This window comes from Actinoplanes sp. NBRC 103695 (assembly GCF_030269485.1).
In the GTDB taxonomy this organism is placed as follows: domain Bacteria; phylum Actinomycetota; class Actinomycetes; order Mycobacteriales; family Micromonosporaceae; genus Actinoplanes.
The window spans coordinates 12,317-69,987 of sequence record NZ_BSTL01000002.1 but is presented as its reverse complement, the minus strand read 5'-3'; the positions used below and the strand labels follow the sequence as shown (position 1 = coordinate 69,987).

Sequence of the window (57,671 nt, the reverse complement as noted above, 5' to 3'; positions counted from 1 at the left end):
ACGGTGCCGATCGGGATCGCCGCCGCCCTGGTCACGCAGAACGCGTACCGGGGGCGGGCGCTGGTCCGGGCGGTCTTCCTCATCCCGTACGTGCTGCCGTCGTTCGTGGTGGCCTCGGTCTGGCGGACCATGCTCCAGCCGGACGGCATCGTCAACGAGACCCTCGGGCTGGGGAGCACGCTGTGGCTGAGCGGCTCGAACTCGTACTGGACGCTGGTGCTGGTGGAGATCTGGGCGGCGTGGCCGTTCATCTACCTGATGGCGCTGGCCGGCCTGCAGTCGGTGGACAACGAGGTGCACGAGGCCTCGGCGGTGGACGGGACCACCTGGTGGCCGAAGCTGACCCGGGTGATCCTGCCGTACCTGCGCGGCCCGGTGCTGCTCGCCTGCCTGCTGGCCACGCTGAACCACATCAACAACTTCACGCTGCCGTTCGTGCTGTTCGGCGCGCCCGCCCCGGACGACGTCAACGTGATGCCGATGCTGGTCTACGTGACCAGTTTCCAGGGTCTGCGGTTCGGCCTGAGCGCGGCGATGGCCGTCCTCTCGCTGGTCTTGATCGCGATCCCGCTGTACGCCTACCTGCGGGCCGTCCGATTGGATGTGGACAAATGAGCGCCCAGGCAGAGGCGCAGCGCCTCCTCCCCCGCCCGCTGCTGGCCGTCTTCACCGTGCTGCTCTGCGCGATGGTGCTGGTGCCGCTGGCGTACATCGTCCTGGCGTCGCTGAACTCCGACGTCGGGGTGGCGAGCGGCGAGTTCTGGCCGAGCTCGTTCACCGCGGAGAGCTACACCAAGATCTGGACGACCGCGGACCTGTCCACCGGCATCGTCAACAGCTTGATCGTCTGCGCGGTGACCGCCGTCGCTTCCGCTCTGCTGGGTACGACCACCGCGTACGTCCTGGTCCGCTACACGTTCTTCGGCCGCCTCACGATCCTGCGCGGCCTGGTCGGGCTGCAGAGCATCCCGGGCACGCTGATGCTGCTGCCGGTGTTCGTGCTGTTCAGCTCGGCCGGCAACTACCTCGGCCTGACGGTGATCGGCACGCGCTGGGGCCTGTTCGTCGCGTACCTCACCTTCGCCCTGCCGTTCTCCACCTGGGTGATGGTCACCTACCTGCGTGGCCTGCCGCGCGAGCTGGAGGAGGCGGCACGCACCGAGGGCGCTTCCACGATCACGATCCTGTGGCGGATCATCATCCCGCTGAGCCTGCCGGCGATCGTGGTCTCCGGCATCTTCGCCTTCCTGCTCGGCTGGAACGACGTGCTCTTCGCCTCGGTGCTCACCCGCCCCGAGACGCACACGGCCGCGGTCGCGCTGTCGTTCTTCGGGTCGGCGCAGGAGGGCGGCGCACTGCCGGTGTACTCGCAGATGATGGCGGCGGCGCTGATCTGCGCGGCGCCGGTGGTCATCCTCTACCTGGTGTTCCAGCGTTACCTGGTGGGCGGCTTGACCGCGGGCGGGGTCAAGTAGATGACGCGGACGGTGGTGATCGGCCTGGGCGAGATCTCCCGGGTGCATCTGGCCGCGATCGCCGGGTTGCCCGGAGTCGAGCTGGTGGGCACGGCAACCCACAACTACAAAGAGCTTCTGGCTGACGTACGCCCGGACGTCGCGCACGTCTGCACTCCGCACGACACGCACGCCGACATCACCGTCGACTGCCTCGAGCGCGGGGTGGCCGTGCTCCTGGAGAAGCCGGTGGCGCACACGGTCGAGGCCGCCGAACGGGTGATCGCCGCGGCCGAGGGCCGCAGGGTCGGCGTCTGCCTGCAAAATCGTTACAACGCCTCCGTCGAGGCGGCGAAGAAGTTGATCACGCCCGGGAGCAGCGCAAGCGCGACCGTGATGTGGCACCGGGACGCCACTTACTACGCCGCGGCGCCCTGGCGAGGAAAGAACGTTCGTTCTGGTGGCGGCGTGCTGATCAACCAGGCGATCCACACCCTGGACCTGCTGGAGTGGCTGCTCGGCGACGTCACGTCAATCCGCGGTCATGTCGGACATTACGGCGACGTGACGGGCATCGACGTCGAGGACACGGCCCACGCGCGGCTGACCCACGCGGGCGGCGGCACGTCGGTGCTCTACGCGACCACCACCAACGCCGTCGACTCCCCCGTCACCATCGAGATCGTCACCGCCGAGGCGACCCTGCTCATCCGGGACGGCCTGACCATCACCCACCGCGACGGCCGGGTCGAGCACGTCGAGGAGCGCCGCGTCACCGGCGGCAAGAGCTACTGGGGCGCCTCGCACGAGCTGCTGATCGCCGACTTCTACCGCACCCTGCACGATCCGGAGCCGTTCTGGATCGGGCCGGCCGAGGGCGCCCGCAGCCTCCGGCTCATCGACCAGCTCTACCGCCAATAGGAGGTAAGTCCCATGTGGACTCTGTCCGGCTTCGCCGACGAGATCTCCACCGACCTCGAGGAGCAGTGCGAGGTGGCGAAGGAGCTGGGCCTGAGATACATCGAGGTACGCAGCGCCTGGGGCGTCAACATCCTCGACCTGGACGACGAGCAGCTCCGCACGATGAAGGAGACGCTCGACCGGCACGGGATCGGGACGTCCAGCATCGGCTCGCCGATCGGCAAGATCTTCATCGACGAGGACTTCGCGCCGCACCTGGAGCGCATGCGCCACGCCGCCGAGGTCGCGCACTTCCTCGGGGCCCCGTACATCAGGATCTTCTCCTTCTTCCAGCGGCCCGGCACCGATCCCGACGACAAACGGGCCGAGGTGATCGACCGGATGCGGGCGCTGGCCCGGGTCGCCGAGGAGGCCGACCTGATCCTGCTGCACGAGAACGAGAAGGAGATCTACGGCGACATCCCGCGGCGCTGCCTGGACATCGTCCGCTCGGTCGGCTCGCCGCACCTGCGCCTGGCCTGGGATCCGGCGAACTTCGTACAGGTCGGCGTGAAGCCCTACACCGACGGGTACGCGGTCCTGCGACCGCACCTGGAGTACGTGCAGATCAAGGACGCGCTGCTCGCCGACGGCACCGTCGTCCCGGCCGGCGAGGGCGACGGCGAGGTGGCACGCACCCTGCGGGCGTTGCGCCACGACGGGTTCGACGGGTTCTTCTCGCTCGAGCCGCACCTGGCCGAGGGGCACGCCGCCGGCGGCTTCTCCGGGCCGGACAACTTCCGTCGGGCGTGCCGGGCGTTCACCGGCCTGCTCACCGCTGAGGGGATCGAGTATGCGTAAGTTCGCAGTGGCCGGCGCCGGGGTGATCGGCAAGCACCACGGCAAGGTGATCTCGCAGCTGGCCGATCAGATCGAGCTGGTGGCGGTCGCCGACGTCGACCTGTCTAAGGCGCAGGAGCTGACGGCGAAACACGGCGGGAAACCGTACGCCGGCCTGACCGACGCCCTGCGTACGCAGGAGATCGATGTCGTGGTGGTCTGCACGCCGACCGGGAAGCACGGTGAGCTGGCGATCGAGGCGCTCGAAGCCGGCAAGGACGTGATCGTCGAGAAGCCGGCTGAGATCACGGTCGAGAAGACGGACGAGATCATCGCCGCGCAGCAGAAGGCCGGGAAGCTGGTCACGGTCATCTCGCAGCACCGCTTCGACCCGTCCACCGAGCAGGTCCTCGGGGCCATCGCGCGCGGCGAGCTCGGCCGGCTGACCTCGGGCATCGCGTCGATCGACTGGTGGCGCGGGCAGAGCTACTACGACTCCGGCGACTGGCGCGGCACGTGGGCGCTGGACGGCGGCGGCGCGCTGATGAACCAGGGCGTGCACACGGTGGATCTGCTGGTCGCGGCGCTGGGCCGGCCGGTCGAGGTGTTCGCGTACACCGGCACGCTGGCGCACGAGCGGATCGAGGTGGAGGACGTCGCCGCCGCGGTCGTGCGCTTCGAGAGCGGCGCGATCGGCATGCTCCACGCGACCACCGCGGCCTACCCTGGGCTGAGCGCGCGGCTGCAGGTCCACGGCGACCGCGGCTCAGCCGTCATCGACAACGATCAGCTGGTGTTCTTCCAGGTCACGGCCGAGGGGCAAACCCCTGAGGAGCGTTTGATGGGTACGAACACAGCACGCGAGGTCCCCACCGCGGGCAGCGATCCCGGCATGCTGTCGGACGCCCACAAGTCGCAATACCTGAACTTCCTCGCCGCCCTGGACGGCGCCGAGGAGGTCCGGGTGGACCTGGCCACCAACCGCCGCTCGATCGGCGTGGTCACCGGCGTCTACGAGTCGGCCCGCACCGGGAGGCCGGTGACCCTCTCGTGAGCCGCATCGCCGCCAACCCGATCCCGTACTGGTCCAAGGCGGGCAAGACCCGCGAGGTCTTCGAGGAGGCTTTCCGGGACTTCCAGGCCATCGGCTTCACTGCGACCAAGGCCGACGTCCCGGACGGCATGACGGTCGACGAGTACCGGGAGTGGATCGCCGGCTTCGGCCTCGCCCCCGCGCTGAGCCTGTTCAACTCCCCCTTCGACGAGACCGTGGACATGGCGGCGGAGGTCGAGCGGGCGCGGCACTTCGCGGGGCAGCAGGTCGCCCTCGGACTGGACCGCACGATGGTGTCGTCGATGGCGTTGCCGGCCCGGATCGCCCGGCCCGCCGTCGGCGCGGACTTCGACGCCGGGCGGCTCGACCGGGCCATCGACAACGTCGGCACGGTCTGCCGGGTTCTCCGGGCGGAAGGCCTCTGGCCGCTGCATCATTCCCACGTGGGTGGCGTCTTCGAGACCGGCGACGAGATCACCAGACTGCTCGACGACCTGGGCCCGGACGTCATCGGCGCCGGCCCGGACACCGGCCACCTGGCCTGGGCGGGAGTCGATCCGGCGGCGTTCATCCGGCGCTACGCCGACCGGCTGGGCGGGATCCACATCAAGGACGTGTTCCCCTTGCAGGGGCTGCCCGAGCTGAGCTATCCGGAGCTGGCGGCCACCAAGCGGCTGTGGGCCGAACCGGGCCTCGGCGTCGTCGACTTCCAGGCCGTCCTGGACGCGATCCCCGCTTCCTACGACGGCGACTTCATGATCGAGGTGGACGAGCCGAGCGTCGCCTCGAAGGCGGAATCGCATCGCATCTCGTACAAGTGGGCCGTCTCTTTCCTGGCGGGACGGATCTCGTGACCCGCGCGGGTGGACCCGACCGCGTCCTCACCGACGACGAAGTGATCGCCTTCGTCGGGGAGAGCCTGGCCGACCCGGCATTCGACGGCCGTAGCGTCTGCGTGCTGGTGCCGGACGCGACCCGGGTCTGCCCGCTGCCGCTGCTCGTCGGGGCTGTGCACCGGGCGCTGCACGGGCGCGTGTCCCGGCTGACCGTGCTCATCGCCCTCGGCACCCACGGCGCGATGACCTCACTCGACGACCACGTGGGCGGGCCCTATCCCGGCACCGTGGTCCTCAACCACGAGTGGTGGAACCCGTCGGCCTTCGCGGATCTCGGCACCATCCCGTCGTCCCGGATCGAGGAACTGTCCGGCGGGATGATGCGCGGCGACGTGCGGGTGCGGCTCAACCGGGCGGTCGTCGAGCACGACATCGCGCTGGTCGTCGGGCCGGTGCTGCCGCACGAGGTGGTCGGCATGTCCGGCGGGAACAAGTACTTCTTCCCCGGCGTGGCCGGCCAGGAGATCATCGACGTCTCGCACTGGCTGGGCGCGCTGATCACGTCGGCCGAGATCATCGGGACCACCGGGACCACGCCGGTACGGGCGCTGATCGACGACGGCGCGGCGCTGATCCCTTCGCTCAAGTTCGCGTTGAGCGTCGTCACCGCCCACTCCTCTGCCGGCGCGCTGCACTCGGTGTCCTTCGGTGACTGCGTCTCGTCGTGGGCGGACGCCGCCGCTGTCAGCGCGGCCACCCACGTGACCTATCTGGACGAGCCGGTCGACCGGGTGTTGTCGCTGGTCCCGCCGATGTACTCGGAGATCTGGACCGGCGCCAAGGGCTTCTACAAGGTGGAGCCGGTGGTCGCGGACGGCGGCGAGGTCATCCTGTACGCCCCGCACATCCGTTCACTGGCCGACAGCCACCCGCAGATCCACGAGGTCGGCTACCACTGCCGGGACTACTTCGTGAAGCAGTGGGACCGGTTCTCGCACGTGCACTGGGGGGTCCTCGCGCACTCCACACACCTGCGCGGGGCCGGCACATACGACGCCTCCACGGGTGTAGAGACGCTCCGGGTGAACGTCACGCTCGCCACGTCGATCCCCGAATCCGTGTGCCGGTCGGTGAACCTGGGCTACCGCGATCCCGACACGATCGACGTGGCAGGCTTCGACGGCCTCGTGGTGCCGCGGGCCGGCGAGATGCTGTTCCGGCTGCGCTGACTCGTCGACTGCCGGACGACCAGGCGCATCGGCAGCACCAGCGGCGGGCCCTTCGGCACGGCGCCACGGGCGACCGCGATGCAGTTCTGCACGCCGGTGAAGCCCATCCGGTACAGCGGCGACGCGACCGTGGTGAGCTGCGGTTCGATCAGCTCGGCGTACGTGATGTCGTCGAAACCGACCACGCTCACCTCCTCCGGCACCCGTACGTCGAGCTTGCGCAGGCCCTTCACGATGCCGATCGCCAGCTGATCGTTGTACGCCATCACCGCCGTCGCCTCCAGGTGCGCGACCCGGCGCGCGGCGCTCAGGCCCGCCAGCACGTTCGGCTCGTTCGGCCCGACCCGCCGCGCCTCCAGCCCCAGATCGGCGGCCGCCTCCCGCAGCGCACGCCAGCGCACGCCGTCCGACCAGCTCGCCTGCGGCCCGCCCAGATAGAGGATCCGGTCGTGGCCCAGCGCGGCCAGATGCTCGGCGGCCAGCCGGATCCCCCGGTCGTTGTCGTTGAGCACGCAGCTGGCCTCGGGGATCATCCGGTTGAGCAGCACCACGGCCTTCTGCTTGGCGACCATCCGCAGCGACGAGTCGGACATCCGGGAACTCGCGATCACGATCCCGTCCACCTGCGCCAGCTCGTGCTCGATGGTCTCCCGCTCGACCTCCGGCGACTCGTTCGTGTGGGTCAGGATCAGCTGGTAGCCGGCCTCGCGCGCGGCCTCGTACGCGCCCTTGATGATGTCGCCGTAGAACGGGTTGGTCACGTCCGCGACGACCAGCCCGATGGCTTTCTGCCGCTCGGCCGGCGGCCGGGCGTGCGCGGGGGCGGCCCGATAGCCGAGCCGTTCCGCCGCGGCGAAGATCCGCTGCGCGGTGTCCGCGTGCACCCGCCCCGGCTTGGAGTAGGCACGGGAAACCGTGGAAGCGGCCACCCCCGCTTCCAGCGCCACGTCATAGATGGTCGGGCGCCCCGGCATGGCGCTCATCATGAACGCCTCGCAACGCCCGGGCAACACCCCGGAAACCCGCCCGGCGGCCCCTTTGCTCTGCTTACCTATAGGCACCACTGGTCGTGTGACTAGATCATTTCCTGGTGAAGTCCGGTCCGGCGTTGCTGCCGGCGTTCCGCTGGGCAGGGGTCCGGGCCGGGTTGCCGTGCCGCCCGGAGCGCTCGATCCGGACGGCGCACGGCCCGCGATCCGGACGGCACGCGAGCCGGGACCCGGACGGCACGCGAGCCGGGACCCGGACGGCACGCGAGCCGGGACCCGGACGGCACGCGAGCCGGGACCCGGACGGCACGCGAGCCGGGGCCGGGGTCGGAACCGCGGGCGCGGGGCGTGGCAGGGCAGAATCGGGTCGTGGACATCGCGGTGCTCGGGCCGCCCGAGGTGCGTGCCGACACCGGCGAGACGGTGCCGGTTGCGGGCGCTCGGCTGCGTACCCTCCTCATCGTCCTCACCCTGGACGCCAACCGCGTGCTCTCCGCGGACCGCCTGATCGACGCCGTCTGGGGTGACGAGCCGCCGGTCGCGGCGGCCAACGCCCTGCAGGCCCTGGTGTCCCGGCTGCGCCGCACCGGCTTGACCATCGACTCCGCGCCGACCGGATATCGCCTGGTCATCGAGCCCGAACGGGTCGACACGACGCGGTTCGTCACGCTCGCCAGGACGCGGCCGGCGGAGGCCCTCGGTCTGTGGCGGGGCGAGCTGGAGTTCCCCGAGGCGTGCCGTCCCGAGGCCACGAACCTGGTCGAGCTGCGCCGCACCGCGCAGCGGGCCGTTCTCGCCGAGCAGGTGCGCCAAGGGCTTGATGTGACCGCCGAGCTGGAGGCTCTGGTCGCCGCGCATCCGCTGGACGAGGGCTTCGCGGGGCTGCTCATGCGCGCGCTCGCCGACCGGGGGCAGCCGGGCCGGGCGTTGCAGGTGTTCGCCGGGATCCGGGAACGGCTGGCGGACACGCTCGGTGCGGACCCGGACGCCGAGCTGAGCGCCCTGCACGTGGAGCTGCTCCGGGCGGGGGCCAGACCGCGTGGCAACCTGCCCGCCCCGATCGGCAGCTTCGTCGGGCGCGAGGACGACGTCCGGGAGATTCGCGCGCTGGTCGCGAGGCACCGGCTGGTCACGCTGACGGGGCCGGGCGGCAGCGGAAAGACCCGGCTCTCCATCGAGGTGGCCGCCGGGATCGCGCGGAGAACGACGCAGGCGGCCGACGGAAACCGGGGCACGGACGCGGCGGGGCCGGTGGGCGAGGTGTGGCAGGTCGAGCTGGCGCCCCTGACCGACCCGGCCGAGGTGTCGTCGGCGATTCTCACCACGTTGCGCCTGCGCGGCGCCGTGCTCATCGGTAAGCCGGGCGGCGGGGCGATGATGGCCGAGACGGTCGATCCGCTGGCGCGGCTGACCGACGCGCTGGCCGGCCGGGACATGCTGATCCTGCTGGACAACTGCGAACATCTGATCGCCGAGGTGGCCCGGGTCGCCGACGCGATGCTGCGGGCCGCGCCGGGACTTCGGTTGCTGGCCACCAGCCGGGAACCGCTGGGACTGTCCGGTGAATGGTTGCGCCCGGTGGAACCGTTGCGGCTTCCGCCGGCGGGTGCGGGTCCGCAGGTGGCGGCCGGCTTTCCCGCCGTACGCCTGCTGCTCGATCGTGCCGGACCGGCTCTCGACCTGAACCCGGCGACGGCCGGCCCGATCACCTCGATCTGCCGTGCCCTGGACGGCATGCCGCTGGCGCTGGAACTCGCCGCCGCCCGGCTGCGCACGCTTCCGCCGGCCGTGGTGGCCGAGCGGCTGACCGATCGTTTCCGGCTGCTCACCGGCGGCAGCCGCGCGGCGCTCCCCCGGCATCAGACGTTGCGCGCGATGGTGGACTGGAGCTGGGAGCTGCTGACCGAGGCGGAACGGTCGCTGGTGCGGCGGTTCTCGGTCTTCCACGGCGGCGCCGGCGTGACCGCGGCCGAGCGGGTGTGCGGCGCCGACATCGACCTGCTGGGCGCGCTGGTCGACAAGTCGCTGCTGGTGCTGCGGGGCGGGCGCTACCGGATGTTGGAGACGATCCGGGAGTACGGGCGGGAGCGGCTGGCCGAGGCCGGTGAGGTGGAGGCGATGCGCCGCGCGCACGCCGCGTACCTGATCGAGCTGGCCGAGACCGCCGAGCCGCACCTGCGCAGAGCCGAGCAGCTCGAGTGGATGGCCGTCCTGAACGCCGAGCTGGACAACCTGCACGCGGCGATACGCGACGCGGTGGCCCTGGGCGACGCGCCGACCGCGTACGCGCTGGCCGCCCGGCTGGGCTGGTTCTGGTGGCTGAGCGGGCACCGGGCCGAGGGCTCGTCGCTGTCCCGTGAGGTGATCCGCCTGGACGGCGCCGCGGCCGACCGGGAGGACCGGGCGATCACCTGCGCCTTCGCCGGGATGAACGGGCTGGAGGGCGCGGCCGGACTGGACGAGGTGATGGCCTGGTTCGCCGAGGCCAACCGGCTGGTCGACGAGGGACCGGTGTCGGATCCGGCTCTGCTGATGGTCGGGCCGATCAGCTCGATGTTCAGCAACGCCGGCGCGCCGGAGGCGTTCGCCTGGATCTCGGCGCTGCACGACGCCGAGGATCCGTGGCTGCGCGGGGTGTCCCGGCTGATGGGCGCGCAGCTGCTGCTCAACTTCGGGAACAGTTCCGAACGTGCCGTCAAGGAGTTGCGGATCGCGCTGGAGACCTTCCAGGAGGTCGGCGAACGCTGGGGCATCGGCTTCTCGCTCAGCCTGCTCGGCGACCTGGCCGCGGCGCAGGGCGACTTCGGCCAGGCGGTGCGCTGGCAGCGGGAGGCGATCGCGCTGGTCCGGGAGGTGGGCATCCGGGAGGACATCCCGCAGATCGAGGTGAAACTCGCCCATCAGTTGTGGCTGACCGGTGATCGTGCGGAGTCCCGCCGGATGCTCGACCAGGCTCGCGCCTCGGCCGAGGAGATCGGGCTGTCGGAGGTGATGGGTTCGGTGGAGTACGGCGCCGCGACCCTCGCCCGGATGGACGGTGACCTGGCGACGGCCCGGGAGCATGTCCGCCTCGCGCTGGCCACCTCGGATCGCAACCGGTTCGCGCCGCAGTTCCACGCGATCATCGAGTCCACGCTGGCGCTGGTCGAGGCCGAGGACGGTGACCTGGCGCTGGCCCGGCGGCATCACACCGAGGCGGTCCTGCTCGCGATGTCGTCCAGCGACCAGCCGGTGATCGCGATGGTGCTGGTCGGGGTGGCCGATCTGGCGATGCGCGAGGGCGACCCGGAACGGGCGGCCCGGCTGATCGGCGCGGCCGACGGGATCCGCGGCGACGTCGACCGCTCGGTCCCGGACGTCCAGCGGGTGACCGCGGAAACCCGCGCCGCTCTGGGCGACGCGGGTTTCGAGGCGGCGTACGCGGAGGGCCTGACCGTGACCCCGGCGACCGTGCCGGAGGCGACCGGGCTGGACCTGCCGTCGATCAGCCCGGTCATGGGCGGGCTGTCCAGTCCGGCCGACGGCCGGGACCTACACCTTCCGGCGGAAGGCCCAGATCGAGAGCGGGGCGAAGACGGCCAGCAGGAGAGCCGCCCAGAGCAGTGACTGCGTCACCGGGCCGGCCACCGCACCGCCGTTGAGCAGGCCGCGGACCGCGTCGGCCAGCACCGTCACCGGGTTGACCTTGACCCAGGCCTGCAGCCAGCCGGGCATCGTCGCGGTCGGCGCGAACGCGTTGCTGGCGAAGGTGAGCGGGAAGAGCAGCGCGAACCCGAAGATCTGCACCTTCTCCGGCGTGCTCACCAGCATGGCCACCAGCACCGACATCCACGACGCGCAGAAGCCGAAGAGGATCAGCAGGCCGAACGCGGCGAGCACGTCCAGCGGCCCGCTGCCGAACCGGTAGCCGAGGAGCACCCCGACGACCAGCAGGAGCGCCACCGCCCACGCCTGCTTGACGACGTCGGCGACGATCCGGCCGGCCAGCGGCGAGAACCGGGCGATCGGCAGCGACCGGAGCCGGTCGAAGACGCCCTTGGTCAGGTCGGTGTTCAGGCCGACGCCGGTGTTCATGGTCGCGAAGAGCAGGTTCTGCACGATGATCCCGGCCAGGCCGAACTTCAGGTAGTCGCCGGGCGAGCCGGAGATGGCACCGCCGAAGACGTAGGTGAACAGCAGCAGGAACATCACCGGCTGCACGCTGAAGTCGATCAGCTCGAACGGGTTGTGCTTGATCTGGACCAGGGTGCGCCAGGCGAGGGTGCCGGTGTGCCGGATGCCCTGGATCGGGGTGACGCGGGGTTCCGCCGCGAGCGTCGTCATCTCACACCTTCGGTGACGGAGGTCAGGCTCATGAATACCTCGTCGAGGCTGGGGCTGCGCAGGGACAACTCGGCGACCAGGAGTCCCTGGTCGTCCAGCCGCCGGACCAGGTGGGTGAGCGCGCCCGGGTCGGTGACCGGCGCGGTGACCAGGCCACCGGCTCGGGTGACCGGTCCGGCCGCCACGCCCTCGACGGCCGCGGCGACCTTCTCCAGCTCGTCCTCGGTGCTCGGGCGCACGGTCACGGTCTGCGCACCGGTGCGCGCCTTGAGCTGGTCGGCGGTGCCGGTGGCGATCACCCGGCCGTGGTCGATCACCACGATCTCGTCGGCGAGCTGGTCGGCCTCGTCCAGGTACTGGGTGGTGAGCAGCACGGTCACGCCGTCGGCGACCAGGCCGCGGATGATGTCCCAGACCTCGTTGCGGCTGCGCGGGTCGAGGCCGGTGGTCGGCTCGTCCAGGAAGAGCATGCGCGGGTCGCCGACCAGGCTGGCGGCGAGGTCGAGGCGGCGCCGCATGCCGCCGGAGTACTTGCCGGCCGCCTTGTCGGCGGCGTCGCCGAGCCGGAACCGGTCGAGCAGCAGCCTGGCCGTGGCTTTGGAGTCGCGGCGGGACCTGCCGAGCAGGCGGGCGATCAGGATCAGGTTCTCGGCGCCGGTCAGGGTCTCGTCCACCGAGGCGTACTGGCCGGTGAGGCCGATCAGCCCGCGGACCTGGTGGGCCTGACGGACCACGTCGTGGCCGCCGACCGTGGCGTGGCCCTCGTCGGGCCGCAGCAGGGTGGCGAGGACTCGGACCGCGGTGGTCTTCCCGGCGCCGTTCGGGCCCAGCAGCCCGAGCACGGTTCCGGTGCGGACCGCGAGGTCGACGCCGTCCAGGGCGACGGTCTCGCCGTAGCGTTTGACCAGCCCTTCGGCGACGATCGCATGGGTCATGATGACTTCTCCCTCGTGAGTTCGAACGGGAGAAGCGTGCGCCGGGCGGCTGACACGGCGCTGACATGTGCGTCAGCGCCGCGTCAGGACGGGCTGCGGTCGTCCTCGCGGTGAACGGCGGGCGTCCAGAGGAGCAGCGCGGCCGAGAAGTAGACGTACAGGTTGCTGCCGATCAGCTCGACGGGTGGGCGCGGCGGGTTCTCCCAGAGCCACAACAGACGCGACGTCATCACCAGGTACGCGGCCACGGCGAGCGTCTTCACGCGAGGGCCGCCGGCGAGGCAGCGGATCAGCGCGGGCAGCAGCCACACGCAGTGATGCACCCAGCTGACCGGGCTGATCAGGCAGCTCAGCACGCCCGTCAGCGCGAGGCCGCCGACCACGTCCGCCCGGCGCACCCGCCACACCCAGACGGCCAGGGCGATCACGATCAAGACCATCCAGAGGTACGTGGCCACGCCGTCGAAGGGCAGCCGCGCCACGAAGCCGCGGAGCGACTGGTTGGACACATAGGACAGGTCGCCGACCCGGTCGGTGTCCCACAGCGCGGACGTCCAGAACTCGCGCGACTGGCCGGGGAAGATCGCCGCGGCCACCAGGGTCGCGGCGGTGGCCGTACCCATCGCGGTGAAGGCCGCGCGCCACCGCCGCGTGACCAGCAGGTAGACGATGAAGACGCCCGGCGTGAGCTTGATCGCGGTGGCCAGCCCGATGCCGACGCCCGCCCACCGCCGCCCCTGGCTCAGCCCGAACAGCAGGTCCGCCGCGACCAGTACGAGCAGCAGCATGTTGACCTGGCCGAGCGTGATCGTCTCGCGGACCGGTTCGAAGCACAGCGCCAGGCAGACCGCGACGCCGAAGTGCTTCTTCGGCAGCAGCCACCGGACGACCAGCGCGGTGGCGACAACCGTGGCGACCGTGGTGAGGACCAGCACGACCGGGAACGGCAGGACCGCCATCGGCGACATCAGCAGCCCGGCGAACGGCGGGTAGGTGAAGCCGTACGGCGAGTTCAGCCGCAGGAAGTCGTAGACCATCCCGCCGTCGTCGAACCAGTAGTTGATCGCGCCGTAGTACACCCGCGCGTCGAACCAGGTGTTCCGCTCCTCGCTCAGCCACAGCACGACGAGCGTGACCGCCACCAACGGCGTCATCACCAGGACGCGCTTCGTCACGCTTTCTTCCTCATCGCCATGACGACGACGGTGACGATGAGCAACGTCATCGCGATCGCGCCCTGCGACTTCACGGCCAGCGCCAGGTTGTAGCCGTCCGGCAGGCACAGCACCGACGCCACCGCGCAGGGCACGACCAGCCACAACGTGTCCCGCCGCAGCGTGGCCGCGAGCACCGCCAGGGGCCACATGAGGTACCAGGGGTGGAAGACGGGCGACAACGCGACCGTGGCGGCGAGTGCCAGCCCGGCCCCTTTGCTCTGCTTACCTGTACGCACCTCTGGTCGCGCGTCAAGGCCGGCGTCGCGCCAGGTGTGCCACCACAGCGCTGTGAGCAGGGCGGCGAGCACGACCAGGCCGAGGACCCGGGCCACGTCGATCGCGCCGGGGCCCGCGCCGAGCAGCGCGGCGGTCATGCCGACCGCGGTGGGCGGCGACGTCCACTGCACGGAGACGCCGCTGCCGGCCAGGGCGGTCACCCAGCCGAAGCCCAGCCCGGACGCGAGCGAGGCCAGCCCGAGAGCCGCCGCCGCGCCCAGCGCCGCCCACCAGCCCCGCCGCAGCGGCAGCATCGCGAACGGCAGCACGACCAGCGCGGTCGCCTTCACCCCGGCGGCGAGGCCGATCAGGGCGCCGGCCGCGATCAGGGCCGTCCGGCCACGGCCGGTCAGGGTGAGCGCGGCGACGATCAGGCCGACCATCACGGCGTCGTTGTGGGCGCCGGAGATCAGGTGGATCGGGACCAGAGGGCAGGCCACGGCCAGCCAGACCGCCCGCGCGGGGTCGACGCCGCAGCGGCGGGCCAGGGCGGGCAGGCGCCACGCGAGCAGCACGACGCCCAGGACCGCGATCACGCGGAGCAGGGCTAGGGCGCCCGTCAGCGAGCCGCCGGCCGCCGCGGCCAGGGCGGCGAACAGCAGGAACACCGGGCCGTAGGGGGCGGGCGACTCCCGCCAGGTCGGTGAGACGGCGTCCAGCCAGGGGCAGCCGTACGCCTGGACCCCGGCCGCGTACGGGTCGTGCCCGGCGCCGAGCACCCAGCCCTGGCAGGCGTAGGAGTAGACGTCGTCGCTGCCCAGCGGCAGCACGAAGAGCAGCGGCACCGCCCACAGGGCAGCCGTGACGTAGGCCCAGCGCAGCGACGGCACCCGGTGCCGGCCCAGCCACCACGCCGCCACCAGCAGCAGCGTCCCGGCCAGCCAGCACAGCGGGGTCAGCCAGCCGTCGTCCCCGGCGAGGATCGTGCGGGCGGTCATCGTCGGCGACCACGGAGAGTCGGCGCCATGGAAAAAGGCAGCCACCGCGAGCAGCAGACTTCCGGCGAGCCCGCCATAGCGGAGGGTCGCGGGGCCGGGCATGGCGGCCACCCTACCGTGACGCGCGGCAACCACCGGTAGGGTCGGCGGCGTGTGGGCGCGGCGTCGGCTGGAGTGGGTGACGGCCGGGTGGGCGATCGCTCTCGGGGTCGCGTACCTGGCGCTGCCGCGCATGGGTTCGGACCTGTCCGCGCAGGTCGCACGGGCCGGCTTCTTCGCCGGCCACGGCTGGACGCCGATCGATCTGCGCTGGTACGGCGGCGTGAACCAGCTCGGCTACAGCCTGGTGTCGCAGCCGGTGATGGCCACGCTGGGTGTCCGGGTGACCGGCGCGCTGGCCCTGGTCGTGACCGCCGTGTTGTTCGCCGTCCTGCTGCGCAGGGTGGCCGCCCCGCGCCCGTGGCCGGCCGCGCTGATCGGCGCGGCGTGCATCGCCGGCAACCTGGTGTCCGGGCGGGTCACCTACGGCCTCGGGGTGTGTTTCGGGGTCGGCGCCCTGCTGCTGCTCACCTACCGGCAGGTGTTCTGGCTGGCCGCGCCGGTCGCGCTGCTGGCCGCGGCGACGTCGCCGGTGGCCGGGCTCTTCACCGGGCTGGCCGGCGCGGCGCTGCTGCTCTCCGGCCGGGTGCGGGACGGGCTGCTGGTGGCGGTGCCCGCGGCCGTCCCGGTGGGGGTGGCGGCGCTGTTCTTCGGCGACGGCGGCTGGATGAACATCAGCCTGCAGGACACCGTGCGGTCAGCGGGGGTGAGCGTGGTGGTGGCCGTGCTCGCGACTCCCCGGGCGGTGCGCATCGGCGCGGCGCTGTCGGCGGCGGGCGTGCTGGCCGCGGCGCTGATCCACACGCCGGTCGGGCTGAACGCGACCCGCCTGGTGATCATGTTCGCGTTGCCGGTGCTGGCCGCGTACGCGAGGGTGCCGCGCTGGTGGGTGCTGCCGCCGGTGCTGGTGGCGGTGTGCGCGTTCCTGTCGCCGGTGGTGGTCGGCGACGTGCGGGACATCGGCAACCCGACGGCCGACCCGGCGTACTTCCGGCCGCTGCGGGACCGGCTCGCCGCGATGCCGCTGACCGGGCGGGTCGAGGTGCCGCCGACCCGGGACTACTGGGAGGCCGCGTACCTGGGTGAGGTGCCTCTCGCTCGGGGCTGGCTGCGGCAGGCCGACATCGACCGCAACCCGCTCTTCTTCACCACCGTGCCGGGCGCGCCGGGCACCGGGGTCGAGCTGACCGCCGACAGCTACCGCGCCTGGCTGACCGGGGTGTCGGCGCAGTACGTCGCGGTGCCCGACGCCGAGCTCTCCTGGCCGGGCCGGTCGGAGGCCGCCCTGGTCGCGAGCGGTCTGCCCTACCTGCGGCAGGTGTGGGCCGGCGAGCACTGGCGGCTGTACGTGGTGCTGGACGCCGAGCCGATCGTCGCCCCGCCCGCGATGCTGGTCGAGCAGGACGGTGCGTCGCTGACCTTCGACGCCCCGGTCGCCGGTGACGTCGTGGTCCGGGTCCGGCACTACCGCTGGCTGGGCGTGGAGCCCGCCGCCGTGGTGGAGCCGGCCGGGGTGTGGACCCGCGTCCGGGTTCCCGCCCCCGGTCGTTATCGGATCAGTTCCTCACTGCGTACCTGAGATTTCCGTTCCGATCCGGCGCATGCCCGCCATCACGTCCTCGGTGGCGTCCCCGGCCTCCGGATCCCAGTTCGCCAGCACCGCGTACGCCAAAGGCCGCTCGCCCCGCAGATAGCCGACGTCGGCGCGGATCCCGTCGTCGGTGCCGGTCTTGTTCCGCAGCCGGTCGCCGACGTGGGCCAGCGGGTCCAGGTGCAGGCCGGCCGCGACCATGGACAGGTCGGTGTTCACCGCCAGCCACGCGTCGAGGCGCTCGGAGACGGCGGCGGAGATCAGCTTGCCCCGGGCCACCCGGTGCATCAGCGCCGCGAGCTCCCGGGCCGAGCCGGTGGAGAGTTTCGTGCCGTCGCCGGGGACACGCACGTTGCGGACCATCCGGTTCAGCGCGGTCTGCCGCAGTCCCAGGGACGCGGCCAGCGTGCGCACCGCGTCCACACCGATCCGCTGCAGCAGGACGTTGGTCGCGTAGTTGTCGCTGACCCCGGCGATCAGCACGGCCACGTCGGCGAGCGGCAGCGCGTCCACCGCGAGGTGCTGCCACAGCCCGGAGTCGGCCACCGCGATCGCCGGGTCGCGCCGCAGCACCTCCCCCGGATCGAGGGATTCCTCGGCGATCTGCCGGGCCGTCTCGGCGAGCAGCAGGATCTTGCCGATGCTCGCGGTGGACAGCCGGCGGCCGGGATCGTGCGCCGCCTCGGCCCGGCCGGTGACGGCGATCGACCAGGTGACGTCGGGTGTCGCCGCGACCACTTCGGACACCACGGTGGAGATGCTCATGCCCACATCCTTCCGAACATCCGGCGTATGGTGCCGGGATGGGGGGCGTACACGGCATCGAACCGTGGATGGTCCGCATCCTGTCCCGGCCCGGGAAGGTCAGTGGCGCCGGCCTGCTGGTCTCCGCCGACCACGTGCTGACGTGCGCGCACGTGGTCCAGGACGGCAGTCTGGCCGAGTTCGCCGACGCCCCGGACGACGAACCGGTCCCGGTCCGGGTGGTGTCCGACGCGTACGTGCCGCTCACCGACTCGCAGCGTGGCGACATCGCGCTGCTCGCGCTGAACCGTTCGCAACCTCGGCGGCGCACGGCCTCGCTGCGGCAGTTCCCGCTGGACGAGGTGTCGACCTTCCGGGCGTACGGGTTCCCGCCGGACAACCCGATCGGCGTCTGGGCGGTGACCACCCTGGTCGGCGAGGCGGGGCCGGGCGGCGAGTGGATCCAGCTGGACAGGGCCGGCGGCGGCGCCGTGCGGCGTGGCTTCAGCGGGTCGGGCGTGGTGGCCGACCCGTACCGTCAGCTGGTCGGCATGATGGTCGCCGCGGACACCGAGGACGAGCAGTCGTTCATGATCCCGGCCGCCACGATCCTGCGGTACCTGGGCGACCAGCCGTGGATCACCGGCGAGTCGGCGATCCCGGCGGACTTCGCCCGGCAGCCGGTCGCGCGTGACCCGGATCCGGCGACTCTGAGGGAGATCTCCGAGTTCGTGCGAGGGCCGGCCGGCGGAAACCTGCGCGAGGTGGTGCTCGGCCCGGACGACTCGGACCGGTCCGCCGCGCTGCGTCAGGCCGTCCGCGATCACGCCCGCTACCTGCGCGGCATCGACCTGGTGGTGGAGTGCGCCGGCCGCGGCCTCGGGCAGATCGTCGCGCGGATCGCCGGCCGCGCCGCGGTGGATCCCGGTGAGCTGTTCACCGACCGGGCGCCGCCGATGGTCATCGTGCTGCACCGGGTGGACCTGTCCGCCGACCCCGATCGGGTGCTGCGCCAGGTCATCGTGCCGTTGAGCGCCCGGCACCGTATCTTGGCCACGTTCGCCGCGCCGGAGTCGGCGGTGCTGGCGTCCTTCCGGTCGGTGGAGACGAGCTCGGGCGGTCCGGGCGAGCTCGACGCGACCCGGGAGAGGTTGGCAAGAGCGAGGCTCGCCGAGCGTACGGCGGGAAGCCTGCACCGCCGCGCGGCTCTGGCCATCGTGGACCCACCCGCGATGCCGACGCGCTATCGCGAGCTGCGGGCGGCGTTCGCCGAGCTCCAGGACGCCGACCGCGAGGGCCGGGACATCCGTGGCCGGGCCGAGGCGCTGCGGTCGGCCGCGGACGGCGCCACCCGGTCGGCGCTGGCCGTCCGCGGCGAGCTCGACCGGCTGTTGCAGCGGCACGCCGGGCTGCGCGCGCGGCTGACCTCGTACCGGCAGCTCGCCGCCGAGTTCGGCCGGGCCGAGGACGAGGAGCTGACGGCGCTGTACCGGCAGGCGTACGGGCTGCTGCACGACGGGCCGGCCGGCCTGGACGACGCCGAGGCGGCCGTGGACGCCTACGCCGAGGGGGTGCGCCGGTGGCGGCCGTGAAGTGCGCGTGGCCGGGTTGCGCCGGGAGCCTGGACGACACCGGCTACTGCGAGACGTGTTACCGGCCGCCCTTTTCCGGCCCGGAACCCGCGAAGGCGGCTCTCTTCTGCGGCGCGGCCTGCGCTCTGTCCGACACCGACGGGTCTTTCGAGGTGGCGGGCGGGCTGGTGCGGCTGCCGGTGCTCGGCCGGACCGACCCGCGGAGCCGGCTGCTCGACGAACAGGACCTGGTCAGCGCGCCTCGACGGTGCGGCAAGCACGGCTGCACGGGCGTGATCGGCCTGAGCACCGCCGACAACCCGTCCGGCCTGGACGGCAGGTGCTCCTCCTGCCGGACGCCGTTCTCGTTCCGCCCCCGGCTGCACGAGGGTGACGTGGTCGCCGACCAGTACCGGGTGCTGGGCCCGATGGCGCAGTCCGGCTTCGGCTGGGTGTTCCTGGCCCACGACCAGCACCTGGACCAGAAGGTCGTCCTCAAGGGACTGCTCAACGCCAACGACACCCGGGCCGCCGAGATGGCCGTCCGGGAGCGGCAGTACCTGACCCGGCTCAAGCACCCGAACATCGTGCGCATCCTCAACGCGGTCACCCACGCCGAGCACGCCGCCGCCGACCGCACCGGCTACATCGTCATGGACTACGTCGACGGCCCGTCGCTGGAGGAGGTGCGGCGGACCGCGCGCGTCTGCGGCCGGGACTGCGGGACGCTGCCGCTGGAACACATCCTGGGCATCGGCCACGAGATCCTGTCCGCGATGGCCTTCCTGCACAGCCAGGGACTGCTCTACTGCGACATGAAGCCGGCCAACGTGATGCGCGGCCGGGACGGCATCACGGTGGTCGACCTGGGCGGGATGAGCGAGATCGCGGCCCAGGACAAACACCCGGTGGGTACGGAGGGATACCAGGCGCCGAAGGCCGAGATCGCCGAGATCGGGGCGACCGTCAAGTCGGACATCCACGCCCTCGGGCGCACCCTGTCGAAGCTGTATCAGGACGCCTGCCAGGACCGCGAGGGCGTGCCGCCGGTGGCCACCGCGTCGTTCGAGCGGCTCCTCGATCGGGCGGCCGAGCCGAACCACCTGCGCCGGTTCGCCAGCGCCGGGGAGATGACCGAGCAGCTGATGGGCGTGCTGCGCGAGTTGTTGTCCCTGCGCGACGGCAACGAGTACGCGGCCACCTCGACGCTGTTCGCCCCGACCGTGGAACTGATCGACGCCGGCCTGGGCGAGGTGCCGGCGCTGGCGCGCTGGACGGCGACCGCGCTGCCGGCGTCGGTCCGCAACCCGCCTCCACTGCGGTCGGTGGCGCTCGGCCTGCCGATCCCGCGCACCGATCCGGCCGACGTCGCCGCCCGCTACCTCGGCGGCGGCGCCCGGCATGACCCGCGCGACCTGATCGCCCGGCTGGCCCGGGACTCCGAACAGTCCGCCGAGCTGCTGCTGCGCGGCTGCCGGGCGCACATCGAGCTGGACGACAGCGAATCCGCCAAGGGCTGCCTGGCCGACGCCGAGGAGATCCTCGGCGAGACGGCCGGCGAGTGGCGGCTGTCCTGGTATCTCGGGCTGCTCGCCTTCGCCGGCGGGCACATCGACGCGGCGGCGGCGGAGTTCACCTCGGTCGGCGCGTTCTGGCCCGGCGAGGTCGCGCCGAAGCTGGCCGTCGCACTGTGCGAGGAACGAACCGGCGGCGCGGCCGAGGAACTGTTCACCGCCGTGTGGCAGCGGGACCGGTCGCAGACCAGCGCCGCGTTCGGGCTGGCCCGGTTGCGGCTGCGGGACGGCGACCGGGCCGGCGCGGCCCGGATCCTGGACCAGGTGCCGCCGAAGTCGCCGCACCACGACGCCGCCGGGATCGCGGCCGCCCGGGCGTACGCCGAACCGATCCCGGCCCGCCCGTCGGCCGCCGACGTGGCCGAGGCCGCCCGCCGGTTGCCCGGGTTGCGGCTGGACGGCGGCGCGCGGGTCGGCGAGGCGCGTTACCGGATGACCGCGCTGATCCGGCAGGCCGAGGCGGAGGCGGGACCGGACGACGAGCCGGGCGCGGCGGCCCGCCTGGAGCGGTCGTACCGGGAACTGGCCGCCCAGGCCCGCACCGCGACCGACCACGAGATCCTGATCGACCTGGCCAACCGGGTCCGGCCCCGGACCCTGCTGACCTGGTGGCGCTGATGGACGACTTCACCATGACCGTCAGCGAGCACCGGTACCTCGCACCGGGCGCGACCGAGATCAACACGATCCTGACCGTACGGGCGGGGACCGAACCGGGCGAGGCGACGCCGGCCGCGCTGGCCGAGGTGATCGTGGTGGACGCGTCCGGCTCGATGACGCTCCGCGACAAGATGGCCAACGCCCGCCGCGCCACCATCGCCGCGATCGAGATGCTGCCGGAGGGCGCGCGGTTCGCCGTCGTCGCCGGGGACACCGAGGCGCGCATGGTCTACCCCCGGGACTTCGGGCTCGCCACAGCCGGCTCGCGGGCGCGACGCGAGGCTCGCGCGGCGATCCGGGCGACCGAGCCGTCCGGTGGCACCCACATCGGCGTGTGGCTCGGCCTCGCCCGGCGTCTGCTCGCCGACCGGCCGGACGACGTGCGGCACGTCACGCTGCTCACCGACGGCCAGAACCAGGAGCAGCCGGGCGTGCTCACCCGAGCCCTGGACGACTGCCGGGACGTGTTCCAGTGCGACGCCCGCGGCATCGGCGCCGACTGGAACGCCGACGAGCTGATCGCGATCGCCGAGACGCTGCGCGGCCAGGCCCGGGCGATCACGGCGACCACCGACCTGGCGGCCGACTTCCGCTCGGTGGTGGGCGCCTGGCGGGCCAAGTCCGTCCGCGACCTGACCCTGCGGATCGAGCTCAGCAGGTTCGCCCGGCTGCGCCACTTCCGGCAGGTGCATCCGACCAAGACCGAACTGGACTCGTTCACCCGGCCGGCCGGCGAGCAGGCCGTCACCGTGGCCACCGGCGCCTGGGCCGCCGGTGAGCTGCGCGAATACGAGCTGGGCGTGGACGTGGGCCGGGCCGGCGAGCTGAACACCGACCTGCGGGCCGGGCGGGTGGACGCGTTCGTCGGCGGGCGGCGTCGCGCCGCCCCGGCGGTGGTGCTGCTGCGGCGTACCGAGGGCGGGGTGTTGTCGTTGCCGCTGGACGACAAGTCGCGCCGGTACTCCCTCGAGGCGCAGATGAGCCGGGCGCTCGGTGACGGGTGCGCGGCGTACCTCAGAAAGGAAGGCGGACAGGCGGAACGGGACGTGGGGCGGGCGGTGGCCATCGCCCACGAGGCGGGCGACCAGGACATGCTCGACCGGATCGCCCGGGTGGCGGAGATCGACGACCCCGCGGCGGGCCTGGTCCGGCTGCGACCCGACGTCCCCGACGAGTGGTGGCTGGAACTCGCGGTGGACAAGACGTACTCCCGCCAGAGCCGGACCGACCGCCGCTGCGTGTGCGGTTTCACCTCGGCGCCCGGCGCGCGGACCTGCGAGGAATGCCGGAGGGAACTGTGACCGGAACCCGGCGGCTGGTGCTGCGGCTCTGGCTGGGCGCGCTCGCCGCCACCCTGGTCACCCTGACCGGCGCGGTGGTCGCGATCGAGCTGGGCCGGCGCGACGCCGAGGCGCTGCGCGGTGGCGAGGCGCCCGCCCGCGAAGGTCTGGCCGCCGCCCGGCAGGCGTTGGTCGAGGCGGACAGCAAGGCGGTGGGCCAGTTTCCCGGCTCCCCCGACGGTACGCCCGCGACCGGGCCCGGCGAGGCCTATCGGGAGGCCATCGCCACCGCCGGACGGCAACTGGCCCAGGTGTCGCAGGCCGACCTCGGCGGACCGGCGGCCGAGTCGGTGCAGGTGGTGAACGGGCTGCTCAGCACCTACGACGCCCTGATCGACCAGGCCTTCCGGGAGACCGTCGACCCCGCCCTCAACCTCGCCTACCTCCAGTACGCGCACCACCTCCTGGACGAGGAGATCCTGCCGCAGCTGGCCACCCTGCAGGGCGAGGTGGATCAGGCGCAGCCGGCCAGCCCCGGCAGCGAGCGGCACGTCCTGTGGGTGGCGCCGCTGGTCGTGCTGGCCGGGCTGCTGGGGTGGGCGCAGGTCACGCTGGCGAGCCGCTTCCGCCGTACGTTGAGCGCTCCTTTGCTTGCCGCCTCCCTCCTGGCCGCCGGTCTGGCGGTGACCGCCACCCTGTCCCGCGACGCGGACGGTGACGTGGCGGCCGGCCGGGCGACCCTGGCCGCGCTGGTCGGCGACTACCGCACCAGGGAGACCCGCATCCGCAGCGGCGGATGCGACGCATTGAGCGACGCCTCCCGGGAGTGGGGCGACCCCGACCCGGTGTGCCCGCCGGACGGCCCGGCGCCCGCCACGGACCGGGAGCTGCTGCGCAAGGCCAACGAGGTGAGCATGACCGCGCAGGACGCCACGGCCGTCGCGTCCCGCGGCATCGTGCTGGTGATCGTGCTGAGCGCGCTGATCGCCCTGCTGGTCACGCTGGGGCTGCTGCCCCGCGTCGAGGAGTACCGGTTCCGGCGCCGATGACCAGGCGACTGGCCGCCCTGGCGGCACTGCTGAGCCTGCTCGTCCCGGCGGTCGCGGCCTGCGGGGACGGGATCGGCACGGCCGGGACGCTGGTGGTGCTCGGGCCGTGGCTGGACGACCCCGGCGCGCGGGACGACGAGAGCGACGTGTTCCGGCAGGTGCTCGCCGAGTACGCCACGGCCAACGACCTGGAGATCACCTACCAGGGCACCCGGGCGATCGGGCAGGCGCTGCGGGCCAAGGTCAAGGACGGGACGCTGCCGGACATCGCGATCCTGCCGACCGTCGGCGAGCTGGCCACGTTCGCCACCGAGGAGCTGGCCCAGCCGGTCACACCGGTCGTGCGGTCCGCGTTGCGGGCGCCGCCCGGGCAGACGATCGTGGACCACCGGGCGCTGTGGCGGGGCGAGCGGGCGTACGCGGTGGCCATCAAGACCGACGTGAAGAGCCTGATCATCAGCAGCGGCAGCACCGGAACCCGGTGGTGCCTGGGTCTGAGCGCGGCCGCGTCGCCGGGCTGGCCGGGCACCGACTGGATCGAGGACCTGCTGCTCCAGGCGATGGACGTGCCGTCGTACGAGTCGATGGCCTCGGGAAAGATGGAGTGGAGCCGTACCCGGCCGGCCTGGGTGACGTTCGCCGGCTATCTCGGCGACCGCCGGCACGCGCTGCTGACCAGCCCGGTCGAGGCGGCCGGCGAGCTGGCCGCGGGCAGATGCGACCGGATGCACCAGAGCTCGTTCTACGCACCGCCCGGCGCCACCATGGTCCCGTCCGGCCAGCGGATGGAGGTGTCCGGCGACTTCGCGGCCCGGTTCACCACCAATCCGGCCGCCGAGGACCTGCTGCGCCATCTGGCGTCCGGGACCGCCTGGGTCGCCGCCGGCCAGGGCCGGGTCTTCCCGCTGGACCCGGACCCGGCCGCCTACCAGCCGCCGCGCCGCGAGGTCGCGCAGAGGCTGCGGGACGCGCCCAACCGCTGCCTGGACGCCTCGGACGCGATGCCGCCACCGATGGCCTCGGCCTTCCAGAAGGCCATCCTCGAGTTCGTGGCCGACCCGGATCGCCTTGATCATCTGTCCGGGTTGCTCGCCCGGCTGGACAAGATCCAGCTACAGATCGGCGGAGAACGGCTCACCGTTCGGTGTAGCGCCTGACACCCACGGCTTGACGAGGAATCCCCACCTCATCCATTATTCCCATGCAACAGATAGGGAAAGCAGAAAATGAGGGGGTGCCGGACATGCATGTCCTGGCCCGCACCGACTACGCCGTCCAGGCGATGCTCTCGCTCACCGCACGGCACCCCGACCTGGTCAAGGCCGCGACCCTGGCCGCCGACCAGGACATTCCGCTCAGCTTCCTGCAGGGCATCCTGCTCGACCTCAAGCGCGCCGGCCTGGTGCACAGCCACCGCGGCGTGGTCGGGGGCTACCACCTCGCCCGCGACGCCGCCGACATCACCGTCGGCGACGTGGTCCGCGCGGCCGGGGGTGCGCTCACCACCGTCCGAGGCCTGCCCACCGCCACCGCCGTCTACCACGGCGCGGCGACCGGCCTGCGCGACGTCTGGGTCGCCGTCGAAGCCGCCATCGAGGGCGTCATCGACCACAAGACCCTCGCCGAACTCACCGCCGGCAGCGAAGCCGTGCCCACCACCTGAAGCCCGCTCTCCCCGCCTCCTGAACCAGAATCCCGAGAACTGAGGACACCGTGCGCCTGCACCTTCGCGCCCTGAGCGCGCTCTCCATCGCCGTCTTATCCGCCGCCGCCCTCACCGCCTGCGGCGGGGACGACGACGCCGCCGCCTCCGGGAGCGGCGCCACCGCCGAGGCGTCCGCCATCCGGCTCGGCTACTTCCCCAACATCACCCACGCCCCCGCGCTGATCGGCGTCAAGGACGGCCTGTTCCAGCAGGCCCTCGGCTCCACCAAGCTGGAGGCGAAAACCTTCAACGCCGGCCCGGCCGCCATCGAGGCGCTGTTCTCCGGGGCGATCGACGCCACGTACATCGGGCCGAACCCGGCGATCAACGGCTGGTCCCAGACCAAGGGCACCGGCCTGAAGATCATCGCGGGCAGCACCTCCGGCGGCGCCGGTCTCGTGGTGAAGCCGGCCATCAACGGCCCCGCCGACCTCAAGGGCAAGAAGATCGCCACGCCACAGCTGGGCAACACCCAGGACGTGGCGCTGCGCGCCTGGCTGAAGCAGAACGGCCTGAACGCCGACCAGCAGGGCGGCGGCGACGTGTCGGTGCTGCCGCAGGACAACGCGACCGCGATCCAGGCCTTCGCGCAGGGCGCGATCGACGGCGCCTGGGTGCCCGAACCCAACCTGAGCCGGATGGTGCTCGACTCCAAGGGCAAGATCCTGGTCAACGAGAAGGACCTGTGGCCGAACGGCCAGTTCGTCACCACCCACCTGATCGTCAAGCAGGACTTCCTGAAGAAGTACCCGGGCACGGTCAAGAAGCTGATCCAGGGCCACGTGGCGTCGATCAAGTACATCAAGGACAACGGCGAGAAGGCCCAGACCGACGCCAACGCCCAGCTCGAGACCCTCAGCGGCAAGCCGCTCAAGCCCGAGGTGCTCAAGTCCGCGTTCGCCAACCTGAGCTTCACCAACGACCCGATCGCCCCGTCGCTCTACACCAGCGCCCAGCACGCCCAGGACGTCGGCCTGCTCAAACCGGTCGACCTGAAGGGCATCTACGACCTGACGCTGCTGAACGAGGTGCTCCAGGCCGACGGTCAGCCGGCAGTCACCGACGCGGCCTCCTGACATGAGCGTGCTGACCCTTGACGGGGTCTCCAAGCGGTACGGGCAGGGCGACTCCGCCCTGCTCGCCCTGGACCGCGTTTCGCTCACCGTCGAGCAGGGCGAGTTCGTCTGCCTGCTCGGCGCCTCCGGCTGCGGCAAGAGCACCCTGCTTTCGCTGGTCGCCGGCCTCGACGCGATCAGCGGCGGCGTCCTGGACATCGGCGGGCGGCGCGTCTCGCTGATGTTCCAGGAGGCCGCGCTCTTCCCGTGGCTGTCGGTGTCCGGCAACGTCGAGCTCCCGCTGCGCCTGGCCGGGATGGGCCGGGCCGAGCGCCGCAAACGGTCCGAGGAGCTTCTGGAGATCGTGCGGCTGCGCGACTTCGCGGACAAGCGGCCGCACGAGCTCTCCGGCGGCATGCGCCAGCGGGTGGCGCTGGCCCGGGCGCTCGCCCAGGAGGCGGACATCCTGCTGATGGACGAGCCGTTCGGCGCGCTGGACGCGATGACCCGCGACATCCTGCACGACGAGCTGGAGCGGATCTGGCGCGAGCAGAGCCTGACCGTCCTCTTCGTCACCCACAACGTCCGCGAGGCGGTCCGCCTGGGTGACCGGGTGATCCTGCTGAGCAGCCGCCCCGGCCGGGTCATCGAGGACTTCCCGGTCACCTCGCCGAGGCCCAGGCGCATCGACTCCCCCGAGGTGGCCAACCAGGCCGCCGAGATCACCGACAAGCTCCGCGCGGAGGTGGCCCGTCATGCCCACTGACCTGATCCCGACGCAGCGGGACACCACCGCCGGCCTGGACGCCCTCGAACTCGCCCCCGCGACCAGGCGCACCGACCTGGGCCGCCGTATCTGGCGCAGCGCCTGGCCCAAGCTGCTGGCGATCGCCCTGGCGATCCTGATCTGGGAGCTCGTGGTGCTCTCCGGCTGGAAGGAGACGTTCGTCCTCCCGGCCCCCGCCACGGTCTTCTCCGACCTGGGCGACCTGGTCACCACGGCCGACTTCTGGGCGGGCGTGCGCCTGACGATGACCCGGGCGGTCACCGGCTTCGCCCTGGCGGTGCTGATCGGCACGCTGATCGGCGCGGCCGTGGCCACGGTCCCCCCGCTGCGGGCGGCCATCGGTTCCCTGATCACCGGCCTCCAGACGATGCCGTCGATCATGTGGTTCCCGCTGGCGATCCTGCTGTTCCAGCTCGGCGAGAAGGCAATCCTCTTCGTCGTGGTGATCGGCGCCGCCCCGTCCGTGGCGAACGGCCTGATCAGCGGCATCGACTACGTCCCCCGCACCTGGCTGCGCGTGGGCCAGGTGCTGGGCATGAAGGGTTTCGCCAAGTACCGCCACCTGATCCTGCCCGCGTCCCTGCCGTCTTTCGTCTCCGGTCTGAAGCAGGGCTGGGCCTTCTCCTGGCGCAGCCTGATGGCCGGCGAACTCCTGGTGATCGTCCCCGGAGCGGTCTCCATCGGCGTCCGCATGCAGAACTCCCGAGACCTCTTCGAGTCCAGCCTGGTGATCAGCTACATCATCGTGGTCCTGGTCATCGGCATCCTGATCGACCTGCTCTTCAACGCGGCCGACAACGCCCTCCGCAAACGCTGGGGGCTGACCGGTTCCTAGGACGTCGTAGCCCGGTGGGTGATTCCGGTTCACCGCGATGTCTCGATCGCCGACCAGTTCGCTGGTGCGGGCCGGGATCAAGATCAGGGCTTGATGTCGTTCCTGGGTGAGTGGCGCGGGGCAGGATCAAGATCAGGACCTGATGACGTGCCCGAGTGAATGGCGCGCGGCAGGATCAAGATCAAAGGCTGGATGTCGTGCCTGGGTGAGTGGTACTGACCGTCGCTCACGCCGAGGCCGGGCCCACGGCTCCAAGGCCGCGGGGCGGCCAGAACAGAGCCGCGCACCCTTCATTCTGCGTAAGTGGGCACCCTCCGGCGCTACGCGCCAAGCCGGGGAGGTGCCCACTCGCGTCACTGCCGCCCCTTTCGCCGATCGTCGGTCGCCGGGCTGCCACGCGGCCGGGCTGCCAGGGCGCCTGCTCACCGTCACTGCCGCCGCTCCCGCCGAGCGTCAGGCCGGGCCGGGCGCCAGGCGGCCGGGGTGCCCGCTCACCGTCACTGCCGCCCTCTCGCCGCTCTCGCCGGGCGCGCCGCTCTCGCCAGGCGTGCACTAGTTGAGTCAGCGTGAGTAGTGGGATCGGGCGTGAGTGGTAGGACCGGGCGTGAGTGGTAGGACCGGGCGGTATTCGGGCCGAAATGCCGCTCTGGGCCACCACTTTTGTGCCCGGCTACCACCGTGGGCGGCGGCTACCACCGTGAGCGGGCAATCCGGCCGCCTGGCATACGGCTTGACCCCACGCCCGGCGAAAGCGCCGGCAGCAACGGCACGCACCCGAAATCCTCGCCGCGCGAGCCGCAACAGACCGTCAACCTGAGTGCCCGGGCAGGGCCGGGACGGAGTTCCCAGGCCGAGCGCCCGGGCGGGGATAGGGGCGCAGCGCCCGGGTGGGTTGAGACGGAGCACCCGGGGTGGGGCGCGGAGCGACCGGGTGGGTGGGGCGCGGAGCGACCGGGTGGGTAGGGCGCGGAGCGACCGGGTGGGTAGGGCGCGGAGCGACCGGGTGGGTAGGGCGCGGAGCGACCGGGTGGGTAGGGCGCGGAGCGACCGGGTGGGTAGGGCGCGGAGCGACCGGAGGGTGAGCACGCACGCAGAATGAAGGGTGCGCGGCTCCGTTTTGGACGCGCAGCGGCCAGGAGCCGTGGGCCCGGCCTCGGCGGGAGCGACGGTCCGCACCACCCACCCAGGCACGACAAAAAGCTCTTGATCTATTTGACCGCGCCGGCCACGAGACCGCTCACGTAACACCGTTGCAGCAGCAGGAAAGCACGATGCACGGGATCGCCGTGACTGCTACGCCGGCCTGCATGACTCCGCAGTTGAGGGTGCGCATCTGGTTGGAGGCCAGGACCATGGGTGCCTTCTTCAGGTGGTGGGGAGCCAGACACGCATGGCGCCGGGTCCGCGGTTCGCCCAGGAGTGGTAAGGGATCGCGGTGAAGGTGACCTCGGGTTGCTCGGCTTCCTCGGCCCTGTAGGACCGGTAGAGCTCCGGTTGCAGCGCGGCGACCCGGCCGGAGAGGCGCAGCCGTGGGCCCTCGTCGATGATCGGGGCGGCCGGATCCAGCCGGATCTGCTCGACCAGCACACCGTCGGGCAGGTCGGCCTGCTCGATGCAGAAGACCAGCGGCCCGCGCGCGACGGCCACACAGCCGCGGACGGCGTCCACCCGGTCGTCGGCCCGGATCAGGCGCGGTGACATCGGCAGGCCGATCCGCACGGTCGCACCGTCCTGACAGGACACTCGCAGGTATTCGCCCGCGGCCGGTCCGGCCAGGATCTCGCCGCCGTCGGCCGTCCCGGTCGCGCCGGAAGCCCAGCCCGGCACGCGGACGGCCAGCTCCCCGGCGCCGCTCACGCTGATCTCGAGATCGCCTTCGCTGGGGTACGCCGTCCGCACGGTGACCCGCAGCCCGCCGCCCTCGAAGGTGCCCGCGGCCAGCAGGTGCAGCTGGAGGCCGTTCTCGTCGGCCGTGGCGGCGTAGCCGTGCAGCGAGGCGAGCAGCCGGGCCAGGTTCGGCGGGCAGCAGGCGCACGAGTACCAGGGCAGTCGCACGCTGGGCGAGTCCTCGTCCGAGCCGTCGTGCCCGGTGCGCAGCTGCAACGGGTTGGAGTAGAAGAACTCCTTGCCGGTGCTCGAGGTGGAGGCGGCGATCGCGTTGAGCAGTGCGCGTTCCATCTCCTCGGCGTACCGGGCCTTGCCGGTGGCCAGCAGCAGCCGCCAGCTCCACTGCAATGCGGCGATCGAGGCGCAGGTCTCGGCGTACGCCCGGTCCGGCGGCAGTTCGTACGGGTCGCCGTACGCCTCATCGCGGTGCCGCGAACCGTGCCCACCCGTCAGGTACATCTTGGTGTGGAACGCGCTGTCCCACAGCGCCTCCATCGCCCGCAGCAGCGACTCGTCGCCGTTCTCCAGGTAGAGGTCGGTGACTCCGGCGCCCAGGTACAGCTGCCGCACCGAGTGGCCGATGGCCTCGGTGTTGTCGCGCACCGGCAGGTGGTCCTGGTAGTAGGAGGAGCCGAACCGGCCGGGGTCGAGCCAGCGGTGGCCGCGGCGCTCGATCTGCAGTTCGGCCGCGTGCAGGTAGGCCGGCTCGCCGGTCTCCCGGTAGAGCTCCACCAGCGCGGTCTCCACCTCGGGATGACCGTCGATGAGCGGGTGACCGTCGTCGCCGAAGCGTTTGACGACCAGGTCGCCGAGCCGCCGGGCGACGGTCAGGAAACGCTCGTCGCCACTTCCCCGGTGCAGTGCCACGGCGGCCTGCATGAGGTGGCCGGCGCAGTACAGTTCGTGCGCGAACTCGGGGTGGGCGAACTCGCTCACGCCCGGGGTGCCCTGCACGTACGTGTTGAGGTAGCCGTCCGCGGTCTGCACCGTGTCGAACAGTTCCGCCACCTCGTCGAGCAGCGCCGCGTACTGCCCGGTGCCGCTGCGGCCCTGCTCCCAGCCGATCGCCTCGAGTGTCTTGTACAGGTCGGAGTCGGCGAACCAGAAGCCCCGGAACTCGCCGGCCGGGCCGTCCGCGCCGGCCTCGGCGAGCCGGCGGAAGTTCTCCAGCACGCCGGACCGTTCGAGGTTGTCGATGCAGTGCGGGATGGTCGCGTCCGCGTTGAGCTGCTGCCAGGCGCCGAGGAAGGATTCGCTGTCCAGGCGCGCGGCGGCCGGCTCGAGCCGGGTCGCGGTGCGCGGCGAGACGGGGGTGCTCACATGGCCTCCGATTCGGAAACTTCTAGGAAACCGTTTGTCTACGCCAAGGTAGGAGTGGCCTCGCTCACCGGTCAAGCACCGTTCTCGAATCACGAATGACGCTTCAGTTGGAGGGAAAACGTTTTCCTGATTAGGCTGTGGCGATGACTCTTCCCGCCACCCGGCGCGTCGGGATCGCGGACGTCGCCGCCCTCGCGGGTGTCTCGCTGGGCACGGCGTCCAAGGCGCTCAACGGTCGCGGCACGCTGCGTGAGGAGACAAGGGCTCGGGTACGCGCGGCGGCCGAGGAACTGGGCTTCACACCGAGCGCCGTGGCACGCAGCCTGCTGACCGGCCGCACGTTCACCGTCGGCATCATCACGACGGACAGCTACGGCCGGTTCAGCATCCCGATGACCCGCGGCGTCGAGGACTCACTCGGCGTCGGCGAAATGATCGCGTTCCTCTGCGACAGCCGCGACGACCCCATCCGCGAGCAGCACCACCTGCGCAAACTCCTGGAACGCCAGGTCGACGGCATCATCGTGGCGGGCCGGCGCACCGACGCCCGCGAGCCGCTGGCCGACAACCTTCAGGTCCCGGTCGTGTACGCGTTCGGCCGCAGCCGCGACCCGCACGACTGCAGCGTGGTCAGCGACGAGCGCGGCGCCGCCCACCTGGCCATCGAGCACCTGGTGAAGACCGGCCGCCGCCGGATCGCCCACATCACCGGCCCGCAGTCCCACGAGTCGGCCCGCGAACGGGCGGCCGGCGCCGCTTCCTCCCTGGCCGCCTTCGAGCTGGAACTCGTCGGGGAGCCGCTGTTCGGCAGCTGGACCGAGGCGTGGGGCAGGTTCGCGGTGGCGCAGGTGCTCCGCACGGCCCCGGATGTCGACGGCGTCTTCTGCGGCAACGACGTGATCGCCCGCGGCGTGCTGGACGGCCTCCGCGAGGCGGGCGTCTCCCTGCCCATGCGGGCCGGCGTGGTCGGCATCGACAACTGGGGGGTCGTCGCCGAAGCGGCCCGCCCACCCTTGACGACGGTGGACCTGGGCCTGGAGGAGGTCGGCCACCGAGCCGGCGACCTCCTGCTGGCGGCCATCGACGGCCACCCCACACCCGGGGTGCACGTCGTGCCCAGCCACCTCGTCGTCCGCGAGTCCTAGGTGTGCTGTCCGGTGTGAAAGTCCGGGCCCGGCGGTGATCTGCCGAGATCGGGCCGGCTCCTACGCCAACCCTCGGGAATTGCATCAGACGGGCGACGAGATCGCCAATGGCAGCAACTCTCCAACGGCGGCTGGGCCACCTACACAGCCGATCTCAGCCAGCGAAAACACCACAGCCGACGTCGTGCTGCGCGACGTTCACGCGACGAGCGTCTTGACGTAGTACACCAGCGTCCACGTCCAGCCCGGCCGGCACTCACGGCCGACCTCTCGATAGCCGAGCCCCTGATAGAACGCCATCGCCTCCGGCTGATTGGTCGCCGTGTCGAGGCACATCGCCCGAAGTCCGCGCTGCGCCGCACGCTGCTCCAGTTCGGCCATCAGGGCTCGCCCGATCCCGCGACGCCGTATCGCCGGATGCACCCGAACCCGCAGCACCTCGGCGCAAGCCTCAACGCCGGGCCGGAAACCGCCCATGCCCACGATATGACCGTCCAACTCGACGACCAGGAACTCTCCACCCTGCGCCAGGAAACTCGCTTCGACATCGGCGAGATCGGGAAAGCCGGCCGGCGGCGTGACCGCTGGCAGCAACGGGATCGGCACCCCAGAATCCGCCGTCTCACCGATGTTCGGCAGCGCGTTCAACGCCCACAACACGGGCGCGTCGGTATCACGGAACCTTCTCACCATCACCACGCCGCTGACCTTGCATCCCCGACGACGGCAACGCCAATGAATATCCCCCACTCACCCGCACGATCGGCAAGACCCACGCCGCCTGGACACGTTCATCCGTACGGGCGAGGCATGCTGACCAGCACACCGACAGCTCGGGCATTCCGACACTTCCAATAGCTGATCTCACCATTGGAGGCGGCCCGCGTCGCCGCGCCGGAGGCGGTGCAGGTAGCCGATCTGGCAGGAGCTCAAGATGATCAAGTGGCCCACCTGAGCCGCTGTCTAGCCGAATGTTCCGAGAGCAGTGAATCGGGCGTCCAGGTCATCGACCCATTGCGCCGGCGCGCGATGGTCCGGCAAGGCGACTCCGGCCTCGGCCCGCCACAACGCGTCACCAAGAACGGTGCGCAGGTGCCAAGCCATGATCCGGTCCATGTTCAACGTCGCGCCGGAGACCCGCTCGTACGCGGTCACTGTCGCCACGAACAGCTCGATACCGCAGTCCCCGGGCAGGCATCGCAGGTCGAATTCTGGTTCGCCTGCACCCGCGGTCTCCCAATCGACGACAAGACGCAGCCTCAACGACTCACGGTCCCAGAGGTGGTTGTCGCCGTGGAAGTCGCCGTGCACCAGTACGTCCCGGCCGGGCGCCGCGAGTACTCGGTCAGCCCAGTCACACCAGGTCGACAATCGGTCCCGCTGCTCGGGCCGGATCAACGCCCCGAATCGGGCACGGAGGGTGTCGGTCGAGGCATGCGCCATCGGCCGGGGCAGAACGCCCACGGCCTCGGACACCGCCTTCAGCACATCAGGGTTGTGCAGTCCCGCAAGAACCGCAGCAAGATCACCCGCGGCCTTCGGGCGGTCAGCCAACGTGATCTCGTGTCGTACGTGGAAGAACGGCACCACGGCCGCCCGATGAGTTATCAGCATCGCCGGATTACGAGACGCGATCACTACCGTGGGCAGCGGCAACGACGGTGCTGCCACCCGCAGCGCGTCCAGCAGTCGTGCCTGATGGCAGATCCGCAGTGCGGGCGGCCTCGCCCAGGCGAACTTCACCACGAACCGTCCATCGACCTCGGCACTGGCCGCGCGCCACCGCGGATCGTCGCTCGGCTCCAGCCCGCGGGGCACGATCGTGCCGTCGGCCAGGTCAGGCGCTACTTTGCGCAGCGCGGCCCGCAACGCATCCACAGTCGGCTCGTCCAGCCACGTCAACGCCATCCCGTCAGCATGAACGATCCAGCCGGTCGCACACCGCCACCGGCGGCCCGCCACCGGTAACCAGGTTGACCAACGTCCCTGGACAGCACAACTAGGCCGTTCTCGGTGATCCGTCCACAGCGGCGGGCACCGGGCGGCCGGCGCCGTACGTGGAGCCGGCCCGGTCGCGCTCCAGCCAGCCCGTGTCGACCATCATGCGGCGGACGCCGGCCACGTCGTCGGTCACCTCGGCCAGCCTCTTGTTGATCTCGTCCTCGGTGTACAGGCCGTCCAGGTCGAGGAAGCGGGCCAGCAGCTGGCCCAGCTGGGTGTACCGCTCGCTCAGCGTGGGCGGCATCGACGACAGGCGGCCGTGCGCGAAATAGCCGCGGAGCTGCGGGTACTCGGTCAGCAGCGGAGAGATCGGCTGCAGGTTGTCAACGGCGGCCGCCGCGTCGCGCAGGCCCTCCGGACGGGCCCGGTAGACGCCGTTGCCGGAGCCCGTCGCCAGGCCCAGCGCCACCAGGCGGGCACAGGCGTCGCCGGTCTGCGGCACCGAGGCGTCCAGCGCGTACGCCAGCTCGGCGATGGTGGCGCCCTCACGGCCGCGGCGGGTCAGCTCGGCCAGGGCGGACAGGCGGATCGGGCTGGAGAGCGCGGCGAGGACGTCGGCGGCACGCGCGGCTTCGAGCGACATGCCGACCACCGTACGAGAGCAGCGCGCCCGCGCCCATCGAGTTTCCTGCCCGTCCCGTCGATCAGCGGGAATCTAGCCGAGCTTGATGATCTTGGGGAAGTGCTTGGCGCCCGCGGCGACCAGCTCGGCGTCCATCGTGACGCCCCAGCGCGGGTCGGCCACCAGCTTCCTCGCCTCGGCGACGGTCAGGGGCGGCGGCGACTCCGGGTTCTCCGAGCCGTTCCAGGGCAGACAGGTGGAGACGTCGACGGACACGTGCGTGCCGTCGCTCCAGTCCGCCCGGACGACCACGTCCTGGATGCAGTTGCCCGCCAGACGCTCGACGGTCACCTCCGGGGCGCCCGCGCGTACGTCGGAATCGGGGTTCTTGTCGCGGCTGACCGACAGGGCGAGGCGACCGGGGCCGTCGCCGTCGTCCATCAGCACCTGCACCCACAGGCCGTTCTCCTCGGCCGTCGCGGCGCGCGCCAGGGTGCGGCCGGGATACATCCGGGACAGCAGCTCGAGCAGGGCGGCGGGAGTGGCGGCCCGCTGCGGGCGCGCGGGCGCGGGCGCGGAGTTGGTCGAGTTGTCGGCCGCCGCGGCACCGCCGGCCTGCTGAGCGGCGGCTCGCGGCGCGGGGACGTCCGCCTCCCCGATCGGCGCGTGGAGGGAGAGTCCGAGGATGACTGCCGCGGTGAGCGCGACCGCGCCGCCCGCCACGGCGAGGGCATTGCGCTTGCGGCGGTGCGAGGTCCGCGCGGTGAGACGTTCGATCGATCGGGGCGCCCTGCTGGTTCCGGGACCCACGGGCGGCGCGGCGAAGTCGGACCGCGCAGGCGCGACCGTGGCGCGTCCGGCCGCGGCGGGATGCCCGGCCCAGCCGGCCGACGGTGGACGCCCGGCGGTCTGGGGTCGCCCGGCTGCGGCAGGAGGCCCGGCCGCCGCGGGACGCCCGGCCGTCCGGGGACTGGAGGCTGTGGAGCGGCCGTCGTCGACCAGCAGCGCGTCCAGCAGCTGGCGGGCGGTCGGCCGATGGTTCGGGTCCTTGGCCAGCGCCCGTTCGACCAGGTCACGCATCGGCTGGTGCAGGCCGGTCAGGTTCGGCGGCCGGCTCAGGATCTTCATCGCGGTGGCGGGCGGCGAGTCGGCGGCGAACGGCGTGCGCCCGGTCGCCGCGTACGCCACCATCACGCCCCAGGCGAAGATGTCCGAGGCCGGCGTGACCGTGTTGCTGCCGTCCGAGGCGAACCGCTCCGGCGCCATGTAGGCGACCGTGCCGACCATCTGGTCGGTGCGCGTGTGGGCGCTGGTCACGTCGAACGAGCGGGCGATGCCGAAGTCGATGACCTTGACGCCGCCGACCGGGAGCAGCACGTTCTCCGGCTTGAGGTCGCGGTGGATGACCCCGGCGCCGTGGATCGCGGACAGCGCCGTGGTGATGCCGATGGCCACCCCGTGCAGCTGCTCGCGCGACATCGGGCCACGGTCGCGGACGACGTCGGCCAGGCTGGGCCCGTCGACGTACTCGACGACCAGGTAGGCCGGGTCGTGGTCGAGGTTCGCGTCGAGCACCGCGGCGGTGGAGAACGACGGCACCTGACGCAGCCGGTTCACCTCGCTGCGGAACCGCGCGCGCAGCTCACGGTCGCTCAGCTCGGCCCGGATCACCTTGATGGCGACCTTGTGGCCGTCCGGTGACCGGCCGAGGTAGACCGCGCCCATACCGCCACGGCCCAACCGCCCCAGAAGCTCGTACGGTCCGAGGGTGGTGGCCTCGGCCGGATGCAGGGGCATGCTCATACCCGATTCCCCTCCGAAGTCAGACGGCACGCCGTGGCGGACCATACCCTGATCGACGCGGGTGTGACCGTCCGACGCACGTGTGGGGATTAGATCGAGGTCAATCGTGCAAAGTCCAGGGGAAGATGAACCAACTCACGGAATCCCTCGTATTTCCATGAAGGCTGTCGTACCCGGCCGCTAACCTCCGCGCATGGCGGTTCACCAGCTCACTCGCGACGAGGCGCGGCGCATCGCGATCACCGCGCAACTGCTCGATCACACACGGCCACCGGACATGATGGCCGCGGTCCGCCACCTCACCCTTCTTCAGTACGACCAGACCGCCGCCGTCGCGCCCAGCGCCGACCTGGTGCTGTGGAGCCGCCTCGGTTCCGGGTACGCGCCCGAGGAACTGGCCGCCGCGCTCGCCGACCAGTCGCTGGTCGAGCTGCACATGCTGATCCGCCCCGCCGAGGACATCGCCCTGTTCCGCGCCGACATGGCCGACTGGCCCGGCCGCGGCGAGATCGCCGAGTGGGAGGCCGCGCTGGAGGACTGGGTGCGCGCGAACGACGACTGCCGCCGCCACATCCTGGAGCGGCTCTTCGACGAGAACCCGCTGACCGCCCGCGCGTTCCCCGACCTGACCATCGTCCCGTGGCGCTCCTCGGGCTGGAACAACGACCGCAACGTGATCCGCCTGCTCGACCAGATGGCGTCCCGCGGCGAGGTGGCCGTGGTCGGGCGCCGCGGCCGCGACCGGCTGTGGGACCTCGCCGAGCGCGTCTACCCCGACGACCCGCCGGTCCCGGCCGACGAGGCGCTGCGCATCCGCGACGAGCGCCGGCTGCATGCGCTGGGGATCGCCCGCGCCCGCGCGACCGCCACTCCCGGCGAGCCCAACCACGTGGGCGAGGTTGGCGAGCCGGCGACCATCGAGGGCGTCCGCGGCAAGTGGCGCGTCGACCCCGCCTACCTGGGCCGCGACTTCACCGGCCGCACGGCGCTGCTGTCCCCGCTCGACCGCCTGGTCTACGACCGCAAGCGGATGACCGAGATCTTCGAGTACGAGTACCAGCTGGAGATGTACAAGCCGGCGGCCAAGCGCCGGTGGGGCTACTGGGCGCTGCCGATCCTGCACGGCGACCGCCTGATCGGGAAGGTCGACGCCACCGCCGACCGCACCGAGGGTGTGCTGCGCGTCGACGCGATCCACGAGGACGAGCCGTTCGAGCCGGCGACCGCCGCCGCGGTGGAGGCCGAGCTCGCGGACCTGACCGGCTGGCTCGACCTCGACCTGCTGATCAAGTAACCAAGATCAAGATCTGTAGGTGGATGGGAGCGGCGACGGCCGCCACCGTCGCCACGGCTGTCCCGGCCCGGAGACCGATCCCCACGAACCCATCATCGTCTGCGCCGCCCTTCCCCAGCAGCCCGGACGCGAGAACCCGCGCGGAGCCGGAATACCGACCCTCCGGTGCAACAGGTCGGCCGGGGTTAGGCTCACAGCATGATCCCTCGGATGGCGTTCGGAGCCACCGGACACGAGTCGAGCCGTGTCATCTTCGGCGGCGCGGCCCTCGGCAGTGTCAGCAAGACGGAGGCGGACCGCGCCCTCGACCTGCTGGTGCGGCACGGCATCAACCACATCGACGTCGCCGCGGGCTACGGCGACGCCGAGCTGCGGGTGGCGACCTGGCTGCGGCGGCACCCCGGCGAGTTCTTCCTGGCGACCAAGACCGGCGAGCGGACCTACCGCGGCGCGCGCGAGGAGATCCGCCGCTCGCTGGACCGCCTCGGCGTCGACCGGATCGACTCCATCCAGTTGCACAACCTGGTCGACGTCATCGAGTGGGAGACCGCCCTGGGCCCGAACGGCGCCCTCGAGGCGGCGATCGAGGCGCGCGAGGAGGGCCTGGTCCGGTTCATCGGCGTGACCGGGCACGGCCTGCCGGTGCCCGAGATGCACCGCCGCAGCCTGGAGCGCTTCCCGTTCGACTCGGTGCTGGCGCCCTACAACTACGTGCAGATGCGCGACCCGCGGTACGCGGAGACGTTCGAGGCGCTGGCCGCCGTGTGCGCCGAACGCCAGGTCGCCCTGCAGACGATCAAGAGCTTGGCGCTGCGCCGCTGGGAGGGCCGCCCGAAGTCCGCGTCCACCTGGTACGAGCCGCTGCGCGACCAGGCCGACATTGACCAGGCGGTGCACTGGGTGCTCGGCCGTCCGGAGGCTTTCCTGCTGACCACCGGCGACGTCGACATCCTGCCGCTGCTGCTCGACGCGGCGGAACGCTACGAGCAGCGCCCGTCGGACGAGACCATGGACGACCTGGCGTCACGGCGTCAGGTGGAGCCTCTGTTCGTCTGAGCCCTGTTCGTCTGAGCGCCGGCTCGTGGGTGCCATGGCCAGGAAACTCTCCTGAACCACGTCGATGTGGGAGCCCGGCTCCAGCAGCGCCGTGAGTTCCCTGGTGAAGTCCGCCTGATCCTGCTCGGTGAAGCTGAGGAACGTGGCACGGGTGCGTTCGACACCGAGCACGGTCTCCGCGGGAAGGCGCAGAGCAGTGGCGTGGCCGGCTTCGACGGTCGCGCCGAAGAGTTCGCTGTCCCGCAGCGCCGCCAGCCAGGACGGCTGGTCGGCCCACTCCCCGGTCTGGCGGCTGTACCTGACCCACAGTTCGCGCATCCCGCCCCACAGCTGCTCCGGATAGCGTTCTCCCGTGGTCAGCAGCGCCAGCCAGCCGCCGGGCCGGAGCAGCCGGGCGGCTTTGGCCAGACCCACGCCGGGATCGATCCAGTGGAAGGCCGTGGCCGACACGATGAGATCGAACGGCCCGCCGCCCGCGAAGTCCTCGAAGGAGCACACTTCGAACCGCGCGGCCTCATCCGCGACGTTGCCCCGGGCGGCTTCCACCATCGCCGCCCCGATGTCGATGGCGGTCAGGTCGAAGCCCCGCCCGGCAAGCTGCCGGGTGAGCTGCCCGGTGCCGCAGCCGATCTCCAGCACAGCGGCGCCCGGCCCGATCGCCGCATCGTCGACAACCGCATCGACAAGCTCCCTGGGATAACCCTGACGAGTGGCGTCATAAAGCCCCGCAACCTCATCGAAGAGCACACGCCGCAGCTCCCGCGCCCCGCGCTGATCCGGCGTCTCCACAGTCACCGCCACAGTCTGACTCAGCCGTCACCCCTCGCACCACCGTCGGTCCCGCTGGCGCTGCTGGCCGTGATCGATCAGTCGGCCAGACCTGACCGTGGCAGAATTCGGCCGTGTCGATCTCCGCGGATGACGCTTCCAAGGCTCGCGTCGTCGCGGCGTTGCTGCGGGACGGCGACCGCTTACTGCTTTGTCACCGGTCTCCGCGGCGCCGTTGGTATCCCGATGTCTGGGATCTGCCCGGTGGGCACGTCGAGCCCGGGGAACCTCCTGGCGCGGCACTTGCTCGGGAGATCCGGGAGGAATTGGGCATCGACATAGCGGCGCCGTCGGGTCCGCCCATGCGGGAAATTCTTGGCGACACGTTCTCCATGCTGATCTGGCTGATCGAAGCGTGGACCGGGTCTCCGGCCAACGTCGCGCCGGACGAACACGATGCCATCGCGTGGTTCGCCGCGGACGCACTCGGAGACTTGTCCCTGGCTCACGACAGCTACCTGGCGATGTTCAGGCAGGTCCTTGCCGGGCACCGGGCCTGACCACGTCAGGCGATCCGGTGGTTGTCCGCAGGCTGGCGGCGACGGCTCCGAAGGCGGCGACGAGAGCCACGTTCACCAGCACGGCCAGCCAGCCGATGTTGGCGATGTGAGCGACCGGCCAGGCCAGCGCGCTCACGCCCAGCAGAGCAACGGTCCAGGCGGGCGCGTTCGGGCGCAGGACCACGGCGCCCAGCAGCAACGAGAGCTGGAAACAGAGGCCGAGCGGCTTGATCAGCGTGGCGGCGCCGGTGGCGTCGACCAGGTTGGTGTCGCCCAGCGAGACGTGGATGGTGTTGAAGCCGTACGCGACGTCGCCGGCCGCGCCGAACGCTCCGGCCACGAGCAGGATCGCCGCCAGGACGCCGTGGCCGAGGGTCGCCAGGCGGACCATGACGAGCGTGTAGCCGACCGCACCCAGGACGTGCACCACGGCGGCGGCCGGGTCGTCCCAGCCCCGGGTCGCGTACAGGAGATCGGCGATCAGATAGACGGCGGGCGCTACGACGAGCGAACCGGTGAGGAGTCGCTCCAGGGGTGTGGAAGTCATGCACCCACCGTCGTCGCGCCGGCCACGGCGGGCATCGGGGCCGGCCCGGGACAATCGCCGGGTTAACCCTGGTCACAGGGGGCTTCGGCGCTGGCACGATACAGACGTGCTGCGCTGGCTGGTGGGTGTGGCGACCGCTGTGCCGGTCGCCGGCGGCTTCGTGCTCGGCCCGCACCTCGGCAATCTGCACAACGGGCTGATCGCGGCCTCGTTCACCGCGGTCGGGATGTACGTGGTCCGCCGCCGGCCGGGCAACCGGGAGGGCCGGCTGTTCGTCGCGGTCGGTGTCGCGCACGCGGTGATGTTCGCCGGGCGGGAGTACGGCCTGCACGCCGGACCGCTCCCGGGTGCCTCCTGGGTCGCCTGGTTCGGGGTCTGGCCGCTCCCGCTGGTGCTGGTGCTGATCGGCGTGACGGTGATGTGCTTCCCGACCGGGCGGCTCCCCTCCCGCGGGTGGGTGCCCGTCGTCGTGGTCCTCGCCGCGGCGGGGCTGGTCCTCGCCACGGTGTCGGCGCTGTGGCCGGTCGAGTACGCCCGCATCGGCCTGGTCGCGGGGCATCCGTTCGATCTGCCGGGGACGGCCGCCGCGGAGGCGTTCTACCGCGTCGCCCGGCCGGTCGGCTATCTGCTGTTCCAGCTGACCTGGGTGGCCTGCGTGGTGGTGCGGGTACGGCGGGCCCGCGGCGACGAGGCCCGGCAGATGCGCTGGTTCCTGTACGCGGTGACGGTGTCCGCCGCCGTGATGCTGCTCGGCCTCGCCGTCGGGAAGTCACCGGTGCCCGGGACGCTGACGGCGCCGCTGCTCGCCGTGGCGGCCGGCGCGGCGATCCTCCGATACCGCCTCTACGACATCGACCCGGTGATCAACAAGTCGCTGGTCCTCGGCGCGATGGCGGCGGTGGTGACCGCGGGCTACGCCGTCATGGCCCGAGTGCTGACCGACATCGGCTTCACGGTTACCGGGCAGGCCGGCGACGGCGCGGCCCTGCTGAGCCTGGTGCGCGCCGACCCGCCCGACGTCTCCGTGATCGACCTGCGCATGCCGCCCGGTTTCGCGGCCGAGGGCATCGACACCGCGGCGGCGCCCGGCGTCGGCCTGATGCTGCTGTCCCAGTACGTCGAGGTGCACCACGCGTTGCGGCTGATGACCGAGTTCGACGGCGGCGTGGGTTACCTGCTCAAGGACCGGGTCTCCGACCTGGCCGCGTTCGGCACCGACGTGCGGAGGGTGGCCCGCGGCGAGACCGTCATCGACCCCGACCTGGTGTCCCGGCTGGTCGCCCGGCGGCGCGAGCGCGACCCGCTGGACGCGCTCACCGTGCGCGAGCGGGCCGTGCTCGCCCTGATGGCCCAGGGCCTGTCCAACGCCGCGGTCGCCGCCGACCTGCACCTGGCGATCAAGACCGTCGAGGCACACGTCACGTCGATCTTCACCAAGCTCGGCCTGATCCAGCACGAACGCGAGCACCGCCGGGTGCGGGCCGTCCTGACGTTCCTGCGCGCTTAGACAGGCGAAACGGAGCAAAGCGTCGGCGGGGTGGGGTTGGGCGCGGAGCGCCCGGCGGGTGGGCACGCACGCAGAATGAAGGGTGCGCGGCTCTGTTCTGGACGCGCAGCGGCCAAGAGCCGTGCGCCCGGCCTCGGCGTGAGCGACGGTCAGCACCACCCACTCAGGCACGACATCAAGCTCTTGATCTTGAATTGGCGTCCTCGAACGGGCGCGCAGTAACTTGGGCGCATGCGGATGTTGGTGGACGGTGCCTGGGTGGACGCTGCGTCGGGGGCGACCACGATCGCCGTGAGCCCGGCGACGGGTGAGGAGCTCGGCACCGTTCCGGAGGGTGACCGCGACGACGCCCGCGCGGCCATCGCAGCGGCGCGGAAAGCCACCACCGGCTGGGCGCGCGTTTCGGCCTTCGAGCGAGCCGCCGCCATGCACCGGATCGCCGACGTCATCGAGTCGCGCCGGGACGCCCTGGCCCGCACGCTCACTCTGGACCAGGGCAAACCGCTGCGCGCCGAGGCCTACGACGAGGTGGACGAGCTGGTCGTCTACTGGCGGATGGCCGCCGAGGACGGCAAGCGCCTGGGCGGCCTGCTGCCCAACTCCTCCTCCACCGGCAAGCGGGCGCTGCTGGTCCGGCGGCCCCGCGGCGTCGTCGGGGTGATCACGCCGTGGAACTGGCCGTACACCATGCCTGCCGAACTGATCGCGCCCGCGCTGGCCGCCGGGAACACCGTGGTGTGGACGCCCGCGCCGAGCACCTCGGTGTCGGCGGCCGCCCTGGCCGAGTGTGTCGCCGAGGCCGACCTTCCGCCCGGCGTGCTCAACCTGGTCACCGGGCCGGGACCGGTCGTGGGCGACGAGATCGCCCGCAACCCGGGGACCGACGCGGTCGCGTTCATCGGGTCCACGGCCACCGGGCGGTCGGTGGCGGCGGCCGCGGCGGGCAAGGCGACGCTGCTGGAGATGGGCGGCAACGGGCCGGTCGTCGTGCTGGCCGACGCCGACCTGGACCGGGCCGTCGAGGGAGCGCTCGGCGCGTGTTTCCTCTGCGCGGGGCAGAGCTGCACGGCCGGCGAGCGCCTGCTGGTGCACGAGTCGGTGCGGGACGACTTCGCCGACCGTCTGGCCAAGGCCGTGACCGAGCGGGTCCGGCTGGGCGACCCGCTGGACGACGCCACCACGATGGGTCCGCTGAACAACGGCGGTGTGGCGGCCAAGATGGACGAGCATGTCGCCGACGCGCTCGCCCGGGGCGCCCACGCGTTGACCGGTGGCGCGAGGGCCACCGGGTTCGCCTCCGACCTGTACTGGCCGGCGACCGTGCTCACGGGCGTACCCAAGGACTCTCTGGCCGCGACCGAGGAGACCTTCGGGCCCATCGCCCCGATCGTCGCGATCGGCTCGGTGGAGGAGGCGGTCGAGCTGACCAACGCCTCCCGCTACGGGCTGCTGGCCGCCGTCTACACCGCCGACCTGACCGTCGGGCTGGCGTTCGCCGACGCGGTCCGCACCGGCTGGGTGAACATCAACGAGTCCACCAACTACTGGGAGTCGCACCTGCCGTTCGGCGGGCGCTCCGGTTCGGACAGCGGCCTCGGTCGCGTCGGCGGGGCGTACCCGATGGAGGCCCTCACCGAACTGCAGACCGTGATCATCGGGTAGGACCGGTCAGGCCGAGATCTGCATGCGTTCGCACAGTCCGCGGAGTTCGGCGCCGCCGGCTTCACGCCGGGACCGCTCCAGCAGCGACCGGACCGTCTCCTGGTCGATCGCCGACGTGCGCACGTGCTGCGGCGCCAGGCGTTCCGCGGTGATCAGGTAGCGGATCGCCTCCCGATCGCGGCCCTTCAGCCGGGCCAGGGCGCGCCCCGCGTCGGCGTAGTAGAACACCTGCCGGCACCCGAACGGCAGGACGGCCGGGTTGGTGTTCGCGGCGATGTCGACGGCGATCTCCGGTTCGCCGCCGTCCACCTCCATGCCGATCCGCCAGATGTCCACATTGGTCGGCCCGAAGGTCAGCCCCAGCGCCGGGCTCTCACCGGTCCGCGCGGCCACCTCGCCCGCCGCCTTCGCCCACCCGCGGCCGTCCGAGACCCTTTTCAAACCCCTGCACGCGTACGCACAGATCAGGTGAAGGGTGCCGAACACCTCGATCCCGCCCGGCGCACCGAGATGCGGGCGCATCTCGTCGACGGCCCGCGAGGCCAGCGTGAGGGCGCGGTGGAACGCGTCGCAGGACAGCGCCGCGTTGGCTCGGGCGTACGCCGCGTAGCCGGTCATCACCGGGTCCTCGATGGCCTCGGCGGCGTCCCGGCACCGCTCGGCTGTCAGCCACGCCTCGGCCGGATGCCCCAGATTGCGCACCACGCCGGACGCCATGAACGTCGCGTGACACAGCATCCGCAGCGCACCCGCCCGCTGCGCCGAGTCCTCGGCCACCGCGTGCAGGTCACGCATCAGGTCCGGAAGCAGTCGCGCCGCAGCCGCGTAGTCGCAGGCCCGCCGCAACGTCTCCACCACCTCGACGGTCCGGGCCAGGTCGGGCAGCACCGGCGCCGGACGGTCGGCCGGCTCACCCAGATCTGTCTCGATCAGCGCCTGATGAATGGCGTGCACTCCGGCGTGCGCCGCCATCGCGGTCCGGTCACCGACCGGAACCACCATGCCCGCGAGCTCGGTCGGCGAGCATTCCAGCGCGGTGGCGATGTCCGCGAGCACGAACCGGTTGTCGGCCGCCTGCAGCCCCCGTTCGATCCGGCTCCAGGTGGCATGCGAGACCCCGGCCCGGCTCGCGGCGTGGCGCACGCTCCAGCCCCGCAACAGCCGCCGGTGCCGAATCCGTTCCCCGATGGTCAGCGTCTCCATGCAGCGACGCTAACCACGATCACCACAGGTTGTGGTACGTAGCCGTACCGGTGGCGGCCGTCCTTGTCACCCGATCGAGGGATATGGACCAAGGTCAACTTCAGATGTCGTAGCCGGGTAGGCCGTCGGCGATGATGTCGGCATGGAGTATGTGTCCAGGGTGCCCGGTCCGCCGCTGGACGGGCTGATCGACGACCTCTATTACCTGGAGGGCACCCCGCCGTACTCCCGGTTGATGCTGCCGGCGGCGCCCGCGCCATTGCTCATCGTCAACCTCGGGGCGCCCTTTCTCATCCGCGCGGGCACCGACGTAGACGCCGTGGAGTACGCCGACGGCTGCGCGGTCGCCACGCCCACGCGTGCGTGGGAGTTCAGCTACCCGAACCCGACCCGGTCCGTGGGCGTCCACTTCAGGCCGTGGGGCCTGGCGCCGTTCCTTCCGATGCCCGCGGCCGAGTTGTGCGACCGACCTGCGACGGTGGAGCAGATCTGGGGCCGGCCCGCCATCGCTGAACTGCGACACCGTCTGACCTTGGCGGACGCACCGCACGAAATGCTGATGTTGCTCGAGGAGGAACTGGCGCGACGGCTGCGGGTGATCGACGGTCTTGACCTGGTCCGCCAGTTGAGCAGCGCCGTCGCGGCGACAGGCGGGACAGTGCCGATCAGCGACATCGGTGTGGCGGCCCGCGCCAGCAGCACGTATGTGGCGAAACGGTTCAAGGCCGTGGTCGGTGTCACGCCGAAACGGCTGGCTCGCAGCTACCGCTTCAGCTCTACCGTGTTGGCGCTCGACGTCGCCGCACCGATCGACTGGGGAGACGTCGCCGCCGGCGCGGGCTACTTCGACCAGGCCCACTTCGTGCGCGAGTTCCGGGAGTTCACCGGGCTCACGCCGACCCGGTACGCCGAGGTCCGGCGGCGATTCCTGCGCGATCATCCCGACCACGTCCTGGACGGCTGGCCGCTCCCGGCCGATTGATTTCCTACAAGAGCCACAGCTCACGCCGCACAAGACTCGGGACTCGGAACAGAGGAGGAATCCATGGGGAAAGTGGTCATGAACGCGTCGGTTTCGGTGGATGGTTTCATCGCGGCCGAGAACGACGATCCCGGTCCGATCTTCGAGTGGCTGGTCAGCGGTGACGTGCCGTTGGACGACAGTGGCGTTCTGAAGGTGTCGCAGGCTTCGTTCGACTACGTCCGGCCGTACTGGGACGAGATCGGGGTGACCATTGCCGGCCGTCACGCCTTCGACATCACCGACGGCTGGGATGGGACGCCTCCGAGTGGGATCGACCATGTGGTCGTGGTGAGTCACCGTGGTGCGCCCGAGGGCTGGGATCTCCAGGCGCCGTTCCACTTTGCCGACGGCATCGAGGCGGCCGTGGCCAAGGCGCGGGAGCTTGCGGGTGACCGCACCGTCGAGTTCGCCGCCGGCGACGTCGGCGGCCAGGCGCTCGCCGCGGGCTGGGTCGACGAGGTACGCATGGACGTCGCACCCGTCGTGCTCGGGTCCGGTAAGCGTTACTTCGGCTCCGTCGACGCGCAGCACCTGCTGGAAGGCCCGGACGTGGTTGTTCAGGGCAACCGGGTGCTTCACCTGCGCTATCGGGTGCGCCGTTGACCGATCCTGAGTGGGTACCAGGCTTCAGGCCGTCAGGGCCAGCTCCGCGGCTTCCCGCACTGCCTCGTCCACCGGGTGAGTCTCGCAGCGGGCCGCGCTCGCGCCACTCAGACAAGGAGAGGTCAGGGCAGGTTGATGATGTCGGCGAGGACGACGTCGTCGCCGTGGAAGCGGGCCACCGCGGGGCTGTCGTACACGATCATGGCCTGCTTGGAACCGGGCGGGCCGACCAAACCGAGGCCTTCGGCGTGGTCGTCGCCCTCGCCGTAGGTCAGTTCCACCTCGCGGGTGATCATCTCATCGCGCACCACCTCGGGCATCTCCACCCCCGTGGCGCCGTGCCAGCGGTAGACGCGCACCGGCCCGTCCAGGTCCATGGTCGGGCCGGCCAGCACGAGCAGGTCGTCCCCCGCGGGGCAGAGGTCGCGCACCCCGAGCCCGTCCAGGTCCAGTACGTGCTTGCGGTAGGCGCGCCCGTCCTCGAAGGGGCGCAACTGGAGGCGGGTGGGCAGGGCCGGATCCACGTACGGCCGCAGTTCCAGCACGAACGCCCAGCCGCGCAGCACCGGACCGCGCAGCCCCAGGTAGACCCGGTCGCCGTGGACCGCGATGCCCTCGATGTCGAGGCCGTTGTCCTTGCCGGGGATGGGCAGGAACATCGCCAGGTGCTCGTCGCGGGCCAGGAGCGCGCGCAGGTTGTCCTCGGGCGCCAGCGCGGCCGCGTGATGCGTCTCGCCGTCGACCTCCAGGGTCGGGACCGGGGTCGGCAGGCCGTCCGATCGGGCGATCGGCAGGCGTACCAGAATCTGGCGGTTGTCCTGGCCGACGACCCGGCTGAGCCGGCGCAGCGCCCGGGCCCCCTCGTGCCGGGCCTTGATCTGCTTGCGCCGCAGGCCGTGCGAGCCGACCGCCCAGAGGAAGTGCCCGTGCCGGGCGACGCCCTCGATGTCCGCTTCCTCGTCGGCGTCCTCGCCGGGCAGCGTGACGAAGTCGGCGAGCCGGAAGCTGGCGTCCTCGGCGTACTCCTCGGGGCGCTCCGGGTCGTCGGCCACGAGCCGTTCGAGCGTCGCGGTCTCGTCGCCGGCGATCCACAGCACCGGGCCGTCGGAGCGGACGGCGGAGAGGTTGGTGTGCGTCCCGCTGGCGCGGGAGAGGTGCCCGAAGCGGAGCCGGACCGTGCGTTCCAAGGTCATGATCCCATCGTGGCACCCCCGCGCAGCAGGGCAAACACCTAGGGAGCGAGTCCGGCGCGAGTCCTGAGGCTTGACGCGCGGCAACCGATCAAGAAGCATCGTCCATTGTCGATGTGTTACGGGGAGGTTGCCGTGCGTCTTGCTGCCGTGGTGCTCATGATGACGGGCGTGCTCGCGGCGCCGCAGGGCACGCAGGCCCTGGACATCTACCGCTACCTGGACGATCCGCAGCTCACCCAGGAGGGTCAGGAGGAGCCGCACGCCGATCTGCGGCCGTACCCGGACGAGCGGTCGGCCGCGGCGGACGTGACCGAGCGGAACGCGGCGAACCCGTACTCGATGTCCTTGAACGGCTCGTGGCGGTTGAAGCTCTTCGACAAGCCGACCGATGTGCCCGACGTCCGCGACTGGCAGGAGGACTGGCCGGTGGCGCAGGTGCCGCACACGTGGCAGTCGGACTTCATCGACCACCCGATCTTCCGCAACATCCCGTCCGAGATCGTGCCGGACGACCCGCCGCGGGTGCCGCGTGACGTGAACCCGACCGGCGCCTACGTGAAGACCTTCAGCCTGCCGCGGGAGTGGGACGGCAAGCGCACGGTCCTCCGCTTCGAGGGCGTGACCAGCAATTACCTGGTGTGGGTCAACGGCGACTACGTGGGGTACGACCAGGGCGGCTACACGCCGGCCGAGTTCGACATCACCGCCCGCCTGCACGCCGGCAAGAACACGATCGCCGTCCAGGTGCACCGCTGGGGTTCCGGCGCGTACCTGGAGGACGTGGACCAGTGGCGGTACAGCGGCATCTTCCGGGATGTGTGGCTCTACCGCACCGAGCAGTCCTACATCAAGGACGCCTACATCACGACGAACGGTGACACGGCGTCCATCCGCACCAAGGTCGCGGGAGGCGGTCAGGTCACCGCCAGGCTCCTCGACGACAAGGGCAGGATCGCCGCCGCCGGGACGGACCGCCTGACCGTTCCGGGCGCCCGGCGCTGGAGCGCCGAGGACCCCAACCTCTACACCCTGATCCTCCAGCTCACCGTCGGCGGCAAGGTTGTGCACACCACGAGCCAGGTCGTCGGCTTCCGCGACCTGGCGGTCAGGGACAAGCAGATCCTGGTCGACGGGAAACGCATCCTGATCAAGGGCGTCAACCGCGCCGAGACCAACCCGGACACCGGCCGGGCGGCGACCAGGGAGTTCCAGAAGCAGGACGTCTTCACGATGAAGCGCCTGCACGTCAACGCGATCCGCACCTCGCACTACCCCAGCGACCCCTACCTGTACCGCCTCGCCGACCGCTACGGCATGTACATCGACGACGAGGTGGACATCGAGACGCACAACCACGAGAGCTGCCCGAACAACTGCCTGGCCGACCGCCCGGAGTGGCAGGCCGCGTTCGCCGACCGGTTCCGGGCGATGGTCGAGCGCGACAAGAACCATCCGAGCGTCATCTTCTGGGACACCGGCAACGAGGCCGGGCTGGGCGCCGCGCACTACGCGATGGCCGCCTGGGCCGACGCCAACGAGCCGACCCGCCTGCTCTACCACCAGTCGAACAGCCCGGACGGCGATGCCCCCTACGCCGATGTGGACGGTCCGCGCTACCCGACCCCGGCCCGCCTGGAGGCGCGCACCCAGAGCAGCGCCAAGCCGATCGTGATGGGCGAGTACGCGCACGCGATGGGCAACGGCCTCGGCAACTTCGACGAGTTCTGGGCGCTGGCCCGCCGCTACCCGTCGATGCAGGGCGGCTTCATCTGGGACTGGGCCGAGCAGAACCTCCGCCAGCCTCTCTACATGGTCTCCGACCAGGCGTTCCTCGTCGGTAAGCCCACGGTGGAGAACGGCGTGGTCGACCTGTCCGGGCTGGACGACTTCGTGGACGTCTTCCGCGACCCCCGTCTCGATCTCACCGACGCGGTCCGGCTGGAGGCGCGGGTCAAGCCGGGTGCGTGGTCCGGCAGTTTCCCGATCCTCACCAAGGGCCTCGGGTACGCGCTGCAGATGCGCGACCGGGACACCCTGGAGTTCGGCGCCGACCTCAACGGCTGGACGACCGTGGCCGCGGATGTCCCGGCGAGCTGGTACGACAACTGGCACACCGTGAGCGGCTCGTACGACGGCTCGCGGCTGAGCCTGGTCATCGACGGCGCCGAGGTGGCGACCGTTCCGAAGACGGGCAAGGTCGACCCCGGGCTGTACGAGGTGAACATCGGCCACAACGCCGAGACGCAGCAGGACAACGACCTGTGGAGCGCGCGCACCGGCCACGGCGAGGTCGACTACGCGCGGATCTACGGCACCGCCGCCGAGCCGGTGCTGGCCCTCGAGTTCGACCAGGTGCGGCGCCGCGGCGACTTCCTCAGCCTCGGCATCAGCCTGTCCGGCACCGACGGCCTGGTCGGCTCGGACCGCTACCTGCAGCCCGAGGTCCGCGAGATGGCCTGGGCGCAGTCCCCGATCCGCGTCACCCAGGTCTCCCCCACGGTCGTCCGGCTGACCAACGAGCAGCAGGCCGGCGGTTTCCGGACACGGGTCCGGTGGGAGCTCACCGAACAGGAACGCGCGCTGAAGTCCGGATCGTCCGTCGTGGCGATCGGGCCCGGCGAGAGCAGAGACATCACCGTCGAGCAGGCCCCCGCCAACCCGAACGACCGCGAGCGTTTCCTGACCGTGCGGGCGCTGAGCACCAAGGCGACCGAGTGGGCCCCCGCCGGCTGGGTGCTGGGTCAGGGTCAGTTCGCGGCCGGCGGCCGGGCGGTTCCCGGCGTTCTCCCTGCTCCGGTACGCGGCGCGCCGAAGCTCGCGAGCGCCGGCGGCACGATCACGGTGAGCGGGGACGACTTCCGCTACCGCTTCGACGGCGGCACCCTCGCCTCGATGCGCGCGGACGGCCGTGAGCTGCTGCGCGGCGGGCCGGCGTTGTCCGTGATCCGCCCGCCGACCAGCAACGAGACGTACGACTGGGGCACCGACGACCGCCGCGTCTGGCACGACATCGGCATGGACGCGATGACGCACACGGTCACCTCGGTCGAGTCGTCCACCGAGCCGGACGCCGCGGTCGTGACGGTGACCAGCCGGTACGCGGGCATCAGCATCGCGTTCGACCAGACGCTGCGCTACCGGATCGACCGGAACGGCACCGTCACGCTGCGGCAGCAGGTCACGCCGTCGGGATCGGGGACGGCTTCCCTGCCGTACCTCCCCAGGGTTGGTCTGTCCTTGAAGGTCCCGGACGCGATGCAGAAGTTCGCGTACTACGCGCGCGGGCCGCAGGAGACCTACAACGACCGGAAGTCCGGGGCGGCGATGGGCGTCTACCGCAGCACGGTCGCCGACGAGTACGTGCGCTACTCGCGGCCGCAGGCCTACGGCAACCACACCGACGCGCGCTGGGCCGCGCTGACCGACGGCACGAACGGGCTGCTGGTCGGGGGGATGAACGACGTCAGCGTGACGCAGTACGACGAACTGGCCCGGGCCGAGTACGACCACCAGTTGCCCCTGGTGAAGAACCGCGGGTGGGTGACCCTGCACGCGCTGGCCGGCGAGACCGGCATGGGCGAGACGCCGAACTCGGTGCTCGCGCCCTACCGCCTCCCGGCCACCCGGTCGTACTCGCAGGAACTGGTCCTGCGCCCGCTGACCCGGGGCGAAGCGGCCCGTGGCGGCGTGCCCGGCTCGGACGTGCCGGCGCCCTGCCCGCCGACCGTGGACCTGAACGCACCGGACACGGTCACCCCGGGCACCCCGGCGGCCGTGGACGTGACCGTGACGGCTCGCTGCGCGGAGGGCCTCACCTCGGCGACGGTCACGCTGGACGTGCCGGACGGCTGGACCGTGACCCCGCCGGCCGTGACGCTGAGCGGGGCCGGCACCGCGTCCTTCCAGGTCACCGCCCCGGCCGGGACCGATGTGGGCACCCACGAGCTCACCGCGACCGTGGTGAGCTCGACCCCGAGCGGCTTCACCTCGACCACCACCGCGTCGGCGACGGTTCAGACGCCGCTGCCGCCCGGGTACGCCTGGCTGAGCGACCGGCCGTTCGAGGCGGTGAGCAACGGGTGGGGTCCGGTGGAACGGGACCTGAGCAACGGCGAGCAGGCGGCCGGCGACGGCGACACCCTGACCATCGCCGGCAAGGCGTACGCAAAGGGTCTGGGTGTGCATGCTCTCTCGGTCGTGCGTGTGCCTCTGGGCGGCGGTTGCACCCGGTTCCGCGCGGACGCGGGCGTGGACGACGAGACGGGCAGCGGCGGCTCGGTGGTGTCCTCGGTGTGGCTGGACGGGCGGCAGCTCACCCAGACCGCCCGGCTCACCGGCGAGGGGCCGGCGACTCCCGTCGACGTGGACCTGACCGGCGGGACGACGCTGGAGCTGCGGGTGACCGACGCCGGAGACGGCAACGGGTTGGACCACGCGGATTGGGCGGGAGCACGCATAAGCTGCACTCCGTGAGCGCAGTGGTGCGGGCTGTATTGGACACGGACACCTACAACGAGATCGACGACCAGTTCGCGGTGGTGTACGCGTTGCTCTCGCCGGAACGCATCCGGCTGGAGGCGATCTACGCCGCGCCGTTCCACAACGGACGGTCCACCGGTCCCGGGGACGGGATGCTGAAGAGCCACGCCGAGATCCGCCGGCTGCTCGACCGCATGCCCGGCCACGCCGACGTGCCCGTGCACCAGGGGTCGACGTCCTGGCTGCCCGCCTCGCCCAGCGCCGCGTCGCAGGACCTGATCGCCCGCGCCTACCTGTCGGAGGAGCCGCTGTACGTGCTGGCGATCGGCGCACCGACCAACGTCGCGGCGGCGCTGAAGGCCGAGCCGGGCATCGCCGAACGCATCGTCGTGGTGTGGCTGGGCGGCAACCCGCGCTACTGGCACCGTGCCGTCGAGTTCAACGTCGAGCAGGACCCGGCCGCCTCGCACGTGCTGCTGGACTCCGGCGTGCCGCTGGTCCACGTACCGTGCCGCAACGTCACCGAGCACCTGCGGACGACGCAGGCGGAGATCGAGCGGCACGTCCGCGGCGCCGGCGCCATCGGCGACTACCTGGCCGACATCTACGCCGGCTGGTACCCCGAGCATTTCGGCCGGTCGAAGGTGCTGTGGGACCTCGGCGCGGTCGCTTGGCTGGTCAACCCGGCGTGGGTGCCGACCGCGCAGGTGCACAGCCCGCTGCTCACCGCCGAGGGCACCTGGAGTCACGACCCGCGCCGGCACCTGATCCGGGAGGCGCTGTGGGTGGACCGGGACGCGGTGTTCCGCGACCTGTTCACCAAACTGCGTCGGCGCCCGCCGCGGTGAGGGTGGCGGCCGACGCGGCGAGCAGCACCATGCTCAGCCGGCGCAGCCGCGGGCTGTCCCGGACGTGCGGGCTGTCCAGGGCGGCGAGCAGCACCCCGGTGCAGGCGGCCAGCGCCATCCCCGCGAACGCGATCATCCGACAACGCTCTCGCGCGCGCCCCCTCCGCACGGCAACCGCAAGCTGACATCCCGGCAATCGGAAGGTAATCATTTGCCGTCGAGCGCTGCCCGGGTCCGGGCGGCCGCACGCGGATCCAGGTGGTCGTAGATGCCCAGCAGGGAACGACCCGAGGTGGGCAGCGAGACCTCGAAGACGGTGCCGCCGCCGCGGTTGCCGCTGACCCGCAGCTTGCCGCCGTGCGCGTCGACCACCCAGCGGACGATGGACATGCTGATCGGGGTGGGACAGCACCGCCTCGGCCAGGGCGCGCAGCGCGGTCAGCGGCGTACGCAGATCGTGCGCCATGTCCGCGAGGAAGGCCTCCTGCCTGCGCAGCTCGTCCGCGTCGCCGCGTACCAGCAACGCCGTGCAGAGCAGGCAGCCCGCCGCACAGGTGAGTACCGCCCACAGGGCGAGCAGGACGACCACGGCGATGCGCTCGACCTCCATCGGCCGAGCCTGCACCGCGGTCGCTGCCGTCCTGTTGTCGATGTGCTGTCGGCGCGGGCTGCTCCTCGGCCGGCTGGTGAACGTGATCCGCAAGCGCCGCCCACCACCACCCGCGGTGACCGATCCGCCACGTGGCGGTGGCATGGATCCGTGGCTGATGTGACGGTTACGTCGCTCATCTGATTGAAACGTGACTATGGACCTTGATGCAGGTATTTTTGCCGCCCGGTAGGTCCAACAGCCGGGACGGTGGATGACAGTGCGCGACGAGACGGGCGATGTGCTGAACGGCTACGAGGACTATTCCGACAAACCGGACCAGGTCCTCGTGCGGCCCTACATCCCGCCCGACGCCGCGGAGTACCAGCTCCCCGAAGCTCCACCCGAGCTGCACGACCCGGACGCCTACGACACCGCGTCCTTCGACAGCCACCCCGACGGCTCCTACCCGGACGGCTCCTATCCGGACGACCGGCCCTACCCGGACGACCCCGAGCACACCGGCCCGGTCTTCGTGCCCGACCCGACCCCGATGGTCCTGCCCGGCGACAGCGGCCGTGAGCCCCCGGTGTCGCATGTGCACCCCGAGTCCGACCGCCGGCAGATGGTCTGGCTGATCGGCTCCGGCCTCGCCCTGGTCATCGCGGTCGCCGTCACGATGATCGCGCTCTGGCCGTCACAGGACGAGGAGACGCCGACCGCCGCCGAGCCGCGTCCGGTCGCGACCCCCGCCACCGGTGAGCCCGGCTCCCCCGGCGGCTCCGCACCCGCCGGGGCACCCTCCGCCGGCCCGTCCGTCTCGGGCACCTCGCCGTCCCCCGGCGACACGAAGACGCAGAACACCAAGCGTCCCGGCGCGCAGGGCACCACCGTGCCGAACTTCCCGCTGCCGCCCGCCGGAGGCAACCCGCAGGCCCCGACCGCGCCCGCCACCCTGGCCCCGCCGCCCGCCTCGGACCGCACCGGCCAGGTCATCGCCGACTCCGGCAACTGCCTGGACATCGACGCCGGCATCCTGCTGCTCGGCGACGAACTGGTGTCCCGGGACTGCAACAACACCTCGTCGCAACGGTTCACCCTGGCCAAGGACGGCACCCTGCGAGTCGGCGGGTCCTGCGCGATCCAGGAGGGCGGCGCCGTCAAGGTCCGCGTCTGCGGCGACAACGCGGCCGCCCAGTGGCGCGCGGGTCCGAACAACACGCTGGTCAACAACAGCACCAAGCAGTGCGTGACCGCCAACGACAACGACGTCACGCTCGCCACCTGCGGGGGCGACGGCCAGAACTGGAAACTCCCCTAGGCGCTCGACCAGCCCTATGCAGAACAAGGAATAGCTATATAGAGTACGCGCATGCCAGCCATGCGCATGACCACGCCGCGCCTGCTCGTCCTGCGAGCGCTCGCCGCCGACCCCGGCCGCGAGCGGTACGGACTGGACCTCGCCGCCGAGGCCGGCCTGGAACCCGGCACGATCTACCCGATCCTGGTCGCCTTCGAGGCCGCCGGGTGGCTGAGCAGCCGCCCGGAGGAGATCGACGTGCACACCGAGGGCCGGCCGCGGCGGCGCTACTACACGCTGACCGCCGCCGGGGCCACCGCCGCGCAGGAGGCCATCGCCAAGCGCCGCTCGTCTCGGGGCACCTCCGGGGAACTCGCGTGGTGACGCCCGGCCACCCCGGCGCGACCCGTCTCGGCCGAGCCGACCGCGCCGCCGTCTCCCTTCTCGCCGCCCTGCTCCCCGCGGGCTTCCGCGACCGCCAGCGCGACGAATGGACCGGCGACCTGCTGGCACTCCCCCTTCCCGACCGCCGCCGCTACCTGGTCGGCGCCGCCCGCACCCTGCCCAGCCTGCGCCGGGCCGCCCACCGCCGAGCCGCGCTGGACGTGATCGCCCTGCCCACCGGCGTGCTGGACACCGTCGCCCGCGTCCTGCTGGCCGGCCTGCTCTGGTCGATGCTCTCGTTCTACTTCTTCGTCCCGCTGCGCTACTACGCCTTCGACATCCCCGGCCGCCTCGCCCGCGGCGACAGTGCGATGGTCGTCGACCCCAAGGACCTCTGGCCGCTCAGCGACGGGATCGGCCCGTTCTTCCCCCTGTGGTTCGTCCTGCACCTCACCGCCTGGGGCGTGGTCCTCGGCGGCGCCTTCCTGACCGTCACGGTCGCACTGCCCGGCCTGATCGCCACCGCGATCAGCCGCCGCCGCCACGCCGCCGGGCTGGGCGTCGCGGCGCTGCTGACGATCGCCTTCGCGATCGTCTCGACCACGATCCCCCTCCTGACCGGCGCGCAGGACGGCGGCTTCTCGGCGGCGTTCCTCGGCCTGGCCGCCGTGACCCTGGCCGGACTCCGCACGTCCCTCCCCCGGCGCACCCGGATCCTGCTGGCCGTCGCCGGGCTGTCCACTCTGGTCCTGCCGATCTGGTTCGGCACCAGCGCGGGTGGGTCGATGCTCTTCTGGTGGTACGACTGATGCTCCAGGACCACTGATGCTCCAGGACCACCGATGCTCCAGGACCACCGATGCTCCAGGAACGCTGATGCTCCAGGACTACTAATGCTCCAGGAACGCTGATGCTCCAGGACATCCTGATCGCCCGTGTCCGCGAGCTCTGCCGGGCCGACGAGCGACTGGTCGCCGCCCTCACCTACGGTTCGTTCGCCGGCGGCGAGGCCGACGAGCACAGCGACGTCGAGTTCTGGCTGTTCGCCGACGACGACGCCACGATCGACGAGCACGCCTGGATCGCCGAGGTGGGCGAGATCCGGCACGTCGTGGTCAACGAGTTCGGCGCCCACGTCGCGTTCTTCCCGGGCCTGATCCGGGGCGAGTTCCATTTCGCGTACGCCCGGGACATCGCCTCCGTGGCGACGTGGCCGGCCCGCGGCGCCCCACCCGAGCGCATGCTCATCCTGGACCGCACCGGCGAACTCCGCCGAGCCCTGGAGTCCCTCCCGGAACGCCCACCCGTGGGCGACCTCGACGAGATCGCCGGCCGTTTCGTCAACTGGCTGGTCCTGGCCCACCACGTGACGCAACGAGGCGAGTTCCTCCGGGCCGTCGACGCCCTCACCCACGCCCAGCGCCACCTGCTGTGGATGGCCCGCCTCGCCGAGAACCGCACCCAGCACTGGCTCACCCCGTCCCGAGCCGCCGAGACCGACCTCCCCACCGCCGTCGTCCAAGCCCTGCACCGCACAACAGCCACCGCCGACGCGGCCTCCCTCACCGCCGCGATCGCCGCGATGTGGTCCTGCGCCCGCCGCTACTGGCCCGGCGCCCCCGCCGCCCTCGTCGCCGACCTGGACACCCTCCGAGACTGACTTTCGGCCAGGCGTCAGAGACAGGGTGGAGGTCCGACCTTGCTGGCGCTTGTCCTCGCTGCCGACGCTTCCGCCGGGCGTGGGGTCAAGCCCGGTTGCCAGGCCCCCCGGGGTGCCCACTCCCGGTCATTGCCGCCGCTCACGGCGGCGGCCGGGCCCTCGAGTGGTTGACGGGCACGCCAGTGGTTGACGGGCACGCCAGTGGTAGACGGGCACGCCAGTGGTAGACGGGCACGCCAGTGGTAGACGGGCACGCCAGTGGTAGACGGGCACGCCAGTGGTAGACGGGCACGCCAGTGGTAGACGGGCACGCCAGTGGTAGACGGGCACGCCAG

At 71.6% G+C, this 57,671-nt stretch carries 49 protein-coding genes (1 of these 49 cut by a window edge); 33 read left to right on the top strand and 16 right to left on the bottom strand.

Translation table 11 applies throughout. The features are described 5' to 3' along the window. The 7 genes in view from QSK31_RS02685 to QSK31_RS02655 are tightly spaced (at most 12 nt apart) and all read left to right on the top strand, a layout consistent with a single transcriptional unit that may run on beyond the window. Positions 1-615, top strand: the 3' portion of a protein-coding gene (locus tag QSK31_RS02685) for a carbohydrate ABC transporter permease (protein WP_285680584.1). Its footprint begins 243 nt before the window's first position; the window shows 615 of its 858 coding nt (coding positions 244-858); its start codon lies off the left edge, out of view; it ends in the stop codon at positions 613-615. Then, positions 612-1,475: a carbohydrate ABC transporter permease gene (locus QSK31_RS02680; RefSeq protein ID WP_285680582.1), complete on the top strand. Its 864-nt coding sequence runs from the start codon at positions 612-614 to the stop codon at positions 1,473-1,475. Before QSK31_RS02685 ends, QSK31_RS02680 begins: the two co-directional genes overlap by 4 nt. Beyond that, positions 1,476-2,375 (top strand): Gfo/Idh/MocA family protein, encoded by a 900-nt coding sequence (locus QSK31_RS02675; protein ID WP_285680580.1) that lies wholly within the window; start codon positions 1,476-1,478, stop codon positions 2,373-2,375. Between the two features lie 12 nt (positions 2,376-2,387). Further along, entirely contained in the window at positions 2,388-3,215 is an 828-nt protein-coding gene (locus QSK31_RS02670) for a sugar phosphate isomerase/epimerase family protein (protein WP_285680578.1), read from the top strand. Continuing rightward, entirely contained in the window at positions 3,208-4,248 is a 1,041-nt protein-coding gene (locus QSK31_RS02665) for a Gfo/Idh/MocA family protein (RefSeq protein ID WP_285680577.1), read from the top strand. The genes QSK31_RS02670 and QSK31_RS02665 overlap by 8 nt, the downstream gene beginning before the upstream one ends. Continuing rightward, on the top strand, positions 4,245-5,102 hold the full coding sequence (locus QSK31_RS02660; protein WP_285680576.1) for a sugar phosphate isomerase/epimerase family protein: 858 nt from the start codon (positions 4,245-4,247) through the stop codon (positions 5,100-5,102). Before QSK31_RS02665 ends, QSK31_RS02660 begins: the two co-directional genes overlap by 4 nt. Then, complete coding sequence (locus QSK31_RS02655) at positions 5,099-6,313, top strand: lactate racemase domain-containing protein (RefSeq protein WP_285680575.1); 1,215 nt, start codon at positions 5,099-5,101, stop codon at positions 6,311-6,313. The genes QSK31_RS02660 and QSK31_RS02655 overlap by 4 nt, the downstream gene beginning before the upstream one ends. On the opposite strand, the gene QSK31_RS02650 is transcribed toward QSK31_RS02655, so the two are convergent. Then, entirely contained in the window at positions 6,226-7,287 is a 1,062-nt protein-coding gene (locus QSK31_RS02650) for a LacI family DNA-binding transcriptional regulator (protein ID WP_285680574.1), read from the bottom strand. The two genes, QSK31_RS02655 and QSK31_RS02650, sit on opposite strands and share 88 nt — an antisense overlap. Positions 7,288-7,671: 384 nt before the next feature. Here QSK31_RS02650 and QSK31_RS02645 point away from each other — a divergent pair, with 384 nt between their 5' ends. Next, positions 7,672-10,908: an AfsR/SARP family transcriptional regulator gene (locus tag QSK31_RS02645; protein ID WP_285680573.1), complete on the top strand. Its 3,237-nt coding sequence runs from the start codon at positions 7,672-7,674 to the stop codon at positions 10,906-10,908. Here the strand turns inward: QSK31_RS02645 and QSK31_RS02640 are convergent. The 4 genes from QSK31_RS02640 to mptB all read right to left on the bottom strand — a co-directional run bounded on the left by QSK31_RS02640 (position 10,834) and on the right by mptB (position 15,093). Continuing rightward, positions 10,834-11,625: an ABC transporter permease gene (locus QSK31_RS02640; protein ID WP_285680571.1), complete on the bottom strand. Its 792-nt coding sequence runs from the start codon at positions 11,623-11,625 to the stop codon at positions 10,834-10,836. The two genes, QSK31_RS02645 and QSK31_RS02640, sit on opposite strands and share 75 nt — an antisense overlap. Next, positions 11,622-12,560 carry an ATP-binding cassette domain-containing protein gene (locus QSK31_RS02635; protein WP_285680569.1) on the bottom strand — a complete coding sequence of 313 codons (939 nt, stop codon included), beginning with the start codon at positions 12,558-12,560 and terminating at the stop codon, positions 11,622-11,624. Before QSK31_RS02635 ends, QSK31_RS02640 begins: the two co-directional genes overlap by 4 nt. Before the next feature lie 83 nt (positions 12,561-12,643). Next, positions 12,644-13,714, bottom strand: a complete 1,071-nt coding sequence (locus tag QSK31_RS02630) for a glycosyltransferase 87 family protein (protein ID WP_502872905.1) — start codon at positions 13,712-13,714, stop codon at positions 12,644-12,646. A 17-nt stretch (positions 13,715-13,731) separates the two neighbouring features. Further along, a complete protein-coding gene (mptB, locus tag QSK31_RS02625) occupies positions 13,732-15,093 on the bottom strand; it encodes a polyprenol phosphomannose-dependent alpha 1,6 mannosyltransferase MptB (RefSeq protein WP_285680566.1) in 1,362 nt (453 codons plus the stop codon). 130 nt (positions 15,094-15,223) lie between these two features. Between mptB and QSK31_RS02620 the strand changes: the two genes are divergently transcribed. Continuing rightward, positions 15,224-16,669 carry a hypothetical protein gene (locus QSK31_RS02620; RefSeq protein ID WP_285681357.1) on the top strand — a complete coding sequence of 482 codons (1,446 nt, stop codon included), beginning with the start codon at positions 15,224-15,226 and terminating at the stop codon, positions 16,667-16,669. Here QSK31_RS02620 and QSK31_RS02615 read toward each other — a convergent pair. After that, entirely contained in the window at positions 16,655-17,446 is a 792-nt protein-coding gene (locus tag QSK31_RS02615) for a serine hydrolase (protein WP_285680564.1), read from the bottom strand. The two genes, QSK31_RS02620 and QSK31_RS02615, sit on opposite strands and share 15 nt — an antisense overlap. A 38-nt stretch (positions 17,447-17,484) precedes the next feature. Here QSK31_RS02615 and QSK31_RS02610 point away from each other — a divergent pair, with 38 nt between their 5' ends. From QSK31_RS02610 to QSK31_RS02570, 9 genes are all read left to right on the top strand, one after another. Further along, positions 17,485-19,017, top strand: coding sequence for a S1 family peptidase (locus QSK31_RS02610; protein WP_285680563.1), 1,533 nt, complete (start codon positions 17,485-17,487; stop codon positions 19,015-19,017). Then, on the top strand, positions 19,005-21,188 hold the full coding sequence (locus QSK31_RS02605) for a serine/threonine-protein kinase (RefSeq protein WP_285680560.1): 2,184 nt from the start codon (positions 19,005-19,007) through the stop codon (positions 21,186-21,188). Before QSK31_RS02610 ends, QSK31_RS02605 begins: the two co-directional genes overlap by 13 nt. After that, complete coding sequence (locus QSK31_RS02600; protein ID WP_285680558.1) at positions 21,188-22,531, top strand: VWA domain-containing protein; 1,344 nt, start codon at positions 21,188-21,190, stop codon at positions 22,529-22,531. Before QSK31_RS02605 ends, QSK31_RS02600 begins: the two co-directional genes overlap by 1 nt. Next, the gene (locus tag QSK31_RS02595; protein WP_285680555.1) at positions 22,528-23,559 is read left to right on the top strand and encodes a GlnX family signal transduction membrane protein; all 1,032 of its coding nucleotides are present in this window, start codon (positions 22,528-22,530) and stop codon (positions 23,557-23,559) included. Before QSK31_RS02600 ends, QSK31_RS02595 begins: the two co-directional genes overlap by 4 nt. Beyond that, positions 23,556-24,716: a hypothetical protein gene (locus QSK31_RS02590; RefSeq protein ID WP_285680553.1), complete on the top strand. Its 1,161-nt coding sequence runs from the start codon at positions 23,556-23,558 to the stop codon at positions 24,714-24,716. Before QSK31_RS02595 ends, QSK31_RS02590 begins: the two co-directional genes overlap by 4 nt. A gap of 86 nt (positions 24,717-24,802) precedes the next feature. Further along, positions 24,803-25,222: an RrF2 family transcriptional regulator gene (locus tag QSK31_RS02585; RefSeq protein ID WP_285681354.1), complete on the top strand. Its 420-nt coding sequence runs from the start codon at positions 24,803-24,805 to the stop codon at positions 25,220-25,222. Between the two features lie 50 nt (positions 25,223-25,272). Then, complete coding sequence (locus QSK31_RS02580) at positions 25,273-26,340, top strand: ABC transporter substrate-binding protein (RefSeq protein WP_285680551.1); 1,068 nt, start codon at positions 25,273-25,275, stop codon at positions 26,338-26,340. A 1-nt stretch (position 26,341) separates the two neighbouring features. Further along, positions 26,342-27,085, top strand: a complete 744-nt coding sequence (locus tag QSK31_RS02575) for an ABC transporter ATP-binding protein (protein WP_285680547.1) — start codon at positions 26,342-26,344, stop codon at positions 27,083-27,085. Continuing rightward, on the top strand, positions 27,075-27,941 hold the full coding sequence (locus tag QSK31_RS02570; RefSeq protein ID WP_285680545.1) for an ABC transporter permease: 867 nt from the start codon (positions 27,075-27,077) through the stop codon (positions 27,939-27,941). Before QSK31_RS02575 ends, QSK31_RS02570 begins: the two co-directional genes overlap by 11 nt. Positions 27,942-29,306: 1,365 nt before the next feature. Here the strand turns inward: QSK31_RS02570 and QSK31_RS02565 are convergent. Further along, on the bottom strand, positions 29,307-31,148 hold the full coding sequence (locus tag QSK31_RS02565) for a glycoside hydrolase family 127 protein (protein ID WP_285680544.1): 1,842 nt from the start codon (positions 31,146-31,148) through the stop codon (positions 29,307-29,309). Between the two features lie 143 nt (positions 31,149-31,291). Here QSK31_RS02565 and QSK31_RS02560 point away from each other — a divergent pair, with 143 nt between their 5' ends. Next, positions 31,292-32,293 (top strand): LacI family DNA-binding transcriptional regulator, encoded by a 1,002-nt coding sequence (locus QSK31_RS02560; protein WP_285680542.1) that lies wholly within the window; start codon positions 31,292-31,294, stop codon positions 32,291-32,293. Positions 32,294-32,491: 198 nt separating this feature from the next. Here the strand turns inward: QSK31_RS02560 and QSK31_RS02555 are convergent, their stop codons facing one another. From QSK31_RS02555 to QSK31_RS02540, 4 genes are all read right to left on the bottom strand, one after another. Next, entirely contained in the window at positions 32,492-32,986 is a 495-nt protein-coding gene (locus QSK31_RS02555; RefSeq protein ID WP_285681351.1) for a GNAT family N-acetyltransferase, read from the bottom strand. Between the two features lie 270 nt (positions 32,987-33,256). Next, positions 33,257-34,201 (bottom strand): phosphotransferase family protein, encoded by a 945-nt coding sequence (locus tag QSK31_RS02550; RefSeq protein WP_285680540.1) that lies wholly within the window; start codon positions 34,199-34,201, stop codon positions 33,257-33,259. Positions 34,202-34,292: 91 nt separating this feature from the next. Beyond that, entirely contained in the window at positions 34,293-34,877 is a 585-nt protein-coding gene (locus QSK31_RS02545; RefSeq protein ID WP_285680538.1) for a DUF2087 domain-containing protein, read from the bottom strand. 72 nt (positions 34,878-34,949) lie between these two features. Next, positions 34,950-36,659 (bottom strand): serine/threonine-protein kinase, encoded by a 1,710-nt coding sequence (locus QSK31_RS02540; RefSeq protein WP_285680536.1) that lies wholly within the window; start codon positions 36,657-36,659, stop codon positions 34,950-34,952. Between the two features lie 193 nt (positions 36,660-36,852). On the opposite strand from QSK31_RS02540, the gene QSK31_RS02535 reads away from it, so the two are divergent. Both QSK31_RS02535 and QSK31_RS02530 read left to right on the top strand, forming a co-directional pair. Beyond that, positions 36,853-37,953 carry a DNA glycosylase AlkZ-like family protein gene (locus QSK31_RS02535; protein WP_285680535.1) on the top strand — a complete coding sequence of 367 codons (1,101 nt, stop codon included), beginning with the start codon at positions 36,853-36,855 and terminating at the stop codon, positions 37,951-37,953. Positions 37,954-38,151: 198 nt separating this feature from the next. Further along, positions 38,152-39,009, top strand: coding sequence for an aldo/keto reductase (locus QSK31_RS02530; RefSeq protein WP_285680533.1), 858 nt, complete (start codon positions 38,152-38,154; stop codon positions 39,007-39,009). On the opposite strand, the gene QSK31_RS02525 is transcribed toward QSK31_RS02530, so the two are convergent. After that, entirely contained in the window at positions 38,977-39,756 is a 780-nt protein-coding gene (locus QSK31_RS02525) for a class I SAM-dependent methyltransferase (protein ID WP_285680531.1), read from the bottom strand. The genes QSK31_RS02530 and QSK31_RS02525 overlap by 33 nt on opposite strands. A gap of 155 nt (positions 39,757-39,911) precedes the next feature. Here QSK31_RS02525 and QSK31_RS02520 point away from each other — a divergent pair, with 155 nt between their 5' ends. After that, positions 39,912-40,337, top strand: coding sequence for an NUDIX domain-containing protein (locus QSK31_RS02520; protein ID WP_285680530.1), 426 nt, complete (start codon positions 39,912-39,914; stop codon positions 40,335-40,337). Here QSK31_RS02520 and QSK31_RS02515 read toward each other — a convergent pair. Continuing rightward, positions 40,306-40,884 (bottom strand): hypothetical protein, encoded by a 579-nt coding sequence (locus QSK31_RS02515; RefSeq protein WP_285680528.1) that lies wholly within the window; start codon positions 40,882-40,884, stop codon positions 40,306-40,308. The two genes, QSK31_RS02520 and QSK31_RS02515, sit on opposite strands and share 32 nt — an antisense overlap. A 106-nt stretch (positions 40,885-40,990) precedes the next feature. Here QSK31_RS02515 and QSK31_RS02510 point away from each other — a divergent pair, with 106 nt between their 5' ends. Both QSK31_RS02510 and QSK31_RS02505 read left to right on the top strand, forming a co-directional pair. Next, positions 40,991-42,391: a LuxR C-terminal-related transcriptional regulator gene (locus tag QSK31_RS02510; protein WP_285680526.1), complete on the top strand. Its 1,401-nt coding sequence runs from the start codon at positions 40,991-40,993 to the stop codon at positions 42,389-42,391. Between the two features lie 231 nt (positions 42,392-42,622). Beyond that, positions 42,623-44,053 (top strand): aldehyde dehydrogenase family protein, encoded by a 1,431-nt coding sequence (locus QSK31_RS02505; RefSeq protein WP_285680525.1) that lies wholly within the window; start codon positions 42,623-42,625, stop codon positions 44,051-44,053. 6 nt (positions 44,054-44,059) lie between these two features. On the opposite strand, the gene QSK31_RS02500 is transcribed toward QSK31_RS02505, so the two are convergent. After that, positions 44,060-45,256, bottom strand: a complete 1,197-nt coding sequence (locus QSK31_RS02500; RefSeq protein ID WP_285680524.1) for a helix-turn-helix domain-containing protein — start codon at positions 45,254-45,256, stop codon at positions 44,060-44,062. A 142-nt stretch (positions 45,257-45,398) separates the two neighbouring features. On the opposite strand from QSK31_RS02500, the gene QSK31_RS02495 reads away from it, so the two are divergent. Both QSK31_RS02495 and QSK31_RS02490 read left to right on the top strand, forming a co-directional pair. Beyond that, positions 45,399-46,238 carry a helix-turn-helix domain-containing protein gene (locus QSK31_RS02495; protein WP_285680522.1) on the top strand — a complete coding sequence of 280 codons (840 nt, stop codon included), beginning with the start codon at positions 45,399-45,401 and terminating at the stop codon, positions 46,236-46,238. 63 nt (positions 46,239-46,301) lie between these two features. Next, positions 46,302-46,883, top strand: a complete 582-nt coding sequence (locus QSK31_RS02490) for a dihydrofolate reductase family protein (protein ID WP_285680521.1) — start codon at positions 46,302-46,304, stop codon at positions 46,881-46,883. 122 nt (positions 46,884-47,005) lie between these two features. On the opposite strand, the gene QSK31_RS02485 is transcribed toward QSK31_RS02490, so the two are convergent. Beyond that, positions 47,006-48,076: a DUF3616 domain-containing protein gene (locus tag QSK31_RS02485; protein ID WP_285680519.1), complete on the bottom strand. Its 1,071-nt coding sequence runs from the start codon at positions 48,074-48,076 to the stop codon at positions 47,006-47,008. Positions 48,077-48,208: 132 nt separating this feature from the next. On the opposite strand from QSK31_RS02485, the gene QSK31_RS02480 reads away from it, so the two are divergent. Both QSK31_RS02480 and QSK31_RS02475 read left to right on the top strand, forming a co-directional pair. Beyond that, positions 48,209-52,549, top strand: coding sequence for a glycoside hydrolase family 2 TIM barrel-domain containing protein (locus QSK31_RS02480; protein WP_285680516.1), 4,341 nt, complete (start codon positions 48,209-48,211; stop codon positions 52,547-52,549). Next, positions 52,546-53,403 (top strand): nucleoside hydrolase, encoded by an 858-nt coding sequence (locus QSK31_RS02475; RefSeq protein WP_285680514.1) that lies wholly within the window; start codon positions 52,546-52,548, stop codon positions 53,401-53,403. The genes QSK31_RS02480 and QSK31_RS02475 overlap by 4 nt, the downstream gene beginning before the upstream one ends. On the opposite strand, the gene QSK31_RS49180 is transcribed toward QSK31_RS02475, so the two are convergent. After that, positions 53,372-53,869, bottom strand: a complete 498-nt coding sequence (locus tag QSK31_RS49180; protein ID WP_502872904.1) for a hypothetical protein — start codon at positions 53,867-53,869, stop codon at positions 53,372-53,374. The two genes, QSK31_RS02475 and QSK31_RS49180, sit on opposite strands and share 32 nt — an antisense overlap. On the opposite strand from QSK31_RS49180, the gene QSK31_RS49175 reads away from it, so the two are divergent. From QSK31_RS49175 to QSK31_RS02440, 5 genes are all read left to right on the top strand, one after another. Beyond that, complete coding sequence (locus tag QSK31_RS49175; protein WP_285680509.1) at positions 53,786-54,196, top strand: hypothetical protein; 411 nt, start codon at positions 53,786-53,788, stop codon at positions 54,194-54,196. The genes QSK31_RS49180 and QSK31_RS49175 overlap by 84 nt on opposite strands. 76 nt (positions 54,197-54,272) lie before the next feature. Beyond that, positions 54,273-55,313: a ricin-type beta-trefoil lectin domain protein gene (locus QSK31_RS02455; protein ID WP_285680508.1), complete on the top strand. Its 1,041-nt coding sequence runs from the start codon at positions 54,273-54,275 to the stop codon at positions 55,311-55,313. A 51-nt stretch (positions 55,314-55,364) separates the two neighbouring features. Beyond that, positions 55,365-55,676 carry a PadR family transcriptional regulator gene (locus QSK31_RS02450; RefSeq protein ID WP_285680506.1) on the top strand — a complete coding sequence of 104 codons (312 nt, stop codon included), beginning with the start codon at positions 55,365-55,367 and terminating at the stop codon, positions 55,674-55,676. Then, positions 55,670-56,485 carry a hypothetical protein gene (locus tag QSK31_RS02445; protein ID WP_285680503.1) on the top strand — a complete coding sequence of 272 codons (816 nt, stop codon included), beginning with the start codon at positions 55,670-55,672 and terminating at the stop codon, positions 56,483-56,485. Before QSK31_RS02450 ends, QSK31_RS02445 begins: the two co-directional genes overlap by 7 nt. A gap of 101 nt (positions 56,486-56,586) precedes the next feature. Continuing rightward, positions 56,587-57,336 carry a nucleotidyltransferase domain-containing protein gene (locus tag QSK31_RS02440; protein ID WP_285680501.1) on the top strand — a complete coding sequence of 250 codons (750 nt, stop codon included), beginning with the start codon at positions 56,587-56,589 and terminating at the stop codon, positions 57,334-57,336. Positions 57,337-57,671: the final 335 nt, after the last annotated feature.

Bases quoted from the DNA above. Each gene is read 5' to 3' on its own strand.
- QSK31_RS02680 (WP_285680582.1), top strand. From the start codon at position 612: ATGAGCGCCCAGGCAGAGGCGCAGCGCCTCCTCCCCCGCCCGCTGCTG.
- QSK31_RS02675 (WP_285680580.1), top strand. From the start codon at position 1,476: ATGACGCGGACGGTGGTGATCGGCCTGGGCGAGATCTCCCGGGTGCAT.
- QSK31_RS02670 (WP_285680578.1), top strand. From the start codon at position 2,388: ATGTGGACTCTGTCCGGCTTCGCCGACGAGATCTCCACCGACCTCGAG.
- QSK31_RS02665 (WP_285680577.1), top strand. From the start codon at position 3,208: ATGCGTAAGTTCGCAGTGGCCGGCGCCGGGGTGATCGGCAAGCACCAC.
- QSK31_RS02650 (WP_285680574.1), bottom strand. From the start codon at position 7,287: ATGCCGGGGCGCCCGACCATCTATGACGTGGCGCTGGAAGCGGGGGTG.
- QSK31_RS02640 (WP_285680571.1), bottom strand. From the start codon at position 11,625: ATGACGACGCTCGCGGCGGAACCCCGCGTCACCCCGATCCAGGGCATC.
- QSK31_RS02635 (WP_285680569.1), bottom strand. From the start codon at position 12,560: ATGACCCATGCGATCGTCGCCGAAGGGCTGGTCAAACGCTACGGCGAG.
- QSK31_RS02630 (WP_502872905.1), bottom strand. From the start codon at position 13,714: ATGACGCCGTTGGTGGCGGTCACGCTCGTCGTGCTGTGGCTGAGCGAG.
- mptB (WP_285680566.1), bottom strand. From the start codon at position 15,093: ATGCCCGGCCCCGCGACCCTCCGCTATGGCGGGCTCGCCGGAAGTCTG.
- QSK31_RS02620 (WP_285681357.1), top strand. From the start codon at position 15,224: ATGGGTTCGGACCTGTCCGCGCAGGTCGCACGGGCCGGCTTCTTCGCC.
- QSK31_RS02615 (WP_285680564.1), bottom strand. From the start codon at position 17,446: ATGAGCATCTCCACCGTGGTGTCCGAAGTGGTCGCGGCGACACCCGAC.
- QSK31_RS02610 (WP_285680563.1), top strand. From the start codon at position 17,485: ATGGGGGGCGTACACGGCATCGAACCGTGGATGGTCCGCATCCTGTCC.
- QSK31_RS02600 (WP_285680558.1), top strand. From the start codon at position 21,188: ATGGACGACTTCACCATGACCGTCAGCGAGCACCGGTACCTCGCACCG.
- QSK31_RS02590 (WP_285680553.1), top strand. From the start codon at position 23,556: ATGACCAGGCGACTGGCCGCCCTGGCGGCACTGCTGAGCCTGCTCGTC.
- QSK31_RS02585 (WP_285681354.1), top strand. From the start codon at position 24,803: ATGCATGTCCTGGCCCGCACCGACTACGCCGTCCAGGCGATGCTCTCG.
- QSK31_RS02575 (WP_285680547.1), top strand. From the start codon at position 26,342: ATGAGCGTGCTGACCCTTGACGGGGTCTCCAAGCGGTACGGGCAGGGC.
- QSK31_RS02570 (WP_285680545.1), top strand. From the start codon at position 27,075: ATGCCCACTGACCTGATCCCGACGCAGCGGGACACCACCGCCGGCCTG.
- QSK31_RS02560 (WP_285680542.1), top strand. From the start codon at position 31,292: ATGACTCTTCCCGCCACCCGGCGCGTCGGGATCGCGGACGTCGCCGCC.
- QSK31_RS02555 (WP_285681351.1), bottom strand. From the start codon at position 32,986: ATGGTGAGAAGGTTCCGTGATACCGACGCGCCCGTGTTGTGGGCGTTG.
- QSK31_RS02550 (WP_285680540.1), bottom strand. From the start codon at position 34,201: ATGGCGTTGACGTGGCTGGACGAGCCGACTGTGGATGCGTTGCGGGCC.
- QSK31_RS02545 (WP_285680538.1), bottom strand. From the start codon at position 34,877: ATGTCGCTCGAAGCCGCGCGTGCCGCCGACGTCCTCGCCGCGCTCTCC.
- QSK31_RS02540 (WP_285680536.1), bottom strand. From the start codon at position 36,659: ATGAGCATGCCCCTGCATCCGGCCGAGGCCACCACCCTCGGACCGTAC.
- QSK31_RS02535 (WP_285680535.1), top strand. From the start codon at position 36,853: ATGGCGGTTCACCAGCTCACTCGCGACGAGGCGCGGCGCATCGCGATC.
- QSK31_RS02530 (WP_285680533.1), top strand. From the start codon at position 38,152: ATGATCCCTCGGATGGCGTTCGGAGCCACCGGACACGAGTCGAGCCGT.
- QSK31_RS02515 (WP_285680528.1), bottom strand. From the start codon at position 40,884: ATGACTTCCACACCCCTGGAGCGACTCCTCACCGGTTCGCTCGTCGTA.
- QSK31_RS02505 (WP_285680525.1), top strand. From the start codon at position 42,623: ATGCGGATGTTGGTGGACGGTGCCTGGGTGGACGCTGCGTCGGGGGCG.
- QSK31_RS02500 (WP_285680524.1), bottom strand. From the start codon at position 45,256: ATGGAGACGCTGACCATCGGGGAACGGATTCGGCACCGGCGGCTGTTG.
- QSK31_RS02495 (WP_285680522.1), top strand. From the start codon at position 45,399: ATGGAGTATGTGTCCAGGGTGCCCGGTCCGCCGCTGGACGGGCTGATC.
- QSK31_RS02490 (WP_285680521.1), top strand. From the start codon at position 46,302: ATGGGGAAAGTGGTCATGAACGCGTCGGTTTCGGTGGATGGTTTCATC.
- QSK31_RS02485 (WP_285680519.1), bottom strand. From the start codon at position 48,076: ATGACCTTGGAACGCACGGTCCGGCTCCGCTTCGGGCACCTCTCCCGC.
- QSK31_RS49175 (WP_285680509.1), top strand. From the start codon at position 53,786: ATGGACATGCTGATCGGGGTGGGACAGCACCGCCTCGGCCAGGGCGCG.
- QSK31_RS49180 (WP_502872904.1), bottom strand. From the start codon at position 53,869: ATGGCGCACGATCTGCGTACGCCGCTGACCGCGCTGCGCGCCCTGGCC.
- QSK31_RS02450 (WP_285680506.1), top strand. From the start codon at position 55,365: ATGCCAGCCATGCGCATGACCACGCCGCGCCTGCTCGTCCTGCGAGCG.
- QSK31_RS02440 (WP_285680501.1), top strand. From the start codon at position 56,587: ATGCTCCAGGACATCCTGATCGCCCGTGTCCGCGAGCTCTGCCGGGCC.